Here is a 57671-nt window from a genome sequence, read left to right as displayed (position 1 = left end):
TTTGTACCACTTGAGCAACGGTGCTGTTTTTCTGTCCAATGGCTACATAAATACAAAGACAACGTTGATCTTCCGGCAAATTCTTTTGATTGATAATGGCATCAATCGCGATAGCGGTTTTTCCGGTTTGACGGTCCCCGATGATCAACTCACGCTGTCCTTTGCCGATAGGGACCAAAGCATCAATAGCTTTTAAACCTGTTTGTAAAGGTTGTTTAACGGGTTGTCTTTCCACAATACCGGGAGCAACAATATCCATCGGCATTTCTTTATCGGCTTTGATTTCGCCTTTGCCATCTAAGGGGCGGCCTAACGGATCTACTACACGTCCGATAATATCTTCCCCTACCGGAATGCTGATTACTTCACCGGTACGTTTGACGGTTGTCCCTTCATTGACCAACTCATCTGCACCCATTAATACGCAGCCTACGTTGTCATATTCTAAGTTCATGGCCATGCCTTTGACACCATTGCCAAAGTCCACCAACTCAGAGGCTTTTACTTGGTTTAAACCGTAAACGCGGGCAATACCGTCACCCACTTGGATGACAGTACCCACTTCATTTAAGTCTGCCTTTGTCTCAAACTTTTCAATTTTATCTTTGATAATATTGGTTATTTCTTCGGGTCTTATTGCCATATTTACACCGTTTATTTGGTTAATTCTTCCCGTAATTTTTCAAATCTTCTCTTTAATGTGCCGTCTATCAACACATCCCCCACTTGCGCGCAGATTCCTCCTAACAAAGAAGGGTCTGTATTATACTGCGCAAGGGCTTTTTTACCCGTAAAAGAACTTAAGGATTCTTCTACTTTTTTCTTTTGCTCGTCCGTTAATGCAAAAGCCGTTTTTACCTTTGCGCGCACAATGCCTAACCTTTGGTCCAACAAATCAGATATTTGCCGGATACATTCTTCCAACAAATAATATCTCTTGGCCTCTAGTAATACGCTGATAAAATGTGCAATTGTTTTTTCATGTTGCAACACTTCTTGTATAAAAACTATTTTTTCACAAGAAGAAACGGCCGGATCTTTCATAAAAGATTCTGCTTTTTTTAATAATTCTGCCGCCAAACATAATGCCTCAAATCGCTGGGAGGCCTGCTCGGTGCTTGTACTAAGCCCGTCAAAAGCGTGAGCATATCTTTGAGATAAAATCCGGTCTGTACTTTTCATAAACTAACGCCCTTTCCCTGTATTTTTTATCTCTTGCAATACTTCATCTACCACCACAGCGGCCGTTTGCTCGTTTACTTGTTGTTGTGTAATTTTAATAGCAGCAGCCAACGCGGTGCTGACCACTTGATCACGCACTTCTTGCAAGGCTTTTTCTTTTTCAGCAGCTATTTGTGCTTTTGCTTGGGTCAACAACTGTTCTGCTTGGCGTTGAGTTTCGGCCAAGATTTGTTCTTTTTGGGCATTACCCACCGCCACCGCTTCTTGCATTTTGGCAGCGGCTTCGACGGAGATTTCTTTTAATTTGGCATCTAATTCTGCTTTGATGTTTTGCGCTTCTTGTCGGGCTTCGGCAGCGGCTGCTTTGTCTTGAGCAATTTGTTTCTCACGTTTTTCAAGCGCACCAATAATGCCTTTCCATGCAAATTTGTGCAAAAGCCAAACCAAAAGCAAGAAGTTGACAATTGTCAACGCCATAACCCCGAAATCGGGATTCAATAAATTTTCCATATTTCCTCTTGTCGGAAAATAAAAATTATAAGACCATCGTTAACAAACAAATCACCAAACCCAACATGGCGGCACCTTCTAACAAGGCGGCAATGATGATCATGGTCGTGCGGATAGCATTGGCGGCTTCCGGTTGGCGGGCCGTTCCTTCCAAAGCGGCATTACCAATTTTTCCTAAGCCCAAAGCGGCTCCGATTACGGTAAGACCGGCACCAATACCGGCAGCTACGAATTTAAGTGCGGCGAGTTCCATTTTTTCTCTCCTTTTGCGGGTCATATACCCGCTGATTTAAAAATTAATGTGAATGTACAACAAGTCCTACATAAATAGACGTCAGCAAGGTAAAAACATATGCCTGCAAAAACGCTACCAACAACTCTAAAAATGTCATAAAAATTTCAAGTCCCATTGCAGGAAAAGCAGCCCCTACACCGGCTATTTTACTCATCTGTCCAATGATAAAAATAATCAACAATAAACTTAACAACACCATATGACCGGAAAGCATATTGGCAAACAAACGGATAGCCAATACACATACACGAATGAGCAGGCTGATTACTTCCAGCGGAAACATCAAAGGAATCAACCACCAAGGTGTTCCGCCGGGTACAAAACTTTTGATAAAACCCCATAAGCCATGTGATTTTATACCGGCATATACAATCAATCCGCCGGAACACAAAGCCAAAGCACCCGTGACGGAAATATTGGAAGTAATGGTCTTCATTTGAGGAATAAGGCCAGCCAAATTAGAAAAAAGAATAAATAGAAACAAAGTGCAGAAATAAGGAAGAAAAGCAAGGCCTTCTTTTCCAATACTAGGCACCACGATGCCGTCACGCATAAAAGATACATATTCTTCGCCAAGCGTATTTAATAAGCGAGCAAAAATATTTTTTCCTTTTACAGACAAAAGCAACGCCACTATCAGCAAAACAACACTAACACCGAACATGGTTAAGGTATGTGCCGTAATCGGTAAATGAAAGGAACCGAACATGACCCCTAAGTCATGATCTAAAATATGATGTTCTATAATTTTAGATACGTCCATTTTATTTTTTATCCTTCTTTGGTTCTTCTTTAAATCGGTTTGCTTCTTTTACAATAATATATATTCCTAAAGCAAATCCAAATAACATTCCAACTATCGTCGCACAAGGGGCGGAAGACATTTTTTTGTCTATCCACAAGCCAACCCCTACGCCTAAAGCTACCGCTACGGCAAACTCAAGTCCTAAAGTAGTAATCGTCACATGGTCTTGTTTTGAAAAGGGACCCAATGCCATAAACTCTCTATCTTTTACCAAGCAGTAAATATACAACTATATTATAAAAATTCTACATCAAAGAGAAGTTGTTTCTCTCATAACATTGTAGTAAATCCATACGAATAATTCACGTTTTTTTATAGCAAAAATTCTATTTTAATTTTTTATTTCATAATTTTAAAAAATAAAGTTTCATATTTGAAAATTAGTTTTCCTAACTTATGTTCCAAAAATTCCTTTTTTAAGAGTATGTTTTTTTATTTTATATTTTGTTCCGTCGACAAAAATTCATTTTTTACAAAAATACTCCTATTTTGTGTTTTTTTATAAAAACAATACAAATGTAAGCAAAAAAGAAGAAAATCGAAAATAGAAGTTGTTTTGCTTGCGAACACGAGTTTTGGGCTGTTTTTGTCAAAACAAACATAGTTTTCACATGAAAACTTTTTAATTTTTCTTTATACCTTTTCTTTTTTTCAATCAATAAACAAAAACCCGAGTCTTTTTAAAGAACTCGGGTAATTTTGTTTGAAATAAACTTATAATAATTTTGTTTTCAAACGATTAGCAATATTATCCAATTCTTCCAAAGAATTATATTGGATAATCAAAACACCTTTTGACATTTTTTTACCATAACGCACTTCTACTTTTGTTCCCAAAGAGGCTTGTAAGTCATTTTCAAAAGAAGCAACCTCAGGCGGTTTTGGCAACTTAATAGGTGACGGCTGCAATAATGCTCTGGCGGCTTCTTCTGCTTGTCGGACAGACATTTTATTTTTTTTCAATCTTTGAAAAAGAGATTCTTTTTTAATAGGATCCAATAACATCAATAAAGCCCGTCCATGCCCTTCAGAAATAGTACCGTCTTGCAAAGCCTCTTGCATATGTTCGGGAAGTTCCAACAAACGCAATGAGTTTGAAACAGCTGCTTTAGATTTGCCACAATATCCGGCTAAATCTGTTTGAGAAATTTCAAATTTACTCATTAAATTTCTATATCCCAAAGCCGTTTCTATCGGGTTTAAATCTTCGCGCTGAATATTTTCAATCAAAGCCAAAGCACACATCTCTTTATCTGTCAAAGCCTTATGCACAATAGCATCTATTTCCGTAAGTCCGGCCAACTGACTGGCGCGGAAACGGCGCTCACCCACTACAATTTCATATTTATCCAATCCAACATCGTAAACTACAACAATAGGTTGAGTAAGGCCATGTTCTTGTATAGATTGGGCCAATTCTTGCAGTTTGCTTTCATCAAAAATACGACGCGGTTGATAGCGGTTGGGGATAATTTTCTCTAAAGATATTTTTTGTACAGAGGGACCGGACGGATTTTCCGGACGAACAGCCGTAGGATTATTTAAAACTTCCTGTGTTTGTTTAAGCAAGGCATCGAGGCCTTTTCCTAATGCTTGTCTTGACATTTAATTATCCTCCAAAATCATAGTTATAAGTTTCTGCGTTTTGCATATTATAGCCTGCATATTCTTCCATATCAGCACCGCGTCTGGCCATAAATTCAATAGCTAACTGAATATAAGCATTCGCACCGCGACAGGCAGGCTCATAATCAAAAATAGATTGCCCAAAGCTGGGAGCTTCGGCTAAGCGGATATTACGGGGAATCGGAGTTTTATAAATTTTTTCCCCAAAGAAACGACTGACTTCTGCAAATACTTGGCGAGATAGATTCATACGATTATCGTACATTGTTAATACACCGCCATCTAATTTTAAGTTGCTATTTAAGAATTGTCTAATTTTTTGGATAGTTCCCATAAAATGAGCCAATCCTTCCATAGCATAAAATTCACATTGTACCGGAGTAATTACACTGTCTGCCGCCATTAGAGCATTTAAGGTAAGAAGACCCAAAGAAGGAGGACAATCTATAATAATGTATTTATACATTTTGCGCAAAGGAGACAAGGCTTCTTTAAGCATATTCTCACGACCACGCACATTAACCAGTTCAACTTCTGCACCGGCTAAATGTTTGCATGTGGGGATAACATCTAACATTTCATTAGAAGTTTGTCTAATAACTTCTTCAAAAGTAGCATTTTTTGTCAATAAGTGATAGACCGATTTTTCTCCTTCTTCCACAGTAATACCTAATCCTGAACCGGCATTTCCTTGAGGGTCAAAATCAATCAACAAAACTTCTTGATCTAAATGTGCTAGGGCATACGCCAAATTAATAGAAGTGGTTGTTTTACCAACACCACCTTTTTGATTTGCAATAGCAATTATCTCTCCCATAAATCCTCCATAAACATATTAAATCATATAAAGGGAACAAAAAGCAAGTCAGTTTTCACGTGAAAACAAAACAGGTTTTGTTTTTCACAAAACCTGTTAATTTGTGTGGATAAATTATCCACAAATAAAAGTTTTCCTATACAATTTATTATTTTACAATACCTATTCTGCTTATCGGCCAGTGGATAAACCAAACAGTCCCCTTGATATTTTTTCTAGGAACAGGCCCCCAAAAACGGGAATCACAAGAATTATCTCTATTATCTCCCATAGCAAAATATTGCCCTTCCGGAACAATAACAGGGCCAAAATTATCTCTTAATGACATTCCTAACTCATGTTCCAAAATTCTATTTTCCCATAATAATTGATAGGTTGTTCCATCTAATTTATGTTCTGCCTGCAAACGAGAAACCGGTTCATAAATTTCATACCCTTGTTTTTCTACCTCTTGATCATTAACATAAAGTTTGGCATTTTTTACTTCAACTTTATCTCCGCCTAAAGCAATTACTCTTTTAACATAGTCTTTTCCATATTGATAACCACCACAATTAATTTGTTCCTTACTTTCTGCCGGAAAAGAAAAAACAATAATATCTCCTTTTTTTATCTCATTAAATTCTAAGAATCTAATTTGAGTCAGCGGAATTCTAAAACCATAAGCGGCTTTATTAACAAACAAATGGTCTCCTATTAACAAGGTGTTTTGCATAGATGCAGACGGAATCTTAAAAGCCTGCACAAAGAAAAACATAACAATAGAGGCAACAAATCCAGCGAAATAGACCGTATTTGCCCACTCCAAATCACTTTTTATTAAAATATTTTTTGATTCTCCTTTTTTATTCTTAGCAGAAAAAAAGCCATATATGGAAATAAAAAGAATAATAAAAGGAATAACTATTTTTTTCAAAGAAAATCCTTTATCCAAAAAAGGATTTTCTACTCCACTATTTATGACAAAATTAATAATATTATAAGCACAAGACAAAATCAACAACAAAAAAATTGCATGCCAAAAACCAAATTTTTTTCCATCAGCAATTTTATTCTTCTTAAATAGTTTTTTACTAATCCAAGAAAAAATATACATAATACAAGCAACAACAAAAAGTTTCGATTCCATAAAAGCTCCTAGTTTTCACGTGAAAACTATTTTATTTTTTCATATAATTGAATGTATTTTTCTTCAGAACAAGAATAGTTTTTCTTTATTCTTTTTCTGGCAGATATTCCCATTTCTTTTCTTAAATTTTCATTTTGACATATTTCTGCCATTAATACATTTAAAAGCACAGGGTCTGTGCCATTAAAAACAAATCCGGTTTTGCCATGTTGTACAACCAAAGGCATATCACCCACTTTACTAACAATAGCAGGTAATTGACACGAACAAGCCTCTAATAAAGAAATAGGTAGACTTTCAACGAAAGAAGTAAGAATAAAAACATCAGATGCTAACAAATAAGGATAAACATTACTTACTTCTCCTACAAAACAAATATTGTTTTCTAAATTTCGTTGATAAGCAAATTCCTTCAATTTCGCGTTTTCTGGGCCGTCCCCTACTACTATCAACCCAATTTTCGGATTTTTGGCCTTTACGGACGCAAAACTTTCAAACAAAAGTTGATGATTTTTTTCTGCAGACAAACGCGCCACACAAATAAATACCGTATCTTTGGCATGAAAACCCAATTTTTCACGAGTTTTTTTTCCCAAACTTTCATTGGGGGTAAAATAATGTGTATCCACACTATTTTGGATTAAAAAAACTTTATCTTCTTTATATTTCTGTTTATGTGTTAAGAAATCAGCCGTAGACTGAGATTCTGCACAACTTATATCATCCATATCTTTTAAAGAACGATCCCACAGACGTAAAAAATAATTTTTTTTGGATAAATCATAATGGGGGGTAGTTATTAACTTAAAAGATAATTTTTTCTTTGCAGAACGACAAAACTGTATGGCTCTAAATAAAAGAGCATGCACAATATCCGGATTAAAAATTTCTATTTCCTGCAAAAGTCTTGCAAAAACTCCTGCATTTTCCAGCATATTGGCTTTAGATTTTAAATTCAAAGAAATAACTTCTATCCCTTGAGAAATAATATCTTTTCCGACGGATCCTAACGGTTTTAAAGAAATAATTTTAACAGTATGTCCGGCATTTTTAGCGGTTAGAGCCAAAGAACGCAAAGACGTTTCGGCTCCACCCATATCCGTAGAAGTGGAAACATAGAGAATTTTCATGTATTTATTATAGCAAAGTTATATTTATATTCTTTCATATAGTATAAAAAAGGAGATTTATATAAAAAAATAATATATATATTTTGCATATATTTTCTAATTTCCGGTTGTGTTTTTCTACAAACAGATATTAAAATTTAATGGATTTATTTTCTTTTGAATTTTCTGAATTTGAGAACATAAAAAAGCAATTAAGTATTTTTTTTGATATTGGATCTTATCCCTTTGTCCTTTATGAAATAAAGATTATCAAACAAGCTGGCATACAAAGTATAAATTACCGATTATAGTTATAATTTTTACCATAATTTCTATGAATATTAAATAATAAAAAGCACAAAACATTTTTTGTTTTGTGCTTTTTAAATCATTAAAACCGAAGTACTTATTCTGCCGGTTTAAATTGATCTTTACCTACTCCACAGACGGGGCAAACCCAATCGGCCGGCAGATCTTCGAATTTCGTACCAGCAGCAATACCTTTGGTAGCATCTCCTTCGGCGGGATCATAGGTATAACCACAAATTTCACAAATATATTTCATAACTTCCTCCAATTATTTTAAAGATGGGTGGCACCTTTAGGTGCTTTCCCTTTAATAACTTTATGATAATACTCATATGTTAAGGGTTCTTGATGTAAAGAGGAACATCTTGCCTCTTGCACCGTACCTATAAACATGGTATGAGTCCCCACATCTACTTCTTGTTCTACTTTTACTTCTATAAAACTAAGTGTATGTTCTTGCACAATAGGCATCCCTGAAGAGGAACGTTTTATGTCAATACCGGCAAATTTATCAAAATTACGTCCTGTACGAAAACCAAATCTACCTATAAAAGGAAGATCTGTTTTTTGTTCCAAAGGCATAGCGGCAAAAACATGGCTTTTTTGGATAATTTCATGAGTCAAACATTCTTTATTAACAGATATAGCAACTTTTGGTGGTTCTGCACTGACTTGAAAAACCGTATTTACAATCATAGCACTGTCTTTACCTTCAAAAGACGATGACACTATATATAAACCATAAGTAATACAATTTAATCCGTCAATAAAATTTTGATTCATAAAAAACCCTTATTTCAATTTTTCGGCAATTTTCTGACTAATCGTTAATCCCATTTGACGGCATGCCTGTAATGTATCGGCATTGGGTACGAATTTGGAAGTGACCGTCGGATAAACTTGCTCCACTTTCATGGCCTTTAATGTTTCTTCCAATGATTTAATAGGAGCAGGATTCCAACCATAAGAGCCAAAAGCCGCACCTACTAAATTTTTCTTTTTAAGACCTTTTAAATAACACAAAACATCTGCCATCGCCGGAAAAATTTCTGAATTTAATACAGGACTTCCAATAACTAAAGCACTACTGTCTAACAATTCCGTCACAACATCACTTCTATGGCAGGAATGCATAGACATTAATTTTACTTCTGTGCCGCCTTCCCTAAGACCATCTGCCACATATTCGGCCATCTTTTGAGTACTTCCCCACATTGTATCATAGACGACGACAGCTTTATTATTCGGTGCCTGTGTAGCCCATTTTTCATATAAACTGATAATTTTGGCAGGATCTTTTCTCCAGATAAAACCATGATCCGGAGCAATGACTTTGGGAGCAAGACCCATTTTTTTTACATTGTCTAAAAAGCGTAATACAATATCAGAATAAGGCAATACAATATTGGCATAATATTTTTCTGCTTCGTAGAGCCAATCTATCTCATTGTTTTCATCGTCAAATAATTTACCGGTAGCATAATGCATACCAAATACATCATTGGTAAATAAAATATTTTCTTTTTCTAAGTAAGAAAACATACTATCAGGCCAGTGCAACATGCGGGCTTCTACAAAGGAAATAGTATCTCCTCCCACATCAATTCTATCACCCGTTTTTACAACTTTCATTTCAAAATTAGGATAAAGTTGTTCCGTTAAATCCACATGACCCATATCCGAACAATACACTTCTTCCGGCTCTATAGCGGCTACTGTTTCAGGTAAAGCACCGGAATGATCCATTTCAGAATGGTTAGAAATAATAATCTTGATTTTTTTCGGATCAATTACACTTTGAATACGTGCCATCATTTCCGGATAAAATTCTTTTTTAACGGTATCTATTAAGGTAGGTTTTTCGCTTAAAATCAAAAAAGCATTATATGTAGTTCCTTGTTTTGTCGAATATCCATGAAAATCACGAATATTCCAATCAATAGCCCCTACCCAATATACTTTATCTGTAATTTTAACTGCCTTCATAGTTTCTCCTTACTATCTTATTGATTTCCTATTTTTGATAAGGATATGATTAAATCTCTTTATTCCATAATCCGTGAAGATTACAATATTCTCTGGCTGTCACTCTTGTAGCATCACACATAAATACAGCCTCCGGCTTATCACCCGGTTTTAAATGTTTACGTAATACAAGACCATCTTCTGTTATTAATTCTATCCATTCTATATAATGTAAGTCAATCATCGGATGTTCTACTTCTCCTACCTTTACTTTAAAACCGCCTTCTATTTTTTCTATCACCGGAATATGTTTTTCCGTAGAGGCTTCTACTGTACCCGCCACTTGAAGTGTCATAGGTTTACCACAACAAAACATTTCTGCTTTTCCACCATGCACTACTTCTGTTATATTTCCACAAACATCACATTTATAAATTTCATAAAGTTTCGGCATATTCTTCCCCCTTTTTATTATTAATAAGAATTTTTCTTATTAAATTATATCATATTTATATGATTTTTAGTATAAATTTTATTTTTAAAATAAACAAGCAACAAAAAAGTATTAGAAAAAATTGATAATATCTTGTGGATAAATATATTTTTTTACGTTTTATCGTTTAAATTAAAAAATTAAAAGTTTTTATTATTTTTAAAGGGGTAAATAGCCATTTTTTTAAAAAACAAGAATTTTAGGGGTTTTTTGTGATTTAAACCGTAAAACTGTATTTTTTATAGTTGACGTTGGATTTTATAATTGATAAGATTTAATATATATTATTTTTAGGCGGAACTCGAAGTGGACAATCTACAATCTAATGAACAATTATCTCCTATTTTTAAAGAATTAGAAACAATTTTAGGCAAAGATACCTATGATATGTGGATTAGACCTGCCGTATTTGAGTTGGATAATACTAATTTATCTATACAATTGCCTAACACTTTTTGGCAAAAAACAATACAAAACCGCTACGAAAATATAATTAAAGATGCTTTTTTAAAACATACCGGTTTAGAGATTTCTATTACCTATATTATTAAAGAAATTAAAGAAACTATTCAATCTGTTGGAGAAGAAAATCAAAGCCCTGTATCTGCCCCTCAGGCGGTTTCTGTTGCGCCGGTTATCAAAAAAAATCTTTTTCCTTCCCGTTTAAACTCTTTATATCAATTTGATAATTTTATTGAATCTCCGTCTAACCGCTTTGCTTATAAAATTTCTCAGGCAGCGGCTAATAAATTAGGAGATAGATCTCATAATCCTTTATTTATTTATTCCACTCCGGGATTAGGAAAAACCCACTTATTACATGCTATCGGAAACCAAATTTTAAAAAATAATCCGAGTGCTAAAGTATTATATATGTCTGCGGAAGAATTTGTGGCAGAATATGTAGAAGCTATCCAATACAGTGCAACGGAAAATTTCCGCAAAAAATATAGATCTTTAGATTGTTTATTAATGGACGATATTCAATTCGTCGCCGGAAAATCCGACAAAGTAAGTGTTCAAGAATTTTTCCATACATTTAATGCTTTATTTGAAAGCAGTAAACAGATTGTTTTATCTTCTGACAGAACCCCTCAACAATTAGATTTAGACGAACGTCTTTCATCTCGTTTATTGTCCGGACCTACCTGTGAGATTAAAAAACCTTATTTTGAAGCACGTATCGCCATTTTAAGACAAAAAAGAGAATCTATTAATTTTGATATTGGAGATGATGTTTTGGCTTTTATTGCTGAAGGCATACAAACCAATATACGTGAATTAGAAGGGGCTTTATTTAGACTTATGTCTTATTGTGATATGCATGGAGTAATACCTACCATTGCTATTGCAAAAGAATTATTAGCAGATATCTTAACTTTAGAAGAAAAACGTTTAGCCGTAAACGTACACACTATTAAAAAAGTAGTGGGTAAATATTTCAAAATAGAAATAGAAGATTTTAGTTCTAAACGTAAAATGCAATCTATTGCATGGCCCAGACAAATAGCTATTTATTTAACGACGTCTCTGACGGATATGTCTTTATCGGAAATAGGCAGAGAATTTAACAGAGATCACAGTACTGTAGTTCATGCCCGTGATTTGGTAAAAGATAAAATAAAAAACGATCCCTTTTTCGCAGCTGAAATTAACCGAATTTTAAGTGATATTAAAGCTGTGGATAACAAATAGAAAAAGTGGATAATTTGGGGAAAAACCAAAAACAAACAGTCTATAAACAAAAGTTATGTTTATGATGTTTATAAATTAACAGACTTATTAACAAGTAAGATAACAGATTTATATAGATAAATTAACAAAATCCACACCATCAACAGGACATATAATAGGAATAATAAGAATATGAAAATAAATATTACTAAAGAAACTCTTTTGGAAGGTATTCAGGTTATTTCTACGGGTTCATCTTCCCGTACTACGTTGCCCATTTTGCATAACTTTTTAATTGAAACTCAGGAAAACAAATTAAAATTAGTTCGTACTGATATGGAAATGGCCACTGTACATTATATTTCTGCTGAGATTGAAGAAGAAGGAAGTATAACTGTACCGATGAAGGATTTTTCTGATATTATTAAAAATCTTCCTGACGGTAAAGAAATTAATCTCTATACCGGTGAAAATAATAAATTTCATATTAAATCTGGTAAAAGTAAATTTTGGGTTATAGGTACTCCTAAATCAGAATATCCGGCCATTCCCGAAATTGAAAAAACAGGCAGCATGGTATTAAGTCCTTTAGCATTACAAAATATGATAGATAAAACGGCCTTTTCTGCTTCTACACAGGAAACTCGTTATATTTTAAACGGCCTTTTATGGAGTAATACCGCTGAAAAATTTGAAGTAGTTGCTACCGATGGTGGACGTTTGGCAGTAGCTTCTCATGCTGCTTTACCGGATTCCGGTGAATTTAAAATTATTATTCCTACTAAAATTTTAAATGAAGTAGTTCGTTTTATCTCTTTAGCTAAACCGGATAAAGATACTCAAATTCATGTGAATGTAGCTTCTAATCAAGTTAGTTTTCAAATGAATGAAACTACCTTTATTTCTCGTTTGATTGAAGGGAATTTTCCAAACTACAAACAAGTAATTCCTAATAAGAAAAACATATCTTTTGATGTTTTTACCAAAGAGTTATTAGCTTCTACTCGTCGCGCGGCTTTATGTTCGGGTGAGTTTGGAAAAACTGTCAAATTTCATATAGAAAATAATACTATGACTATTTCTTCTACATCTCAAAATATGGAATTTACCGACGAATTACCTATTGAATATACGCAAGAAGCTTTTGATTGCGCTTTTAATCCTCAATATATTATTGATGTACTAAAAAATGTAGGTAGTGAGAAAGTAAATTTCTCTTTTGTTAATGCTTCTCAACCGGTACTTATTGAACCGGTGGAAAATGAAGAATTAAAATACGTCATTATGCCGGTGAGGATATAAGTGAAATTCGGTGCTAAACCTAAGGAAATATGGAAAAAAACATCAGAATTAAATGGAAAATATAATAAATTAAATTCCAAATTAAATAAACTGATGATTTTAGACCATGTGTGGACAAGGTTGGTAGCGGATAAGGAAAAATTTTGGAAATTAACGGCTGTAAAAGACAATACATTGTATATATCAGTACGTTTGTCTGTGGCTAGAAATGAATTAATAGGTCGTCGAGACGGACTTATAAAAGAATTAAATAAATATTTTGACAAGCCATGGATTGAAAAAATAGAAATTGTGAAGGATCTAGGAGCCAGTAATGAGTGAAGAAGAAAAGAAGCAGTATGACTCATCTAAAATTCAAGTTTTAGAAGGTTTAGAAGCAGTACGTAAACGTCCTGCTATGTATATAGGTTCTACAGGACTGCCGGGTTTGCATCACTTGGTCTATGAGGTTGTGGATAACTCCGTAGACGAAATTTTAGCCGGTGGTGCCACTACTATTAAAGTCACTATTAAAGATGATATGACTTGTTCTGTAGAAGATGACGGACGCGGTATTCCGGTGGATTTGATGACGGGTGCCAAAGATCCTAAACTTCGCCAAAAAAGCGCTTTGGAAGTAGTAATGACTGTTCTTCACGCCGGCGGTAAATTTGACAGCGGTGCTTATAAAGTATCCGGTGGTTTACACGGGGTAGGTGTATCTTGTGTGAACGCTTTGTCTGAAGAAACAGAAGTACAAGTAAAGAAAAACGGTAAAATTTATCGTCAGTTGTATAAACGCGGTAAAGCCATGACGAAAGTAGAGGAAGTAGGTACTACGCAAGAACATGGTACCAAAGTGACCTTCCATGCCGATAAAGAAATTTTCGGAGAAGTGGCTTTTGTATATGAAACGATTGCAAATCGTTTACGTGAGTTAGCTTTCTTAAATGCAGGTGTAAAAATTATTTTTACAGATGAACGTGGTGAAGCAAAAACGGTCACATTCCATTATGAAGGCGGTATTTCTCAATTTGCCAAATATTTAAATACCAATAAAACCGTTATTAATCCCGAACCTATCTATTTAACTAAGACTATCGGGGATAATTATGTATCTTTTGCTATTCAATATAACGAAGGATACAGTGAAAACGTGTTTTCTTTCGTTAATAACATTAATACCATTGAAGGCGGTACGCACTTAACAGGTTTTAGATCTTCTTTGACTCGTTTGATTAATGAATATATTAAGAGTAATAATTTATCTAAACAACACAAAGACGTATCTGTCGGCGGTGATGATATTAAAGAAGGTTTAACAGCTGTACTATCTGTTAAAATTCCTCATCCTCAATTTGAAGGACAGACGAAAACTAAATTAGGAAACTCTGAAATTGAAGGTGTAGTCCGCTCTATTGTTAGCGAAACTTTATCCACTTTCTTTGAAGAAAACCCGAAAACGGCTCGTGCCATTTGTGAAAAATGTATAAATGCTGCTGTAGCGCGCGAAGCCGCCAGAAAAGCACGTGACTTAACCCGTCGTAAAGGGGCTTTTGAAGGTGGCGGTTTACCGGGGAAATTGGCCGATTGTCAAGAAAAAGACAGCGCAAAATGCGAAATCTTCTTGGTAGAAGGTGATTCTGCCGGTGGTTCTGCCAAACAAGGGCGTGACCGCGTATTTCAAGCCATTTTACCGTTGCGCGGTAAAATCTTGAACGTAGAAAAAGCACCTTTGGTGAAAATTCTCTCCAGCGATACGGTGCGTGATTTAATTGCTGCCGTAGGTACAGGTGTAGGTGAAGGAGAAGGTGGTTTTGATATTACCAAACTTCGCTATCACAAAATTATTTTGATGGCTGATGCTGATGTAGACGGACAACATATCTCTACCTTACTTTTAACTTTCTTCTATCGCCAACTGCGTCCGTTAATTGAAGCCGGACACGTATACTTGGCTCAACCTCCTTTGTATAAAGTAAAGAAAGGAAAATCTGAACAATACTTACAAACCGAAGAACAAATGCAACAGTGGCTAATGAAAGAAGGTTTAGCTACTGTGACGGTAAACAACAAAGAAGGCGTTGTTATTAATCACGATCAACTTAGAGATTTGCTTAAAGTATTACGTGATATAGAAGATGTATTGGCTACGTTGGAAATCAAAAATATTACCTTGCAAGATTTCCAAGCCTTCTTGGCCGAAGGTCGTGTGCCGGTATATCGCATTCCTTTACAAAGCGGTGGCTATCGCTATTTCTTTGAAGAGTCTGAATATCAAACCTATGCCGATCAATATGTTTTAGAAAAGAAAGAAGAAATGATGGCGGACGGTGTAGATATACAAACCATTGATGATGAAGGTTTACAACCGGAACACCAAAGTCTGTTTGAATTCGGTAAATTGTTGGCTTGTGAAAAGAAATTGGAAAGTTTTGGTTATTCTTTTGCACAATACCCCAGAATTGAAAACGAAAAAGAACGCATCACTCCGCTCTTTACCGTTGCCAGCGGAAAAAATACCACAATGGTGTTTAGTTTGGTAGAGCTTTTAAAAGCCGTAAAAGATGCCGCTTCTTCTGGTGCTACTATTCAGCGTTATAAAGGTTTGGGTGAAATGAACCCCGAACAATTATGGGAAACTACGATGGATCCTGCCAAACGCAAACTCATTCAAGTGAAAATTAATGACGTAGCGGATACCGAACATGCTTTCACAATGTTAATGGGTGATAAAGTAGAGCCGCGCCGCGATTTTATTCAATCGCATGCGTTAGAAGTAAAGAACTTAGATATTTAATAAAACCCCGCTCTCTCATCGAGCGGGGGAAGATTTTAAACGTTTTACAGGAGCTTATAAACAATGAGCGAAGAATTGACGGGTGCGGTGCAAGAGCCGCAAGAAACAAATGTAGATTTGTTTGGTAATATTCAACAACGCGATATTGCACATGAGATGCGTTCTTATTACATTGATTATGCTATGAGCGTAATTGTGGGGCGTGCTTTGCCGGATGTACGTGACGGTTTGAAACCGGTACACCGCCGTGTGCTTTATTCTATGAATGAAATGGGTTTAAAATATAATAAACCCTATAAAAAATCCGCCCGTGTCGTAGGTGACGTACTCGGTAAATATCACCCGCACGGCGATACAGCCGTATATGATACCTTAGTACGTATGGCACAGGATTTCTCTATTCGTCAACCGTTAGTAGACGGACAGGGAAACTTCGGCTCTATCGATGGTGACTCCGCCGCCGCCATGCGTTATACAGAGTGTCGTTTACAAAAAATTTCTGATGAAATGTTAAACGATTTGGATAAAGATACCGTCAAAATGATTCCTAACTATGACGGATCTTTGGAAGAACCTTCCGTCTTGCCGGCCAAAGTGCCTGCTTTGCTTGTGAACGGTTCCTCCGGTATTGCCGTAGGTATGGCTACCAATATTCCTACTCACAATTTAGGCGAAGTATGTGACGGCATTATTGAATATATCAAAAATCCGGCCATTACCACCAAAGAAATGATGAAAATCATTAAAGGACCGGACTTCCCTACAGGTGCTATTATTCGCGGTACCAGAGGTATTTACGAATATTTTGAAACCGGTCGCGGTAGTGTAAAAGTACAAGCCAAAACGGAAATTGAAGAAAGAAAAGGCGGACGTGAAGCCATTGTAGTGACGGAAATCCCCTACATGGTGAATAAAACTTCTTTGATTGAGAGTATTGTGGGTTTGGTTCGCGATAAAAAGATTACTGATATTTCCGATATTCGCGATGAGTCGGACCGTCGAGGTATGCGCTTGGTGATAGAAGTAAAGCGTGACGGAAATGCCCAAGTGGTGCTTAATCACTTATTCAAACATACGCAACTTCAAACTTCTTTTGCAGTAAATATGTTGGCCATTGTAGATGGTCGTCCGCGTATCTTGTCTTTAAAAGACGTGATGAAAGCCTATGTAAAACACCGTCAAGAAATCGTCACCAACCGCACGAAATTTGACTTGAACAAAGCCATCCGCCGCGAACACATTTTGTCTGGCTTACTCATTGCCATTGCCAATATGGACGAAGTGGTGGCCATTATCCGCTCCTCCCAAGACGTTCCAACGGCAAAATTGGCTTTGATGAACAAATTTAATCTTTCCGAAGTTCAAGCTCAAGCCATTTTAGATATGCGTTTGCATCAACTTACGCAATTGTCCAGCGCGGCTATTGAGCAAGAACAAAAGGAACTTTTAAAACTGATTGCCGAATTGCAAGGTATTTTGGCTGATCCGCAAAAAATCTTGGACATTATTGTTTCGGAATTGGCAGAACTCAAAAAGAACTATGGAGATGAACGTCGTACGGAAATTGGTCCGGATATGACAGAATTCTCTATGGAAGATTTGATTGAAAAAGAAGATGTGGTGATCACTATCTCTAACGATGGTTATGCCAAACGTATTCCTCTTTCCACTTATAAGAGCCAAAACAGAGGCGGAAAAGGAATTATCGGCGGAAAAACCAAAGAAGAAGATTTTATGGAACATTTGTTTATTACTTCTTCTCATGCCACTATCTTGATGTTTACCAATCGCGGACGCGTATTTGCTTTGCGTGCTTTTGAAATTCCGGAAGGCAACCGTATGTCTAAGGGTAAAGCCTTAGTCAACTTGTTGCAACTAAACGGAGAAGAAAAAGTGACCTCTGCCGTATCTATTGAGGACTTTAATCCGAAAAAGAACGAAGGTGAAAAATCTTATTTAACCATGTGTACACGCATGGGCACGATTAAACGCGTGGAATTGGGTGAATTTGCCAATATTCGCAAAACGGGTATTATTGCTATTGGATTGGAAGAAGGAGATGTGTTAATCAGTGTGCAAATGACGTATGGAAACTCTGATATCATCGTAGCCACCAAGAACGGCAAATCAATCCGTTTTGACGAAAACCAAGTGCGTGCGATGGGCCGTCCGGCCAAAGGTGTGCGCTCTATCTTCTTGCAAGCCGATGACTTGGTGGTAGGGATGGAACAAGTACCTCAAGGCCAAGAACCGGATGTGCTATCCGTCTGTGAAAACGGATACGGCAAACGCACCGGCTTTGGTGAATATAGACGCCAACATCGTGGCGGTATGGGTGTGATTACTATCAAAACCAGCGAACGCAACGGTGAAGTAGTGGGTATTAAACTGGTAGACGAAACCAAAGACTTAATGGTCGTCACAGAAAAGGGTATGACGATTCGTATCCGCTGTGAAGAAATTCGTTCTGTCGGGCGCAATGCTCAGGGCGTACGTCTGGTGAAACTGGAGGAAGGAGACAAAATAGCTCGTATCGCTCCGGTGGTCAAAGACGAAGAAGAAGCCGAAGAAGATAAATAAAATCTTTCAAAAACCCCGAGTTTTCTCGGGGTTTTTTAGAAGTAGATTTAATCAATGAAAAACTTTACAATCTACTTATAAAGTGCTATAAAATATTTGGGGAATATATGATGAGGACAAATCCGCATATTTTAGAAATTAATACTCGTGCATGGTTGACCCGTTTACAGGCCAATCATGGGCGGCATTTTGCTTTACATGAAATCCCCGAACATTATTGGCTTTCCTTTAAAAAGAGCGGGTTTGATGCCATTTGGTTGATGGGTGTGTGGAAACAAAGTCCCCAAGCAGGTGAAATTGCCCGTTCTCATCCGGATATTAAAGAACAAGTCCGTCAAGTTAATCCAGAATTTAAAACGGAAGATATTATTGCCTCTCCTTATGCTATTTACGATTATGAAGTAGCAGAAGATTTGGGCGGAAACGAAAGTTTAAAGGCTTTGCGTCAAAAATTAAACGAAATGGGCATTTCTTTATTTTTAGATTTTGTTTCCAATCATACCGCTATCGATTGTCCTTTCGTATCTTCCGATCCTGATTTATATATTAATACGGCAGACCATGAGCCGCATATGCATAGAGATTGGTTTTTTAAAACCGAAAACGGCAAATGGATTGCACATGGAAGAGATCCTTATTTCGCCCCATGGACGGATACGGCACAACTTAACTATTTTAATCCTAAAACGCGTGATTTTATGATTAAAAATCTGCTCAAAGTAGCAGATATGTGCGACGGTGTGCGGTGTGATATGGCCATGCTTTCCTTAAACAAGGTACATCGGGATACTTGGTGGGAATTTATCGGAGGAGAGTTGCCCCGTACTGAATTTTGGGCAGAGGCTTTGCAGAGTGTGCGTGCCCTATATCCGCAGTTTACGTTTATAGCAGAAGTATATTGGGGTTTGGAATGGGAAATCCAAGAATTGGGCTTTGACTATACCTATGACAAAGTGCTTTACGACCGTCTTCGCTTTTCCAATCCCGAAAATATTAAAGGGCATTTAGGTGCAGAGCATTTGTTCCAAATGCGTTCTATTCGCTTTACTTCCAACCATGATGAAGAAGATGCCATCAAGGCCTTTGGGCGGGAAAAATCCTTAGCGGCCAGCACAATTATCGCCACGTTGCCCGGTGCTCGCATGGTTTATTTATATCAAATGTTGGGTCGTCCTTCGCGTGTACCCGTTCAGTACATATATCCCACATTTGAACCGGATGAACAAATTCGTTCTTATTACGAAAAACTTTTACAAATTGCTTCCAAACCTGCTTTTCATGGCGGTCAATGGTCTTTAACTTCCGTTGGGCCGGTGGCGGAAGAAGATGAAAGCTACCGTAATATTTTGTGTTGGACATGGAAACAAATGAACACAGCCTCTACGGTGCTGATTAATTATAGCGATAAGCCCGTAAAATGCTATCTGAAACTGAAAGCCGCCGGTGGGGAAGGGAAAGCCTTGATAGAAGAATTCTCCAAAGCGGAAGTGCCTTTTACTGCACAAATGCAACAGCAAGGTTTTAGCATAGAGTTAAAACCGTTTGAAAGTAAGATTTTCTCTTACGACATCTAATCTTTATATATATTCTAACAAGGAAATATTTATGAAAAATGTGACGATAAAAAAAATAGAAGTAAAGAAGTATATTGCCCCCATTATTATTTTGGCTTTAATAGTGGTGGCTTTAGGCTCGTATTTTACGGTGCCGGCCGGTAGCGTAGCAGTGAAACTTCGCTTTGGTAAGTTGGTGGGATCTTATACCGAAGGACTTCATCTGAAACTGCCTTTGATTGATAAGGTGGAAAAATTTTCCGTACGTATTAAAAAAGATTCTTTTGATACGGAAGCCTTTTCAAAAGATTTGCAGACGGTAGGTCTTCGCTTGGCTATTAATCACCGCATTATGCCCGAAACCATCATTTCCATTTATCGCAACTTGGGGCCGGACTATACCAACACCATTTTGCGCCCAATGGTGGAAGAATGGACCAAAGCCGTTATTGCCAAATATTCTGCCGATAGTTTGATTTCTAACCGCGTACAAGTGGCCAAAGAATTGGACCAAATCTTGAAAGAAAAGATGAAAGAAAAACAAGTTATCGTGTCCGATATTGCTATTACCAATTTTGAGTTTTCTCCGCAGTTTTTAAAAGCAGTAGAAGAAAAACAAATTGCCGAGCAAGAAGCCAAACGCGCCACCAATTTAGTGGAAAAAGTGAAAAAAGAAGCAGAACAAAAAATTTTGCAGGCCGAAGCGGAAGCCAAATCTTTGCGCTTGCAAAGGGAAGTAGTATCCGACAATTTGATTAAACTCCGCCAAGTGGAAGCGCAACTCAAAGCCATTGAAAAATGGGACGGCAGAATGCCGCATTATATGGGCAGCGGAGATATGCCGTTTGTGATGGTGAAGTAATAACGGCTTGTTTTATTAACGGCTTTTACAGTTGTTTAGATTTCGCACATAGGAGAAAACATAAAGTTTTCTCCTATGTTGCTTTTACGCTCAGCCTTTACCCAAATGAGTTTTGGTATAATTATTACTAGAAAACTTTAAAAGGAGAAAAAAATGAAGAAATTAGTAGCAATTTTTTTAATGATTAGTTACCTAACAGGTTGCTCTGCGTTTGTAGGTTCCCGTCAAAGAGTGACGGTAATGACGGCTACTCCTACAGCGGAAATTTATGCAAACGGAGAATTAATCGGTCGCGGAAATCATGCAGAATTTAGTGCTAAAAGAAATAGAGATGTTCAAATTATGGTAAAGGCAAAAGGATATTATCCGGGATATAGTTCTATTGACAATGAAATTAGTACTACAGGAATCCTTGATATTGTAGGTACTATTTTGTTTATATTTCCTGTTATTGGTCTATTTTTCCCGGGAGCAAAAACACTTGATAGACAAAATGTGGCAATAGATCTTGTACCTGTAGAACAATAAAAAATCCCGCTCTTTTGAGCGGGATTTTAGTTTTTATCCTAAACTTGGATAAAGCGGAAATTTTTCTAAGAAATTTTCCACTTCTTGGGCCACGCCTGCCAGATAAGCATCATCGTCGTGATGAGCAATAGCTCGGTCGATAAAGTCTGCTACGTATGCCATATCTTCTTCTTTCATACCGCGCGAGGTAATGGCAGGCGTACCGATGCGCAGACCACTGGTGACAAAGGGTTTTTCAGGGTCAAAGGGAATCGTATTTTTATTAGCGGTAATGCCTGCTTTGTCCAAAGCCGCTTCTGCCACTTTTCCGGTAATCCCTTTGGCACGTAGATCTAAGCACATTACATGACTATCTGTGCCACCGGCCACTAAGCGGTATCCCTTTTCTTGCAAAGCCTTTGCCAATGTTTTTGCATTGAGCATTACTTGATGTTGATATGCTTTAAACTGCGGAGTTAAGGCTTCCCCAAAGCAGACGGCTTTAGCCGCTATAACATGCATCAAAGGCCCGCCTTGCACTCCCGGAAATACAGAAGAGTTGATAGCTTTGGCTAAACTTTCTTTGCACAAAATCAACCCACCGCGCGGACCACGCAATGTTTTATGGGTAGTGGTTGTCACAACATCTGCAAATGGTACGGGGTTGGGATATTCTCCGGCAGCGATAAGCCCTGCATAATGAGCCACATCACAGGCTAAATAAGCACCGCAAGAGTCAGCAATTTCACGCAATTTTTTCCAATCAAACACGCGGGAATAGTTGGACGCTCCGGCAAAAATCAGTTTGGGTTTGTGTTCTTGAGCCAGTCGGGCGGCTTCTTCATAATCTATTTCTTCGGTATCTTGGCGCACATTCATGGCTACAATATTGTAAAGTTTGCCCGAAAAGTTCATCGGGTGTCCGTGCGTTAAGTGACCCCCGTGAGAAAGGTTCAAGCCTAAGACGGTATCTCCCGGTTGAAGCAAAGCAAAGTACACCGCCATATTGGCTTGTGCACCGGAGTGAGGTTGTACATTGGCATGCTCCGCGCCGAAAATCTTTTTGGCGCGTTCAATGGCCAAATTTTCCACCGTGTCTACATGTTCGCAACCGCCATAATAACGTTTGGCAGGATACCCTTCGGCGTATTTATTGGTAAGCACAGAGCCTTGCGCCTGCATAACAGCCAAAGAAGTAAAATTTTCAGAAGCGATCAGTTCTAATTTATGACGTTGACGGTTTAATTCAGAAGAAATAGCGGCAAAAACTTCGGGGTCTTGTTTTTGAATTTCGGGATACATAAAATCTCCTTTTTTGCGTGCTTAATTTTTGATGAAAAATTTTTATCCTTAATTTCTTATATTTTACTATGAAAAAAGATTTATTTTTCATATAATTTATATTACGAGAAATCGGAAAGAAAAAACGCGTCTTTTTGGGCGCAAAAAATCAACCATACGAGGTGTAAGAAAAAAATGGCAAAACTCACGCAAAAAGACTTCCTCAAAGCCACCATTAAACACATTGATATGAAAAAATATAATGTTGTTCCTATGGTAGAGGCCTTTGAATCTATGGCGTATTCTTCCCGCGACTTGGCTCGCGCCAGCAAAATTTATCATCAGATGCTCTCTGATAAGAACTGCTCCGTTATTTTATGTATCGCCGGTTCTTTGATTTCTGCTGGTTTGAAAAAAATTATTGTAGACATGATCCAAAACAAAATGGTGGATGCTATCGTTTCTAACGGCGCCAACATTGTAGACCAAGACTTCTTTGAAGCTTTAGGTTATAAACACTATTTGGGCACCCCTCACAACGCTGATGACAACCTTTTGCGCGACTTACACATTGACCGCATCTACGATACCTACATCAACGAAGATGAATTGAAAGTCTGCGATGAAACCATTCACCAAATCTGTGAAGAATTAGAACCCCGCCCGTACTCTTCCCGCGAATTTATCTGGGAAATGGGTAAATGGTTGGAACAAAACAAAAAAGGCAAAGACAGTGTGGTCTATAATGCTTACAAATATGGTGTACCCGTATTTGTACCGGCTTTCTCCGACTGTTCTGCCGGTTTCGGTTTTGTAGCTCACCAAACCGAACACCCGACCGCTCACGTATCTATCGATAGTGCTAAAGATTTCTTGGAACTCACCAAAATCAAAATGAAAGCCAAAGAAACCGGCTTGATGATGTTCTCTGGCGGCGTGCCGAAGAACTTTGCTCAAGATACCGTAGTAGCTGCCGAAATTTTGGGAGCCGATTGTCCGATGCACAAATATGCCGTACAAATCACCGTAGCCGATGAACGCGATGGTGCCTTGTCCGGTTCTACCTTGAAAGAAGCTTCTTCTTGGGGTAAAGTTTCCACCGCCTTGGAACAAATGGTTTATGGCGAATGCACGACCTTGATTCCGTTGATCATCGGTTACGGTTATCACAAAGGTGCGTGGAAAAAACGCAAAGCAACCAACTATGTCAAATTCTTACAAGATGAAGACAAAAAGATTGCTGCTTTGAAAGCCAAAGAAGCTAAAGCTAAAAAATAATGTTTCGCTTCAAAGTTGTATTACTCTTGGTTTTAATGGTCTGCCCGTTAGCTTGTTGCTACGGGCAGCTCCATTTTGCTGCAGTAAACGGAGATAACGGCTATGCCGCCATGCGCGGAGATTATAAATTAGATTTGGATAATGGGGTTATTTTACGTCCTACCGTCGGTTATTACCGCATGAGCGACCGCGAAGAAGATCAATCCGGTGCAACCACTAAATTTGCCTTAAATTTACAATATGAATGGAGCGATAATCTGTTGATAGCCGTCGGAGCGGAATATATCCCTGAACGGTTAGGTTTTCAGGAGGTAGCCTATGGAGCAGGAGCCAAATATACCTTGTGCTATCATTGCGGTATTTTTCAAAACCCTTATGTTAAATTAAATGTGGGGCAAGCCCGTTATAGAATTGATTCCTATGCCACAGGGGAACCTTTGGGGTATATATTTAGAACCGTCGCAAATGCCGCTGCATTGGAAGCAGGGGCTGAGTTGGAACGATTTTTTGTGCAAGCACGCTATGATAAAGTGATAAAATATAGTGATAAGCCTAGAGAAGAAGTGGCTTCTAACTGGACGGAAATTCCGTTCATGACGGCAGTGGTACAAGGGTTTGTGCGTGATATTGCCGCTGCGCGTGTGGCCTATCGGACCAAGTGGATTACGCCGTATCTTGTCTATTCGCGTTATAAATATTTGTTGGGCAGCGATTATACAGTTTCCGTAGCGGGAGGGCTGGCATTAACAATAAAGGATACGACATTAACAGGCGGCGTTGAAATTTTTGAACAAAACCATAAAGACCAAAGAAAAACTTATTTCTCGTTATCGGCTAGTACCAAATTTTAAGGAAGATAAAATATGTCTAAACTAATGCCAGATGTGAAATTGCATTGTAATATTGATGAAAGGGCTTTCTCCAAAGCGATGTTTTTTTGTCGTTTTTTTACAGGGGTATCTATGATTTATTTAGCTTTAGGCAGTTTGCTCTATTGGCGTGAATTTTTGGTAAATGCCAATGCATTGGGTTTTCCTTTTGTGGTACCTTTATCTTTTGCTTTAGTGGTTATTGAATTGTTTTTAGGGTTGTTTCTTTTATTGGGTTGGTACACACGCGTGAATGCCATGTTGTCGTTGCTGATTGGGCTGATATGCAGTGTGGTGTTTTTTGTGGGTGCCTCTAATAAAATTTTTGTAGTTTTATGTATGTTGCAAGTAGCGGCACTTTGCCCGTTGTGTTTGTTGGGGCCCGGCTCTATTAGTTTGGATTTTAAAAGAAGCCAACGTCAAGCCCGTCGTTTTTTTAGAGGTTAGTTTATGAGTGAAAACACGTCTTATGTCAGTTTAGCCAATAAATATCGTCCCCAAAAGTTTGAAGACATGGTGGGACAAGAAAGCATTTCCAAAACATTAAAAAATGCCTTGAAATCGGGGCGTATTGCCCATGCTTATTTGTTTTATGGGCCACGCGGTTGTGGTAAAACCACGACGGCCCGTATCTTGGCAAAAGCCTTAAACTGCACCGGCAACGGAAACGGTAAGCCTACCGATGAACCTTGTGGGGAGTGTCCTCAATGTAGAGAGATTTCTCAAAGCGCCGATATGGACGTGCTGGAATTGGACGCCGCCTCTAATACTCAAGTGGAAAAAGTACGCGAGGCTATCATTGATACGGTGGCGTTGGCGGCCTCCAGAGATCGTTTTAAAGTTTTTATTTTAGATGAAGTACATATGCTTTCCGCTAGTTCTTTTAATGCGTTGCTCAAGACGATTGAAGAACCGCCTGCCCACGTTGTTTTCATTTTAGCAACTACAGAAAAACATAAAGTGCCGGCCACGATTACCAGCCGCTGCCAAACGTTTCGTTTTCGCCCCATTACGGTGGAAGAGATAACCAATCATTTATTGGATTTGGCAGAAGCAGAAGGGCTGGATTTAACGGAAAAAGCAGCCCGCATTATTGCCAAAAATGCAGGCGGTGCTTTGCGTGACGGGTTGACTTTATTGGACAGAGCCATTGCCTATTCTGACGGAAAAATAGATGATAAATTGGTGGGGGAAATGTTAGGCCTTACCCCGCAAGATTTGCTCAATCAAACGATTACCGCTTTGATCAAAAAAGACAATACCTCTTTGCATGCGGCATTTGAGACTTTACGCGCAGAAGGTTTTGATGCAAATTCTTTTTTGAAAGATTTAAAAAATGCTTTGGGCGAATTATTTTATTTTTCTTTAGGGCAAGGAGGAGTGCCTTTTGAAGGGGCTGAACAGATTAACAAAATCACTTCGGCCGGATTGTTAGCCTCTTTGTCTCGCAAAATAAACAAGCTGGCGGAGGAAGTAAAATTTTCTGATAATGCGTTAATCAGCGCTGAAGTAGGGCTGTTTACTATTATGGAAAGTTGTTTTGATATAGAAGGTTTTATCCGTCGTTTGGAAGCATTGGAACGTGGAGAAAAGGACTGCGGCAATAAAACACCTCCTGCCGGTGGTATTTCCAATTTTGAAAAACAGGCACAGAAAGTCTCTGCCGTCAGAAAGACAACTTTTTCGGAACCAAAAGAAGCCAAAACCTCTTTTTCAGCGGCAGTTTCTCCTGCGCTGCAAAAACAAGCAACAACCCCTTTGCCAGAAAAACCAGCCGCTAAAATTACCGATAACAATGCTTTGTGGAAAGCCCTGCTTAAGGAATTTGAAAAGAGTCCTTTTGTTTATGATGTAATGACCAATTGCTCCGTTCGTTTTGAGCAAGACCAATGGACCATTAGTTTTGGTGCAGGGAAGGAATTTTATAAAGTACCGGCGCAAACCAAATTGCCGGAATTGGAAAAAAAGGCTTTTGCATTAAGCGGGCGGAAAATTCGTTTTGAAATTGCTCAAACAGCTTCTACTGCTGAGGCAAAGCCTGCGATCATGCAAACAAAACAAACTCCTAAACCTGTAGCTACTCAGACGAGGGAGGAAAGTTCTGTAAACAAAGAACTTATCAGCCAAGAGGAGCCTTTTGTAAAAGCGGATTTTTCTGATTTAGCCGAAGCAGAAACAACTTTAACGGAAGTGCCGGAAGAATTAAAGGGTATTTTAGATGTAATAGGTGGAGAGGTGCTGGGCTAGTATGCAAAGTTTGGACCGCTTAGTTCGTGCGTTGCGCAGAATGCCGGGTGTAGGCCCCAGACAGGCTGAGCGGTTTGCCGCCTATTTTTTACGCGCTCCTCAGGGAGAGGTGGAAGAATTTGTTTCTGCGGTAATTTCAATGAAACAAGATGTAAAGTTATGTTCTGTTTGTTATGCTTATAGCGAGAAGGATCTTTGTGAAGTTTGCTCCGATCCGGACAGAGACCCAAGTTCTATTTGTGTAGTAGAAGACCCGCAGAATATTGAAATTATTGAAAAAACAGGTATTTTTAAAGGACTTTATCATGTATTGCATGGGGCTATTTCTCCGATGGAAGGAAAAGGGGCCGAGCATGTGAAAATAAAGGAACTTTTAACCCGTCTGCAAGAGAGCAAAGTGCCCGTCCAAGAGGTTATTATTGCCACTGATCCGGACACCGAAGGGGAAACCACCGCCTTGTATCTGGCGGATTTGTTGCGCGATATGGTGCCGCGCGTAAGCCGCATAGGATATGGGGTTCCTTTAGGCGGAGATTTAGATTATTTAGATGAAATGACTTTGCTCTATTCTTTAAAAGGCCGGACTAAAATTTAATGCACTATACTCACTACAAAAGACCTCTTTTGTGGGTGCTGATATTTTATATTTGTTGTTTGTCTTTTTTCTATCAACCGCACCCCTCAAAGAAAGATATTTCTGCCTTTATACCTTCACCAGACATTACCTTGACGGCGCAAGTAGACAGTTTTCCGACTGTTAAATCTCACTCTGCCACCGCTATCTTAAAAGTATATTCCGCTAATGGCCAGAAAACGCAAGGATATGTTTATGCTCGTTTTCCTCAAGATTTTCCCGCTTGGAAACAGACATTACAATTAACGGGGAAACTTCAAAAACCGTATACTGTTTCTTTGCTTGGTAATTTTGATTGGGGGCAATACTTAGCCCATAAAAATATTTTTGCTGAAATCAAAGTATCTCAATATCATGTATTGCAAAAAACGCCTCTTTTGTATCAGTGGATTTATAATTTTCGACAAGATATTTTAAATGTTTTTGAGCAGAATTTTCCTGCTGATTTAGCTGCTATCGCCAGCGGAGTTTTGCTGGGAGAGAAAACGCAAATAGACCCTGTCTTATATATGGCTTTTCAAGATAGCGGAGCTATTCATTTGTTGGTGGCTTCAGGAGGAAATGTGGCTTTTGTCACGTGGATGGTTTTTGCCTTTTGCGGTTTGTTTTCTTTAAGCAGACGAAAAACTGCCTTTATTGCTTTGTTTATAGCGGGCATCTATACCATGATTGCCGGTGCTGATGCTCCGCTGACGAGGGCTTATTTTATGTCTGTCTGTACGGTGTTAGGATATATTTTGCACAGAAACAGTGGTGTTTTTCAGGGTTTAATTCTGTCTTGTTTGGTGATTTTGATTTTTAATCCTTGCTCTTTGTTTGAAACGGGTTTTCAAATGTCTTTTTTGGCCACATTGGGTATTGTGGTTTGTTTAAATAATTATGATATTTCTTATCAATGTCCTCGTTGGTTGCGCTTTTTTTCTCAAATCTTTTTGGCCACTTTAAGCGCGCAGTTGGCTCTTTTTCCTATTTTTACCAATGTGTTTTATAAAGTTTCTTGGATGAGCCTCTTTGCTAATATGCTTTTGGTGCCTTTTGCCTCTTTTTTGATGGCAGTTAGTTTTTTGTTTTATGCGTTTTCGTGTTTGCATCTTGGTTGGTTATTAAAACCTTTGATGGGATTTTCTTTGTGGTTGTTTAAAAGTTTGGTTTTGTTTTTCGGGCAGGGTTCTTTTTCTTCGATGGTGGTCCCCGCATGGAGAATGGGAAGCATTGTTATTTATTATGCAGGGCTTTTTTTGCTTTTTCATTTACCGCAGAGGGAGTTTGTCAAAAGAATTTATAAACCTGTTTTGTTTGGTATCTTTTTGATTTTTATATTGCAAGAAAGTTGTTTCTCTCACAACAAATTATGGCTTTTGAATGATTGGAATAAAAACAGTATTTTGCTGTCTTCTTCCACTGGCAAATACATATTAATCGGTGCAGAAATAGACGGAGAAAAACTGGCAAAAGCCCTACTAAAAGCCGGAAGTAAAAAGTTAGATGCTGTGTTGATAAATCAAAATATTTCTGCTCAGATGCAAGAAGTGGAAAAACTAAAAAAGTATATTGATGTGCAAGAAGTAATAATTGCTTTTTCGAACATTTGGCCACAAGAAGAACAGGTGCTGGGGGATATAACGGTGAAGGCCCAATGGGGTTTGCTTTTAAACAGAGAAAAGAAATTATGGCAAAATCGCGGTTATACAGGTGACAGAGACTGTTTGTCTTATCAAATCAGGGGAAAAGATTTTTCTTTTATTACCGCAGGGAACAACCGCTTTATATTAAAAGAAGACAAACGGATAGACAATATCAGAAACGGCACGAAAAAAATGGTTTTTTAAGGCGAAAAGTGTATAATATAGGGGCATAAACAAGGAGATTTTATGGAAGAAAAAGAAATGCAACAACATAAAAAGTTTTTAGCCGAAGCGGTTAGGTTAGCACAGGAAAATGTGGGCACCGGTCGCGGAGGGCCGTTTGGTGCCGTTATTGTAAAGGACGGAGAAATTATTGCCCGCGCCAGCAACCAAGTATTAGCAACCAATGACCCTACCATGCATGCGGAAGTTTCTGCCATTCGTCAGGCCTGTGCGAAGTTGAGTTCTTTTGAGTTGAAAGATTGTATTATTTATTCTTCTTGTGAGCCTTGTCCTATGTGTTTGGGGGCTATATATTGGGCCAGACCCAAAGCCTTATATTTTGCAGCAGACCAGCATACCGCTGCCAAGCATGGGTTTGATGATAAATTTATCTACGATGAGATCGCTGTTCCTAAAGAACAACGTCAAATAAAAACGCTGCGCATTGTGCTAGATACACAAGAAGAACCGTTTAAAGAGTGGACGGCTAAAGAAGATAAAACACAATATTAATGAAATCTTATTGCGAAGACCCAAAGGGGCAAATCCCTTTGGGTTTTTGTTTTCCCAACAATATTTCTGCCGCGCAAATTTGTGCTTCTTGAGCTGGAGAGAAAAGGAACAATCGTGCTTTTAACGCATCAATGTTTTCTGTGCCGAAAGGGCTGCCGAAACTCACAAAACAAGAAGAATATTTCTGACTCCAATATTGCAATATTTCTTTTTCTTTATCAGACAAATTAATATGTCCTTTGAAGGCTTTGTAATTAGAAAAAGATACAACCATTAAATAATCGGCCTTTTCTCCTGCTTTTTTGAGCAGTATTCCTTGTTTTAGCAAAGTTTCTGTAAAGGCCTTAGCGGCTAGGTTTTCTTCGTTTCCCAATTCTAAATAAGCCACTGTATCTCCTGCGGAAAGAGCGACGGGTTCCCCTTGATATACGGCGCATGAGGCGGCATAAGAGCGGTTGAAGTGACGCGGATGAAGACCGGTTTTGACGGGGGTTAACTGTTGAGAAGCTTTTTCTTGAAGATAAACAGATTGGGTGATAATTTCCGACAATCCGCTTTGTTGTTGTAAAAAGTCAGACAAAGACAATGAGTCTTCTGCGCTGAGCAAAATATGCGCTCCTGCGTGTAAGGCTTGCAATGCGGCTTGCTTTTCTTCTCCGATGGCTTTCATGCATAGGGCATCGGTAAAAATGAGTTTTTCAAAACCCATTTTTTCTTTTAACAAACCAGAAATAATTTTTTTAGATAAAGAAGCCGGATTTTGTCTGTCTAATGTCGGCAGCAACAAATGCCCCACCATTACACTATCGGCCTGTTCAAGACAAGATTGAAAAGGGATCAATTCGTTTTCTTCCAATTCTTGGAGGGTTCGTTCTAAAACGGGCAATACCAAATGTGAGTCTTGCGTCGTTCTTCCATGACCGGGAAAATGCTTGATGCTATTTAACACCCCACCGTCAGAAAGCCCCTGACATAAAGCCTTACCTAAGGAGGCTACGTGTTGAGCAACACTACCAAAAGAGCGTGTGTTTACAATGGGGTTTGTTGGCTCATCGCATAAATCCAGAACCGGAGCAAACACCCAATCTATACCTATTTCTCGCGCTTCTCGTGCCAAAGTAAGGCCTTTTTGATAAGCGATTTCTTGGTTCCGGCAAGCGCCTATTGCCATATTGGATAAAACCCAATCTTCTCCTTCTATCCATTTGCCTAATCCGTCTTCATAATCGGCGCAAAAAAATAGATGTTTTAAAGGGGAGGCTTCTTTCAGTTGCTTAACTAAATCCTGTACGCTTTGGCGTGTGCCGCCATAAATACAAAAGCCACCTACTCCGCGTTTGGCCAGTTCTAAGGCTTCTTCTTTTTTTGTTTTTCCAAACCAGAAACCAGGATAAATCAAACGGTTAACATTCATAAAGTAATCCTTCCCAAGATAACTTTTTTCTTCGCTCCCGTTGCTTGCGGACAATGGTTGCTTTTGCGTTGCAAGGTAAGCCAAGCCATTACGGCAAAAGCAGCTGCTTCTTTGGCTTGAGGGTCGATGCCGATTTGAGACGATGTTTTAACAGGGATTCCTGTTTGTTTTTGCAAATTTAACAGCAATGTTTTATTGTAAGTTCCTCCGCCGGAAACAATAATTTCTTTTTGCAGTTTTTTAGGAACAAAACGCTCAATGGCATCTGCTACGGCGGCTGCCGTAAAAAGGTTTAAAGTGGCCAATAAATCATATATATTTTTAGCAGAATAAGCAGAAAAATATTTTTCTAAATAGGCTTTGCCAAATTGATTCTTATCTAAACTTTTGGGTGGTTTTGCAGAGAAATAGGATTGCTTTAAAAGTTTTTTGATAAGGGAGAAATTGGGTTTGCCTTGCATGGCTAAAGCACCATTTTTATCAAAGGGAATGTTTAAAAATTTTTCGCAGGCCAAGTCCATCAGCGTATTAGCCGGACCACAATCAAACCCTTGTGTTTTTACGCCTTTTCCCACAACAGAAATATTAGAGATGCCGCCTAAATTGAGTAATATTTTGGGTGCTGATTTCCCAAATAAATACTCATCAAAAAAAGGAATCAAAGGGGCTCCTTCTCCACCCGACACAATATCTCTTTCTCTAAAATTACTCACTACAGGCCGTCCTAATGCTTCGGCCAAAAAAGAAGGCTCTGCAATTTGCAACGTGTTTGGTTGTGCATCGTTTGGACCATGATAAACGGTTTGTCCATGCATGCCGACGGCAAAAATATCTTCTTTTTTAAAGCGAAATTGTTTTAAAAATAAAAGCGTTTTTTGCGCATACAATTTGCCAAGTTCAAAGTGCAAAGAAGAAAGTTCTGCCGCTTGGCATTGCGACGCGAGAAGCAATCTTTTTTGTAAAGCTGTAGTATAAGGATAGTTTTTAAAACCGAGAATTTTAAACGGGTGAGGAAGAACAGCGCAAACGGTTAAACCGTCGCAACTGGTGCCACTCATAAGCCCTAATATGATTTTTTTATGACTCACGTAAGGCTCCTTCCAAAAAACCATGATGTTTCTTGATAAGTTTTTCTGCTTGTTTTTTGTTGAGTTTTTTTAAATGCATGACAATGGCCGTTTTAACGCTTTTGCCGGAAGAATAAAGCAACTTTTCAGCCGTTTTTTCGTCTGTTTGAGCAATAGTACAAATAAGGCGTATGGCCCGCCCAATGAGTTTTTGATTGGTGGGTTGCACATCTATCATTAGATTGCCGTATACTTTTCCGGCGCGTGCCATCGCTCCGGTGGAAATGGCATTTAAAGCCATTTTGGTGGCGGTGCCGGCCTTCATACGGGTGGATCCGTTTAGTGCTTCTGCTCCTGTATCTAAGAAAATAAAAATATCGGCAAAGGATATATCTGCCTGTTGATTACAAGCCAGCAGAACTGTTTGTGCTCCGATAGATTTGGCTTGTTTTAAAGCGGCTAATACGTAGGGAGTAATACCGCTGGCAGTTAACCCGATAACCAAATCTTTCTCTTTGGCAACTTTTAAAATATCTTTACACCCTTGCATGGTGTCGTCTTCAGCCCCTTCTTGAGAGCGAAACATGGCTTTTTTCCCGCCGGCGATAATGCCTATAATTTGTGAGGGTTTGGTGCCGAAAGTAGGCACACATTCTGCCGCTTCCAATACTCCTAACCTACCGCTGGTCCCGGCTCCGATGAAAATAATTTTTCCGCCGTTTAAAAAAGTTTCCGCTGCCAACTGAATAGTTTGGCTGATAGAATCAGCCGCTTTTTTTACAGCGCGTGCAGCATTAAAATCTTCTGCATTAATCAGGTGTGCGATTTGCTTGACTGAAGATTGGCCTAATTTCTGCGTATGCATATTTACTGTTTCGGTGGGAATTAAGCGGATTTTAGACATTAGTCCATCTCTCCTATAGATGCTTTGTTTTCTCGAAAAAGTTTTTCAGTTTCTTCGATGGATTTAATTTTAAAGGTAAGCGGTACAATGGCCAGAGTAATTAAACTGAAAATAGCACAAAGCGCAAAAAAAGCCTCATATCCCAGCGCTACTTGCATTTTGCCTGAAAGCATAGAGGGAAGCATCATTCCCAAAGCCATAATGCCGGTGGAAATAGCATAATGGGAAGTTTTGTACGGCCCTTGAGAAACGTACATAATAAAAATAGAAAAAGCCATCATGGCAAGCCCATTGCCTAAATGTTCCAAAGCAATTAATCCTGATATAACAGCAATACCGGGTTTGGCCCAAGCCATATAAGCGTAAAAGAAATTAGGCAAAATTAAGATGAAAGCAAAAGGCCAAATGCATTTTTTAAATCCGTATTTTCCCAATAGCCACCCTCCTGCCAAATTGCCTGCAATAATGGCACCCAAACCCAACGTGCCCTTAATAAAACCAAGTTGCGCGGTAGACAACCCCAAAGCACCGCTGTCTACAGGGCCAATCAAAAAGGGGGTGATAATTTTTTCCAGGAAAGCATCTCCTAATCGGTAAAATAAAATAAAGAGAAGGATGTATCCGATATTTTTTTGAGAAAAATAAGTTTTGAATGCCTCTGTAAAAGCCATTTTCCCTTGAGAAGAAGCCATGGCCGGACGGTCAGAATCGGGACGAGGCAAAAGCCATACATGATATAAGCCCAATACAACAAAAAGGCCTGCTATTAACAGCAAACCCCATTTCCATGCAAGCACAATATTAGCGGTTTGTTTTTCCCAAGAACCGATAATCATCAGCAGTGTGCCACCGCCAAAAATCATAGCCAAGCGGTAAAAAATGGTGCGAATGCCAACGAAATATCCCTGTTGATTAGCAGAAAGAGAAAGCATATAGTAGCCGTCGGTAGCGATATCACACGTGGCAGAAACAAAGGCTCCTACGGCAAAACCTAATAACGAAGCGGTAAAAAAACAATTCCAACTCAAAGAAAAGGCTACAAAAGAGAAAATGACAGCCGCCAAAAATTGGCCCCACAAAAGCCAACGACGTTTGGTGCTATAGCCGTCTATTAAAGGACTCCAAAACATTTTTAAAGTCCAAGGAAGGTACAAAAAACCGGTCCAAAAAACAAAGACGTCATTGGGTATGCCCATCTTGGTATAAAGCGCACCCGATACAACGTTTATAAGCACGTAAGGTAATCCCTCTAAAAAATAAAGAGAAGGAATAAAAAACCAGGGAGACAATTTTTTCATAGTTATTTAAACGGCAAACGACCGGCTAATAAATCGGCAAAGGGTTTAGTCGGTTCGCTGCGTTCCAAAATCATTTTGGTAATAGAGGTTAAAGGAACGGCAAGCAGTGCTCCCACTGCCCCCCAAACCAAGGCCCAAAAGATTAAGGAAGCAATTACTACGACCGGATTTAAATCCATGCCTTTACCCAGCCATTTGGTTTCCAGAATATTTCCAATCACAAAATGTGCCGCAATCAGCAAACTGATTCCTACGATCAAATGCCAATCTATTCCATACTGTAAAAATAAAACAGGGGCCGGTAAGGCGGTGGCGAAAAAAGGCCCGATATTGGGGATAAAATTAAGTACAAAAGTCAGCACTGCAAACATGAACGCCAACTCCGTACCAATGATGGTTAAAATAACCCACGTGACTGCGGCGGCTAATAAAGAAACCAGAATTTTGATAATTAAATAATAGGAGATTTGTTGTTCGATGGAGGAAGCCAAAGAATTTTTTTCATCATTGGACCTGCCCATAAATAAGAAAATTAAGAACAAACAAACCAACATTGTATTAGAGACAAAGGACATCACGCCTCCTCCCATGCTTTTGGCCATATTCAGCAAAGGAAGTTTGTTGATGGTGTCAGAAATAAATTCGGAATTGATTTTAACACCAAGTTTGCTTGCGTTATACAAGAACCAAGAGATGGTGTCATTTAATTTGCCTGCGTAAGAATTGGCTCCGTCCACAAAGGAGGAGATGGAGTTGGATACAAAGGCAATAGACAATCCTGCCACTCCTAAGAACAGACATACTCCTAAAACAACACCCAGCAAATGAGGAATTTGCCATTTTTTTTGTATCCATGCTGCAATAGTGTTAAGTACAATGTAGAAGAAAACGGCAATCACAAAAGGCATCAGTACCGTTTTGGCATAAATCAAAATCCAAGTAAGCGCAGTACCTGCCAGAATAAGCAGACAGGCATTGTTGATAGGGGCGTAGTCTTGCGCTGTAATTTTTTTAAACATAATATTCTCCAGAAAAGTATAGTTTTATCTTATCATAAAATTGACGGAGATACGCACAAGATTCAAAGAAAAAAAGAAATAAAACTATAATTTTTGCTATAATATTTACAGACGGGCAGTTGGCGCAGTGGTAGCGCGTCCGCCTCACACGCGGAAGGTCACAGGTTCAAATCCTGTACTGCCCACCATTTGAAAACCCACCTAGTGTGGGTTTTTTTATAAGAGCATAGGCAAACCGCTTGACCTTGATTAGGATTTGAAAGGTATAATGTGCTACAAGTTTGCTTGTATAATAAGATGTAAAAACGCCCTTTGCAGTTTGCTCAAAGGGCGTTTTTATATTCGTTAATCTACGGGGGTTTGTTGGCAAGAGATTATGTGTTGTTGGAAATGCTGTTCGAAGAAAAAATAGTTTTACGTAGCATTTTGATATATAGCGCAAAGCTGATAGCCAAAAATACTAACAAAAGGACCGCCATGTTTTTTAGTCCTATGCTTTCTAAAAAACTTCCCTCTATCCATGAAATTAACATCAAAGACATCCAAGAAACCAAAGTCACCAAACTGCCGATGGTGGTGCGGTCTTTGGAGTCTTTGAAAATAGAAGGGATAAAAATAAGCAGCAACATGCCATAAATGCGATCTGTCATAGCAAACAATCCGATGAACAAAATAGTGACCCATAACGGCAAGGCTCCCCATGCAAATAAACCAAAAAACACAATATTAAAAAGAAGGGATAAATAAAATAATTTTTTTTGTCCTATTTTCATCAATACAGGCACCACAAAATTGATGATGGTTTCGCAGAGGCCGATGGCCATCAAAGGGCGTGCTAATTGAGGTGTTGAAAGTTGATAATGACCGATAAACCATAATCCCAGCATGGAATAAAATCCAAAATAACACAAACGGTTAATCAACATGGCGGTAAAAAAATCTTTTAAATGAGGTGTTTTCCATGCCGTTTGATACGTTTTGAACAAAGCCATAAGGGTGAATTTTGATTTTTCTTTATTATCAGGGGGAGCGGTAAAAATAAAAGCGGTGCAAAACAGAGCAATTAAAACACCTGTAATAGCAAACGATACCCGCCAATTAAGCAAAGTACTTGAGTACAAAACCAACGGAACCCCTGCCGCCACCGCCATTGGACGTGCGGCCGTCAAAACGATAATCATAGGAAGGTAAAAACGTTTGTCTATCGCTTCATATGTCAGCCACCATAAAACGGTGCTAAATAAACCTGCTCCCAATCCGAAAACAAGACGAATTAGTAAAGAAACAGGAAAAAAGGGAATGCTGACAAAAGCCCATATTCCTCCCACCATCATCAACAAGCTGGCCCAAAGAACTTGAGAAATGCGAAAGGTTTTTAAAAGTTGCGGTCCTAAAAATAAACCGAGCACAATACCTGCAGTACAGGAAGAAATAAGCCACAAAGTTCTTTCTGCACCGGTGTGAAAGAAAAAACTTAACCATTCCACCAAAGGAGAGATGGCATGATCTACGGTGCTAAAAGAGAAAACAACAACAAAAGTGGCAATAACTAATGCCCATCCTTTACTTTGAGTCAAAAATTTTTTCATATTATTTTTCAGCAATAATGGTTGATGTAAAACAGACGGGTTGGATAATTTGTTTTATATGAAATCCCGTAAATAACAAGTGATGTGTCATTTGTGCCAAATCACAAGGAAGTTCTTGGTACACGGTGGTAAAGAACGCTTTTTTAAAGGAAGGCCATTTTTCGCCGTAGTACAAAGAGGCATCTTTTTCGATAAGAGGCAAATTTTCTTCCACCCGATGTAAAGCAAAAGAAAAAATCATATCTTCAATAATAACTATTCCGCCGGGTGCTAGCCAGTGATGCATCTTGTCAATCAATTTGCCTTTTTCGTCATTGGTTAAATGATGAATAGCCTTACGAATGGAAATTTTGGTAAAACAGTTTTCCGGGAAATCAATTTCCTGTAGCGTTTTTTTAATCAATAGGACGTTTTCTTTTCCGGACAAGGCTTTTTGGGTAAGGGATAATTGTGTATCGGAAATATCTACACCTGTGACGGCTGCCCCTTGCTCGGCGGCAATAGACAACAAAGTGCCATCTCCACAGCCTAAATCCAAAACGCGGTCTTTTGCGTGAAACCGAAACAGGGCAGCATATCCGCCAATGTCTCCGCGCATGTTTTGATTATACCAATGAGCCAAAGAAGACTCTTTCCAATCGGTGCTGGTTCCGTCCGTCATAGAAAAATCCTGTTTTTAAAGTGGTTATAGTATAGCATTTTTTATTCTTGTCCCTCATATTTTATACAATTTATATATGAGCATAATTAAACAAAACGAAAAAAGTGATAAAGATTTATTTTTTGTTCCCGGTTGTTTGGGAACTTGTTGGTATGGAAACTATCATTATTTGGAACCTTATACCGGTTGCCAGCATGATTGTGTCTATTGCTATGCTAAAAGCAGAAGCGAAGTGGTGAAAAAAGTGGAATCTTTGGGCGGAAAATTTAATGACCCTCAAATTGGTTGTTTGCCACAAGAGGCTTTGGCCCGCATGAAAGAACAGTTAGATTCTGACCCTTCCATTCATATCGTTAAACTTTCGCGATATACGGATATTTTTTGTAAAAAATTTGTAGATAGCGGATATTCTTATGATGTGTTGAAGTTGCTGGTGGATCACCCACAAATCAAACGTATTATTATTACCACAAAGGGTGTTCCTAATGATAAGATTATGGATTTAATTATTCAGCATCCTGCCAAGTTTTCTTACAGTGCTGCTATTAAGCCGGCCGCCAGCGTATGCATGGAAACCGATGTCCCCCCTGCCGAAGAACGTATTTATTGGGCCGGTAAAGCCCAACAAGCAGGCGCTTTGGTGACGGTGCATATGGACCCGCTGATTCCGGGGGTGGAAGATAAAGAAGAAATATTGCGTCCGTTTTTTGAGAAATTAAAAAAAGCCGGTTTAACTCGTGTCATGTTTTCCTATCTGCTGTATGACAAAACAGTAGCCCAAAATATTATTAAAAAATACGGCGAAGAATTTTTTGCTTCATTGAAAGAAAATTATTTGCATGAAGACCGTCAGATTTTACCTTCTCAACAAGAAACCGTTTCTCATACGCTTAAGCACGAAGTAAAGTTGGAAAGTGTAAGAAGAATTTCTAAATTGTTGACGGAATATGGTTTTGATTTTGTGGTTTGTGGTCTAAAAGCATCAGACAAAGAGGATATCGTTGCATTAAAAGAGTGCAGTCACGTTTGTGACGGTAAGTTTTATGCCTAACAAAATTTGGATTATCAACGCGGACGATTGTTTGTTCTCGCAAGAAGTATCCATCGAGGGGATGAAAGAGTCTTCCTTGAAGTATATTTTATTGCTTAAACCGGGTGATTACTGCGTCTTGTCTCCGTTGGTGGATATTGATCCGGATTTTGTGTCTTACATGGCGCGTATTAAAAAGTTAAAACATAAAAACTTTTTATTTACTCCTGCCAAACATGATCCGTCCGAATCTTTAATCAAGGCTATTTCAAAAGACAAACAATTGGTGGATAAATTAAGTCATTTATGTCGCAATGGGTATGTGATGGTGCCGCAAATGTACACGAAGCAATTTGCTGCATTGAGCCGGCAATGCGGAAACAATTTAAGCAACAATTACAAATCCATTGAAAAAGCCAATGATAAAATGTTGTTTAAAAAAGTTTGTAAAAAATTTAACATTACTCCCATTTCTCCGGTATACAAAGCCTATAAAGGACAAAAAGCCCGTATTTTAAGTGCATTAGATTTTCAGGAAACATATCTGTTGCGTCATCCCGTTTCCGCCGGCGGCTATGGAACAGTGAAAGGAAAACTATTGGAGTTAATTCCGCTACTTAAGCAGTCCCATCAAGAAACGGATGTTTATTTGGAAAGATATAAAGATATATACCGCAGTCTTGGTACATTGGCTATGTTAAAAGAAGACGGTATTTATTATGGCGGTGTGGATTGCCAAATTGTCCACAAGGAAGCCTGGGAGGGATGCTTTTATCCCTTTACTAAAGCTCCGGAATCCATGTTAAGAAAAATAAAAGAAAAAACTCTTTTATTGGCGGGGTATTATTATAGCATGGGCATGCGAGGGCAAATTAATATAGACTGGGCCTTGCGCTGGAAAGAAGGAAAATTAAAACTACGTGCTTTGGAATGTAATCCTCGTTATAATGGTTTTAGTATTTGCCAACGGTTGGCTTCTACTGTTTACAACATTAAACGTGATAAATTGCATTTTTATTTAGATACCAAAATGCAATTTAATCCGTCTTGGAACACAAAACAAGTTATTTCTGAATTGGAAAAACTAAATAAAAAAGCCAACATTAAAGGCGGAATCGTGTTGACCTCTCGTGTGAAAGATGGTCAGGCCGGATTTTGTTTCATTGGAACCAGCCGTCAAGATATTGCCCTCTTGCGCCATTTGTTTAAACAAAGAGTAAAGGAATTAGAAACAGAGCCTGGAAAAAGAATGCCAACTTTACAGAAAAAGATCGAGAGGTAAAAGCATGTTTCAGGTGGATGTTTATATTGAAGGACTGCTCTCTTTGCTAAAAAAACATTTTGGACAAAGGCTTTTATACGTAGGTTTGCAGGGAAGTTATTTGCGTGGGGAAGCCTCCCCTGCAAGTGATATAGATGTGATGGTAATAGTAGACGGTTTAAGTGTGGATGACTTGGCACAGTACAAAACCATCATTCATTCTTTAGAATATGCAGACAAATCTTGTGGTTTTATCTGTGCTCGTCAAGACCTTTCCCGTTGGAATCCTTTAGAAATATCTCATGTTTTGCACAGCACCAAAGATTATTATGGTACGTTAAAAGATTGGATACCTGCCTATACAAAAGAAGACGTACGAAATTTTGTAAAGATTAGTCTGAATAACTTGTATCACGAAATTTGCCATCGCTTTATTCATGCCGACCGAAAAACCAACATAGATTCTTTGCCTTTTGCCTATAAAGGGGTGTTCTTTATTCTTCAAAATATCTACCATCTACAGCATGGAGAATTTATCGCTACCAAGATGGAACTTTTGAAAAGATTAGATGGCCAAAATCATGCTGTTTTGACCCGCGCTATAGAAATACAACAAGCAACGTCTTATGATTTTGACGACAGCTTTGAACTTTTGTTTGCGTGGTGTCAGTCAACCTTGCAAACGATTTAAACATGGCCTGAATATGTTTTAGTTTCTATGTATTTTGATATACTTTAAGTAGATGTAAATTTTACCTTAACAAGGAGTTTGTAATAAACATATGGAATGGAGTCTGTTGTTTAACGCATTTATTGGTATTTTGGCTATTTTAAACCCTATCGGAAACGTGCCTATATTTTTGGAACACGTGGAAAGTGATAATCCGAAAGTACAACGTGCAGTAGCGGTATTGATGTCTGTTTCCATGTTTATTATGTTGGCTATTTTCTTTATTTTTGGTACGCAAATTCTCAACTTGTTCGGTATTACATTGCCGGCTTTCCGCTTAGCAGGATCTATTATTATTTTGATTGTGGGTCTTCGCATGTTGCAAGGTAAAAGTAAATTTGATGAAGGGGGTATCCAAACCTCCTCCTCTCAGGGGGGCACCTTTTCTCAGGCTCGCAGTCGTTTAAGCCATATTGTGGTGCCGGTGGCTATGCCGTTGTTTGTGGGACCCGGTTCTATTACTACGGTTGTTTTATATGCCGAAAAAGTAGAAACTTTTCCGATGTTTTTAATGATGCTTTTGGTGCTTTTTTTGGCCACGTTGGTAGTGGGTGCCTGTTTAGCGGTTTCTCGCTCTATTTTTGATTTATTAGGCAGCAACGGGACGCAAATTGTCATTCGTTTTATGGGTATGATTTTGTGTGCTATTGCTATGCAGTTTATGATTGATGGCGTTGCTCAGCTTTTGCCGGGTGTTTTAAATGCCAACTTTATTCACGGAGCTGTTTAATCTAAATTTTAAACCAAGTTAAGAGGGGCCATCTAGCCCCTCTTTTTTTGTGTACAATATTTTTATGCAACGTTTTAAACTATCTGCTCCTTTTGCTCCTTCCGGCGATCAGCCCAAAGCCATCGAGGCCCTGACGCAAGGGGTGCTTGCCGGGCAAAAACGTCAAACTTTATTGGGGGTCACCGGTTCTGGTAAAACGTTTACCATAGCCAACGTGATTGAAAAAATAAATCGCCCCACTTTAATTTTATCTCCCAATAAAGTTTTGGCGGCTCAATTGTATGCAGAGTTTAAGCAATTTTTCCCTGAAAATGCGGTGGAATATTTCATTTCGTATTATGATTATTATCAGCCGGAAGCCTATATCCCCCAAACAGATACTTATATAGAAAAAGATTCCGCCGTTAATGAACATATTGATAAATTGCGTTTAAAAGCCACCACCTCCTTGCTGACGCGGCGAGATACCATTGTGGTGGCTTCGGTATCTTGCATTTATAATATCGGATCTCCGGACAGTTATAGTGAGTTGTGCGTTTATTTGAAAAAGGGTGCCGAAATGTCACGCGGCAATTTGGGTAGTCTTTTAATTAAAATTCAATATACACGCAATGAAATGGAATTTCTTTCCGGATCTTTTCGCATGCGTGGTCCTTATGTGGATATTTTTCCTCCGTACGGTACCAATGCCGTACGGGTAGAAATAAAAGGTAAAAATATTGCCAATATTTACGAAATACATCCCATTACCGGTAATATTGTATCGGAAATTGATGAAGCATGGGTATATCCTTCCAAACATTTTGTTATCAAAGATGAAGATAAAGAAAGGGCTTTGGCACAAATACGTGCAGATTTAGCCATTCGCCATGCTGAATTAATTGCGCAAGGGAAAGAAATGGAGGCCTACCGCCTCAAACAACGTACCGAGTATGATTTGGAAATGATGGAACAAGCGGGCTTTTGTCCCGGTATTGAGAATTATTCTCGCTATATGGACGGCCGCGCTGTGGGCGCCAGGCCAAATTGTCTTATAGATTATTTTCGTCGGTACGATGATTTTTTGATGGTGGTAGATGAAAGCCACGTTGCTTTACCGCAAGTGCGTGGTATGTTTAACGGGGACCAATCTCGCAAACAAATGTTGGTGGATTTTGGTTTTCGCTTGCCCTCGGCTTTAGATAATCGTCCTCTTAAATTTAACGAGTTTGAAAGTTTGCTCCCTTCCACCATTTTTGTATCAGCCACACCCGGTCCTTATGAACTTAAAGCCTGTCAAGGTGAAGTGGTAGAACAGGTCATTCGTCCGACGGGATTGGTAGATCCTGTGGTTATTGTACACCCCAGCGCAGGGCAGATAGATCATTTGCTCGGTAAAATTAAAGAGCATATAGAAAAAAACCAACGTACATTGGTATTATCTTTGACCAAAAAAACGGCTGAAGATTTGAGTGCTTTTTTAATTGAAAAAGGAATTAAAACGCGTTATTTACATTCTGATATTGATGCATTAGAGCGGGTAGAAATTTTAAAGCAATTCAGGCTGGGTGTTTTTGACGTATTGGTGGGTATTAATTTGTTGCGCGAAGGGATTGATATCCCGCAAGTGGGGTTGGTAGCCATTTTGGGTGCGGATAATGAAGGTTTTTTAAGAAACGCTACCACGTTGATTCAAATTTCGGGCAGAGCTGCACGCAACGTGGGAGGAGAAGTGGTACTTTATGCCGATAGAGAAACCGACAGCATGAAGTATGCTTTAGGAGAAATGAACCGCCGTCGCGCTATTCAAGAAGCCTATAATTTGGATCATCACATTACGCCTAAAACTATTGAAAAAGCAGAAGTGGAACTGAAAGAATTTGAGACCTCTGCCAAAAATGAAGGATTGGGTATTTTGCATGCAAGTTTGCCAATGCCGACGGCGAAAAATATTCATAAAATAGCAGCTGAACTGGAAAAGCAAATGAGAGAAGCTGCCGATAATCTAAACTTTGAGTTGGCGGCCGATTTGCGTGATAAGCTGTTTGAAATAAAACAGATGAAACTAAAATAATTGGTAAAATATGAATATGCAAGAAACGACTCTTTCTTTATCATCCGTCAGTCGCATGGTAAGCGTAGATGTTATTGACAGTACGCAGAATTTGGCGCGCGAATTGGCATTAAAAGGAGCCGAAGACGGTACTTTAGTCTTGGCCTATGAGCAAACCGCAGGACGTGGACAATACGAGCACCGCTGGGAAGCCAAACGTGGCGGAGTGTATTTTACGTTGATCCTTCGTCCTCAAAAAAAGGTAGCCTACACTTCTTCTTTGGGAATTCAAACAGCGCAAGCCGTTTGCGAAGCACTTAAAAAGTTGTTTGGATTTAAAACAAAAATCAAACACCCCAATGATGTTTTGGTCTGGGAAGAAAAAACAAAATCTTGGAAAAAAATTTGTGGTATTTTGCTGGAGTCTTCTTCTCAGCAAGAAAATACTCAATGGATTTTGTTAGGAGTAGGAATCAATGTGAATAATAAAATATCTTCCGCATTGAGTTCTAGTGCCATTAGTGTTAAAAAATTGTTAGGCCGAGAGATTGATCCGGAATGGGTGTTGGAAGAAACATTAGAAGAATTTTGGACAAAATATGCCCATTGGCAGTTATCTAAACAAAAATAATTTAAATAAAAAGCCCCGCTCGAAAGCGGGGTTTTTTATAAATCTCCCAAAGCCTCTTTTACTTTGTTGACTAAATCTTTTAGCACAAAGGGCTTGGCACAAAAAGACCTTACTTGCGCAAACCGAGTAAACATTGCCTCAGACTCTACTAAGGCAGAGGTGATAATGATAGGGATATTGCTCAAAGCATCGTCTTCATCCATGATAGATACAATGGTTCTGCCGTCTAATCCGGGAAGCATAACGTCTAAAAGTACCAAATGAGGGTGAAGCTGTTTCATTTTGGCGATGGCCTCGCGCCCACTTTGGCAAATATGAATTTCATAACCGGCTTTGGCCAAAACCAAACTTAACAGCTGAACAATAGACAATTCGTCTTCTACAATTAAAATTCTTTTTTTCATTTTGAAAATCCTTCCGTTATTTTATTATACTTTTTTATATGACAAAAAAAACATTCAGTGCTTCCACTTGGAAAAATATGCTTACTTTTTCTGAGCCTTTTTTCAAGAGGGGAGAAATAGTTATTGTGGGTTTTTCAGGTGGGGCGGACTCTGTATGTTTGCTTCATTTTTTGCGTCATTTATCTCAGAAAAAACATTTTGAAATTATTGCACTGCATGTCAATCACGGCTTACGTGGTAAGGCGGCAACGGCAGATGAAAAATTTTGTAAAAAAATGGCTAAAGAGTGGGAAGTGGATTTTGTTTCCGTCAAAAAATCCGTACGTGCTTTGGCTAAAAAATTAGATTTAAGCATAGAGCACGCTGCCCGTAAAGCCCGTTATGAAGCCTTTGCCGAAATTGCCAAAAAAATGGGTGCTACCAAAATAGCCTTAGGCCATCATTTAGATGATCAAGCAGAAACCGTATTATTGAATTTACTGCGCGGTACGCGTATTGAAGGGCTGTGTGGCATTCCGGTTCGTCGGCCGTTAAACAACAAAGTAGAAATTGTGCGCCCTTTATTGTGCATTACTCGCAGTGAAGTGGAAGAATATATACAGGAAAACAACCTTTCTTTCGTGACGGACCAAACCAATTTTGAAGATGTTTATACACGTAATTGGGTTCGTCATGAACTTTTGCCAATGTTGCAGAGCAAACAACCTAAAATTCGCCAACATTTATCCGGCATGGCGGCGCAGTTGGCCGAAAAATTGAAATAACGACTTTTGACAGCTTTTCAGGTACTTGGTTTTGGGCATACCATTTTCCACATTTCAGTTTCTTTCCTCCGCCGTATCTAGCAGTACTTGCCTTGGCAACTAGTGAAGGCAATAAATCATAAATCTGAAAAATCATGCTACGATCAGTAAATTTTCATTTATTGCGAACGGCTTTTTCATTTGCTTGTCTGATGTTGAGCCACAAATTCTTTTTGTTTGTTGGCCGTTTTTCAACGAGAGATTGCGCTACCTCTTGACTTGTTTTTTTTTTTTGCTACAATTTCAGCGTTGCCCTCAGACCCAAATCCTACGTGTTGTTTGTTGGGTCTTAAAGCCGTGTAAAAGGAGAGAAAAATGAAAAAAGGTTTTACGTTGATTGAATTATTGGTAGTAGTGTTAATTATCGGTATTTTGTCCGCAGTGGCTTTACCGCAATATACCACAGCGGTGGAAAAAGCCCGCTTGAGCGAAGCTTTGACTAATGGACGGGCTTTGGTACAGGCCCAAAATATGTGTATTTTGGCAAATGGAGGAGATTCTGGTCCTTGTGCTTTTGCGGACAATTTAGACATAGATTTAAGCGGTGGTACTTGGAATGAGCATGGTGACTATTTTGCTACAAAACACTTTATATATCGCATAGAGGACGGAGATTTTACAGATATTTATCGTGTTAACAATCCAACTCCTTCCAATATGAGTAGTGATGCCATTTATTCTCTTTTCCTGGGAACAGATTTATATGAAGATTCTAAATATTGTTATACCCATGATACAGAAATTGGTGAAAAAATATGTAATTCCTTAGTAGGACAAGGTTTTGGGAAAAGATCAGGAGATCAATAATTTCTAATCCAAAAAAGAACTTGCCGTTTGATAAGCCTCTTTCTATACTTTGGTAGAGAGGGGTTTTTGTCGACAATAACTTTCAAAATTAGCAGTCTAAAAAAGGGGTTGACAAAAATAACAAAAACTTTTACAATATTAGCAGATGTTAAAAGTGAGTGCTAAAATAAAAAGGTTCTAATAGACGAGAATGTTATGAGAATATTAAGACCGGAAGTAGCCAAAGAAAGAAAAGAGAAAATCCTGCGCTGGGTGGTACAACAGTTTGTGGAAAACCGCCGCCCTGTAGGGTCTCAACTTATTGCGTCCAGTGCACTCAAAGACGTTTCCAGCGCCACCATTCGTAATATTATGAAAGAGCTGGAAGAAGAAGGCTATTTGTACCAACCGCATACTTCCGGCGGTCGTATCCCTACAGACAAAGCCTACCGCTATTATGTGGATTATTTAACCGGTGTACAACGCATGGCTGCGCAAGAGCGCGAACAAATCGAACAACAATATGATGAGCGCGTGAGCGAAATTAATAATGTGATGTTGCATACGTCTCGTTTATTGGCTCGTTTGTCGGGGGCAGCGGGGTTTGTATATACCTTAAACGTGGAAGACCAAGTAGTCAAACGTTTGGATTTTATGCCCATTGGACCGGGAGTGCTTTTGGCAGTGCTCGTCACCGAATCTGGCATCGTGCGTCATTGGCCGGTACGTTTAGGCTATGATTTGGCACCGGCTAAAGTTCGTTTATTAAGCAATTTTATTAATACTGAAATTGAAGGAATGACGCTGAAAGAGGCGCAAAAGTTCTTGTGGCAGTATATACAGTCAGGGCATCGCGAAATTGCAGATGTAGCCGATTTGGCTATCCAAGTACTTAAAGATATGCAAAAGCCCCAAACCTCTGCTGAAGAACTTTATATTGAAGGTATCGGTCGTATGCTGGAAAACACGGAACAGGCCGATTATGAAGACCTTAAACAAATGATGCGCGTGGTAGAAGAAAGACAGCGCCTGTCGGGTCTTTTGGCTGAAAAAATGGAAGATTTGCGCCGTAGTGGCAAACAGGTGACCGTAAGCATCGGCAGTGAAAATGAATTGGCAGAATTACAAAATGTCAGCATTGTATCTTCTGCCTATCGTGTGGGAGACAAAACGGTAGGCATGTTGGGCATTATCGGCCCGAAACATATGCAATATACCAAAGTGATGTCTTTGGTGAAATTTATGGGGGATTTGCTGGAGGGGACCATCAGCAATTGGAGCGCACTTCCCGGCAAAGAAGACGATTATGAGTAATAAAGAAAAAAAAGAGGGCTTAACGGAACAGGAAGAAGTGCTCTCTCCTGCCGAGCAAGAGCCGGAAGTAGAAAATAAACCCGCCGAAGAACAGCCGGATTATTACGAAAAATATGTGCGTTTAAGTGCAGATTTTGAGAATTTCCGCCGCCGTACCGAGCGCGAAAAAGCTGCATTATTGGCTTATGGAAAAAAAGATTTCGTAGAGAAATTATTGCCTGCTTACGAAGTACTGCTTCGCCAACAGGCCAAGATGGAAAAACAGACCGTCAGTAAAGAATGTTCCGCCGAAATAAAAAGTTTGTTGGGTGGTATCAAGATGGTGCTGGGGGAGTTGGACAAAGCCTTTAAAGCAGAAGGCATTGAAAAAATGGATGTAATAGATACGCCGTACGATCCTATGAAAGAGGAATGCATTGCTACCATTCCTTCTTCTTCCAAGCAAGACGGTATGGTGCTGGAAGAAGTGCAAATGGGATTTATGATGGACGGCAAAGTGCTGCGCCCGGCCCGTGTGGTTGTTGGCAAAGCGGGGGAAGAAGCATAAAGCAGGAAAATAAACTGATTTCTATTTAAGGAGAAAAAACTATGGCTAAAATTATTGGTATTGATTTAGGAACTTCTAATACGGCTGCCGCCGTAATGGAAGGTGGCAGAGGGACGATTATCCCTTCTGCAGAAGGTAGTTCCATCGGCGGAAAAGCCTTTCCGTCTTATGTTGCTTTTACCAAAGACGGACAACGTTTGGTCGGTGAACCGGCCCGCCGTCAGGCGATTGCCAATCCGGAAGGAACCGTCACCGCTTTTAAACGCAAAATGGGTGAAAACTTTAAGTATAATTTGCGCGGTCAAGAATTTACTCCGCAACAATTATCCGCTTTCGTTTTGCAAAAAGTAAAAAAAGATGCGGAAGCCTTTTTAGGTGAGCCGGTGGAAAAAGCCGTTATCACTGTGCCTGCTTATTTTAACGATAACCAACGTCAAGCCACCAAAGATGCCGGTCGTATTGCCGGACTTGAAGTGGTGCGCCTTGTCAACGAACCGACCGCTGCCGCTTTGGCTTTCGGTATCGACAAAGCCGGCAAAGAACAAAAAATCTTGGTCTTTGATTTGGGCGGCGGTACGTTAGATGTCACCATCATGGAAATGGGTGCCGAAGGTACTTTTGAAGTGCTTTCCACCTCCGGAGATACGCAGTTGGGCGGTACGGACATGGATAATGCCATCATTTCTTGGATGGTAGATGAATTTAAAAAGAGCACCGGTATTGATTTGTCTGCTGACAAACAAGCCCAACAACGCTTGAAAGAAGCAGCTGAAAAGGCCAAAATTGAATTGTCTACCACTATGGAAACGGATATCAACTTGCCTTTTATTACCGCCGATGCTACCGGCCCGAAACATTTGGAACTGAAACTTTCTCGCGCCAAATTGGAAAGTTTGGTTGATTCCATTGTCCGCCGCTGCGGAAAATCTGTAGATCAGGCTTTGAGCGATGCCAAACTTACCGCTTCTCAAGTGGACCGTATTATTTTGGTAGGCGGACCGACTCGTATGCCGATTGTGCAAAAATATGTAGAAGACCATGTGGGTAAGAAAATTGAACGCGGTATTGACCCGATGGAATGTGTGGCTATCGGTGCCAGCGTACAAGCCGGTATTTTGACAGGGGAAGTAAAAGATGTCTTGTTGTTAGACGTCACCCCGCTTTCTTTGGGCTTAGAAACTTTGGGCGGAGTATGCACCCGTTTGATTGAACGTAATACCACTATTCCGACCAAGAAAACGCAAATTTTCTCCACCGCTTCTGACAATCAACCTGCGGTGACCATCAACGTCTTGCAAGGTGAACGCCCGATGGCTAAAGACAATGTGCCCTTAGGTAAATTTGATTTGGACGGCATTCCTCCCGCTCCGCGCGGTGTGCCGCAAATTGAAGTGACCTTTGACATTGATGCCAACGGTATTTTGAAAGTGTCTGCCAAGGATTTGGGCACCAACAGAGAGCAACATATTACCATCAGCTCTCCGAACAAACTTAGCGATGCCGAAGTGGAACGCTTTGTAAAAGATGCCGAAAAATTCGCTGAAGAAGACAAAAAACACAAAGAATTTGTGGAAGCGAAAAACGAAGGCGACAGTGTGCTTTATCAAACCGAAAAAGCCTTGAAGGACTACGGTGATAAAGTGTCTCAAGATGACCGCTTAGCCATTGACCGCGCTTTGGGTGATTTGCGCGAAGCCTTAAAAGGTGAAGATGCTGATAAGATTCGCACTGCCAAAGATGCCGCTTTGCAAGCCAGCCAAAAGTTGGGTGAAGCTATGTACAAAGCCCAGCAGGCTCAGGCCGGTGCTGCCGGCGCTCAGGCGGGTGCACAACCCGGACCGGACGCGGCCCAAGCTGCCGGTAATGGCCCGAAAGACGACGTCGTGGAAGCCGAAGTCGTAGACAAATAAGAAATAATTTATCTTATTGATTGTCTTGCATGCACCGCGTGAAACTTTGTGTTTTGCGCGGTGTTTTTTATTTTCTAATATTTATTTGATATTTGTTTTTCCCGTCGGCAAAATGTGCGACATCTTGACTTATTTTTTTTTTTTGTTAAATTTTTTTCATGAGGAAAAATTTAACAAAAAGGAGTTTTGGATATGAAAAAAATGTCTAAACATAATGTCGGCGGTTTTACGCTGATTGAGTTGTTGGTAGTGGTACTGATTATCGGTATCCTTTCTGCGGTGGCTTTGCCGCAATATACAACGGCGGTGGAAAAGTCTCGTTTCTCTGAAGCATGGACTTTGTTGGCTTCTATAGATAAAGCCATTGCTATTAAAGATATGGAAGAAGGTTCTTCAACTTCTAGAGCATATACTTTTGAAGATTTGAGCTTAAGTTTTGTGGATGAAAATGGTGCCACCCCTACAGGAACAGACTTTTATACTAAAAATTTTCGTTATTTCCTTGATTATACAAGTACGAAGGGAAATAGAATTTTTGCAATACGAAGAAAAAGTGGAGTCCCATACTATCTTAGCTTAAGCATAGTTGATGGAAAGCGATATTGTAATCCTTGGGAGAAGGGAGCTTTGGATGCTAACGGTTGTCAACGTTTTACAGGACTTAATAATAATACCGGTACGGAATGTGTAAGTGGTTTTGGTGCTTGTTATACTGAATAAAAAAACCCCGCTCTAAGGAGCGGGGTTTTTTGAATTATTTGTTATAAGCTAAACAACAGTTGCCCAACATACAATCCTGGCAAGTGGTAATCTTTTCTTTCTTTTCCAAAGATTTTAGGAGTTTTTTGGCAAAGTCTGTCAGTGTGGGATCACGCGCACCCAACACCAGCAGAATATCACCCGGTTGAGCAGCCGCAGCCATATCAGCCAAAATGCGTTCGCGGCAACTATCATAATGGACATTGACCCCATTGTTTTTGAGGCCTTTGTAGACGTTTTGGCTGCTGATTCCTTCTGGAATAGTGCCTCCCGGATAGTAAACCTCCGTCAGCCACAAGTGGTCCTCTTTGCCGATGCTGATGGCCAAATTTTCTACAAACTCCGCCGTCAACATTTTAATAGACGTAAACGCATGCGGTTGATAAAAAGCAAGCACTCTTTTTCCGCGTAAGTGAGCCGCTGCAATAGTGGCATGCAATTTGTGCGGGTTGTGGGCAAAATCATCAATCACTTCAATATTGTTGTACGTGCCGATAGAGGCAAAACGGCGTGCAATGCCGGAGAACTTTTCTAAGGCTTCGGCACAAGTTTTTAAATCTACGCCACATTCCAAAGCAGCAGCTACGGCTGCCGTAGCGTTGGAGACATTGTGTAATCCGGGAATATTGATTTTAAAGGGTTGTCCTTGAATGATAAACGTAGAACCAAAACCCGTCACGCGCACGTCTTCCGGGTGGATATCCCCTTGATACAAACCAAAGGTTTTTCCGGAAGAAGCAACCGCTTTTAAATTATCTTCTTCTGCATTGACGATGGCATGTTTACAATTTTTAACAAATTGGGTAAAAAATCCTTGCAGAACATCAATTTCCTTATGGTCTTTGCGTAAGTTTAAGCATAGTCCCAAATAAGGATGATAATTAACGATGGATCCATCACTTTCATCGGCTTCAATAACCAATAGGTCCGAAGCCCCTTTATAAACATTACCAAAGACGCCTTGTTCTTTTTGCAAAGACATAATGGCCGCCCCCGTAATGACAGAGGGACTTTTGCCAGCGTAGGAAAGAATTTCATACACCATAGCGGTTGTAGTGCTTTTGCCGCTGGTGCCGGAGACGGCAATGGTGCGATGTTCTGCTACGTGTTTGGCCAAAAGTTCAGAGCGGTGCATGGTGGGGATGTCTAATTCTTTGGCTTTTTGGATTTCCGGATTGTCGGCCTCAATAGCGGTGGAGAGAATTACTAAATCTGTTTTTTCGTCCAAGCCACTGCCGTCTTGAGGGAATAACTCTATATTTAAATTTTTCAAGTAATCCCACAAGGCTAAATCGTGGTATCCTTTGTTAATTAAACGATCCGAACCGGTGACGGTATCTCCGCGCATGGCGTGCAACTGAGCCAAAGCGCTCATACCTACTCCACCGATTCCTACAAAATGAATTTTCATAAATTTACTTCCTTTTTCTTAGAAGATTTAAGTACAGAATGGGCATAATCCTGCATGGTATAAAAGCCGGCCGGTTGATGTACAAGCCATGCCGCAATATGCACAGCCGAGGCGGCAAATAAATCACGGTTAGTTGCCTCATGTTTTAGCATGATTTGATCATGAGAGGAAGACAAGGTCAGGATATGCGTGCCTACGGTTTCTCCAAAACGTTCATAAGATACGTTGGAAAGAGGCAAATCAATTGCTTCAGCTAGTTTTTTAGCTGTACCGGAGGGAGCGTCTTTTTTATGAACGTGGTGGATTTCATGCAAAGATCTTTCATATCCGGCATACATTTGGGAGGCCTGTTTTAAAAGTTCTCCGAAAAAATAAACACTTAAACTGACGTTCGGAGCATAAAATAACGGGATTTTATGTTCTTCCTGAATTTGAAATAAGAAACGTTCCGGCAAATTTGTAGTACCTATCAAACAAGCGGCTTTCAATTCTTTTGCCAGATAAAAAGCCTCCTCTGCTCCTTGTGCTGACGAAAAATCAATAATAATATCAGCAGGAGTATTTGTTTTTTCGCCGGTTTCTCGCAGAGCGGCAATTTCTAGATCCAAATTTGAAGTTCCGATGATGCGGGCAATTGCCTGCCCCATTTTTCCTTTTGCACCGTTAATAATGACACGCTTCACAGATATTTCTCCAATAATAATTCGATAATTTGGCGCGCATTCATCGCGGCTCCTTTGAGCAAATTATCAAACGTAATAAAATAGTGAATAGTCTTTTTATCTTCCACATCTCTGCGCAACCGACAGGCGAAAGTAGTTTCTTGCCCGCTGATTTGTTTAGGAGTGACGATATCTTCGCTATAACGCAAATTGGGGAAAGCGTTCCATGCTTTTTTAATTGTGTCTAAGTCAAAATCTTCCTCAGCTTTGAGGGTGACGCCCAAACTGTGAGCATTTTCTACCGCGACACGAATAGTGTGAGGATAAACTTTTACACGAGGCATTTCCAAAATTTTTCGCGTTTCATAAATGCCTTTGAGTTCTTCGGAAGAATAACCATTATCTTGAATAGAGCCAATCAAAGGAACACAGTTGTTTTCGTATAAAGAACCGGGTGTGTGAAAATCTTCTAAAAGTTTTTTTCCGCCGCCGCTGATGGCTTGATACGAGCAAAAGAAAACTTCTGTCAGATGATAAAACTGACGTAAAGGAGCCATCGTCATTACAAGCCCGGTGGTGGTGCAGTTGGGGCTGGCAATTAGACGAGTTTGCTGTGTAATAGCATGTGGGTTAATCTCCGGAATGACGAGCGGAACTTGAGGTTCTTGGCGAAACTGTGCCGACATATCCACAATATAACCGATGCGGTCTTTTAATTGTTCATACAAGCGTGCGCTATCGGGATTATCCGTACAAAGAACAGCCGCATCTAAGGCTGGGATTTCGTCTTGTCTGCCAAATAATTTAGTTTCAAAGGGGGTTTGGATTTTTTTAAATTCTGCTTGTAAAGTGCGCCCGACTACGCCGTTTGCACCAATAATACCTATAGTTTTCATAAGAACTCCTAAATGAGTAAAGATTTATTGGTTTTAGCCAATATAGCATCTATTTTTTCTTGATTTTCCGTCGAAACCTTTCCTAAAGGAAGGCGTACCACATCGCTTCCTATCCCTAAACGGGATAACAAATATTTTACGCAGGTAGGATTGGTCTCAGTATAGCAGGCCTTGATCAACGGATAGGCTTGAGCAAATACGTCAAAAGCCTGTGCATTTTCTCCTTTTTGCCAGAGATTGTAAATATTTACAAAAGCCGGTGCCAATACGTTAGCGGCAGCACTGATGATGCCGCTGCATTGAATAGAGAGATATTGCAAAAATAAATCGTCGTTTCCACAAAGATAATTTATCTTTTGGGAATGGAGAACGGCAGTATCCGTCACTGCGCACATGTCATAATCAGATTCTTTAACGGCTTTGATTTGAGGAACTTGCGCTAATAAGTTGTTCATTACACCGGCAGGCAATTTAAGCCCTGTACGTCCGGGAATATGGTACAGCACAATCGGGCAGCCCAAAAGGCCCACCTGACGATAATGTTCTATAAGTCCGGAGGGATTTGGTTTGTTGTAATAAGGGGTGACTACTAAGATGCCGTCCGGTGAATGTCTTAAAGCGGCTTGTGAGTTTTTTAAAGTAGATTGTGTGCAGTTTGTACCGGTGCCAATAATCACTTTTACGCGTTTGTCAATTTGTTTGATAGCGGCGCAAAGCAACTCGTCTTTTTCTGCCTCATCTAAAGTGGCAGCTTCGGCCGTTGTGCCTAAAAGAACCAAGCCATTTACGCCGGCGGAAATTTGTTTTTCAATTAAAATTTCTAATTGAGGAAAATCGATTTTTCCATTTTCTGTAAAAGGAGTGACTAAAGCAGTATAAATCCCTTTGAACATAAATAACCTCCAACAACGCCAGAAACGTTGCTTTTAAATATTTTACCATTAATTGCTATAATGGAGAGAGATTTTGCTCAAGGGGAAAAATATGTCAGAAGATAAAGAATGTTTAAATCAAGACAATACCGGAATTACTGATTGGGAAAAGAAATTGAAGGAAGGGGAAAAAACGGATATTTCTTTTGCAAATAAAAAGGAAGATCCTGCTAGCACGGAGAGTATTTTGGGAAAAGAGGAGAAAGAACCTGAAAAAGAAATCCAAAAAACACCCAAAAACAGGGGGAATTTTTGGTTCTTTTTATTGCTCCTTTCTTTTTGTGTATCTGCCGTTTGCGGTGTGTATTTAACAGTAAAACCGAATATGACTTGTCCTAAACCGGAACAGGAGGGGAAGAAAAATTTCTCTTTCGTTTCTGTTAAAAATCAGAAACAACCGGAAGGTATTGCATGGATTAAAATAAGAGGCGAAATTTCGGAAGAAATGGAGCCAAACCCTTTTAGCATAACCACTAGCGCTTCTTCTATTTCTAAACGCATTCGTGAAGTTGCTAAAGAAAAAAATGTGAAAGCCATTGTTTTAGATATCAATTCTCCGGGAGGGACCGTGGCATCTGTGCAGGATATTCATGCAGAAATTTTGGCCGCCAAAGAAAAAGGCAAAAAAGTGGTGGCTTTGTTTCGTGATGTGGCTGCCAGCGGTGCTTTTTACATTGCGATGGCTGCCGATCAAATTGTGGCAGAACCGGGAACCATTACAGGCTCTGTAGGTGTTATTATGCAAGCCGGAAACATGGTGGGCTTGTTTAACAAGTTGGGTATTACCATTACACCGATTACATCTGGCAAGTATAAAGATATAGGCTCTATGTATAGACCGATGACGGACGAAGAAAAAGCAATTTTACAAGATATGGTGGATGATACCTATCAGCAGTTTTTTGAAGCGGTGAAGGCCGGTCGCCCGAATGTAAAACCGGATGATTTGGTGGCATATACCGACGGTCGTATTTTTACGGGTCAGCGCGCATTTAAATTGGGTTTTGTTGACAAATTAGGTGGAGAAGAAACCGCTCGTTTGTTGGCCGGAGAATTGGCAGGGTTAAAAGATCCTAAAATTTTAACGCAGAAAAAAGAAGGCTTGCGCGAATTGATTTTTTCGTTTGGTTCCAGCATGGAAAGTAAAAATTTAACTAAACAACTTCAAACGATGAATACCCCCTCTGTTTCTTATTTGTGGGTATTATAAGGAGCGTTTATGTCTGCCTTGTGGAATGCTTATTTTAAATATGCCAAAGATCCTGCCCAAGCCGTAAAAGGATTGGTGGAAGAACGCCGTTTCGGAGTTGCTCTTTTGGGCTACGCCGCCGCTGCCCTATGCTGGGTGGTTTTCTTTTGGATAGGAGACAGCCTTTCTGCTTGGAGCCTTGTGTGGCGCTTTGCTTTCTTTTGGCTTTTAGAAGTGACTATGGGATATCTGTGGGCGGCGTTGTCGGGACTGTTTTTAAATTTCTTTTCCGACAGCAACGGATCTTCTTCCTTATTTATAGTGTTGGGCTTGTCCGGTTTTATACAAGGATTACTGCTTATTTTCTCCTTGTTTTCTGCTGCGTTATCTTGGTTGAAACCGTTGGCAGCCTTGGCATTTGTCATCAGTTTGATATGGCGTTTTTCTTTCGTCATATTAAATACGGCCCGAGTTTCAAAAGTAAGAAAGGTAAAAGCTTTTTGTATTTTGTGCTTTGCGTTGGTACCTGTGAGCGCCATCGCTTTGTTAAGTTTAGGAGCTTTTATTTTAATTTGCAGTCTGTTGGTGTAAGAAGTAAATATTGTTTAAATATAAAACCCCCAGTCATCAAACTGGGGGTTTTTCAATAAAAAACCCGCTCTGTTAAGCGGGAAAAAAGAAAAGGTGCGGGTGGGAATCGAACCCACGAATAAGAGTTTTGCAGACTCTCGCCTTACCACTTGGCCACCGCACCGTTAAATCAGTAAAAATATTATAGCAAAAAAACAGGGCTTTTTGAGAAAAACTTTTTATCGACGGAGAAATATTTTTAAAATAGGTCTTGAATTTTTAAAAATAACCTTTATACTCTGTGTAAGGGAGAGCCATAAAAGAGAACCTATTTTAGGGTTATGCCCCGTAAAAGGGCCCGGGTCTCCCCCTTTTTATTTAAGTGTGCCTGCCTGCACAGGTGCACTTTTTTGTGTAAAAACTCTTCAATTTGTTATAATATCTAAAAGCTCTGCTTTTCGAATCGTCCGTTGAAAAAAGTAATTTTTAAAAAAAACTTTTGCAAAATGTATATTTTTGGTATAATATACGGGTAGTCTTTTTTGCGGGCGTAGTTCAATGGTAGAACGTCAGCCTTCCAAGCTGGTCACGTGGGTTCGATTCCCATCGCCCGCTTTTTTAGGTGTAGAATCACATTCTGTACCGCAAAACAATTTAGACGTCCGGGCTTTCCGGAACAAACGTCAAGTGCTGGGGTAGCTCAGCTGGTAGAGCATCTCCATGGTAAGGAGAAGGTCGTGGGTTCGATTCCCATCCCCAGCTTATTTTTTTGAAAAAAATAACATAAGTAGTAAACTCAATACAGGAGAACTATAACAAATGGCAAAGGAAAAATTTTCCCGCTCTAAACCGCACGTAAACGTAGGTACGATTGGCCACGTAGACCACGGTAAGACGACATTGACGACGGCTATTACGAAAGTATTGGCCAAAGAAGGTAAAGCCAAAGCCATGGC

The 57671-nt window shown here is 39.4% G+C and carries 56 protein-coding genes, 4 tRNA genes and 1 pseudogene (1 of these 61 running past the window's edge); 33 read left to right on the top strand and 28 right to left on the bottom strand.

Annotated elements, in window-relative coordinates; all coding sequences use genetic code 11:
- The 14 genes from atpA to IKL48_03735 form a co-directional block, all read right to left on the bottom strand.
- On the bottom strand, positions 1-643 hold the 5' end (the start) of the coding sequence (atpA, locus tag IKL48_03800; protein ID MBR3603789.1) for a F0F1 ATP synthase subunit alpha. It extends 884 nt beyond the left edge of the window; 643 of the gene's 1527 nt are visible here — the first part of the coding sequence; the start codon lies at positions 641-643; its stop codon lies beyond the left edge, outside the window.
- Positions 644-654: 11 nt separating this feature from the next.
- Positions 655-1182, bottom strand: coding sequence for an ATP synthase F1 subunit delta (gene atpH / locus IKL48_03795; GenBank protein MBR3603788.1), 528 nt, complete (start codon positions 1180-1182; stop codon positions 655-657).
- A gap of 3 nt (positions 1183-1185) precedes the next feature.
- Complete coding sequence (gene atpF / locus IKL48_03790) at positions 1186-1692, bottom strand: F0F1 ATP synthase subunit B (GenBank protein MBR3603787.1); 507 nt, start codon at positions 1690-1692, stop codon at positions 1186-1188.
- Positions 1693-1717: 25 nt separating this feature from the next.
- Positions 1718-1945, bottom strand: a complete 228-nt coding sequence (atpE, locus tag IKL48_03785; protein ID MBR3603786.1) for an ATP synthase F0 subunit C — start codon at positions 1943-1945, stop codon at positions 1718-1720.
- Positions 1946-1988: 43 nt separating this feature from the next.
- Positions 1989-2750 (bottom strand): F0F1 ATP synthase subunit A, encoded by a 762-nt coding sequence (gene atpB / locus IKL48_03780; protein MBR3603785.1) that lies wholly within the window; start codon positions 2748-2750, stop codon positions 1989-1991.
- Between the two features lies 1 nt (position 2751).
- A complete protein-coding gene (locus IKL48_03775) occupies positions 2752-2985 on the bottom strand; it encodes an AtpZ/AtpI family protein (protein MBR3603784.1) in 234 nt (77 codons plus the stop codon).
- Positions 2986-3506: 521 nt separating this feature from the next.
- Positions 3507-4397, bottom strand: a complete 891-nt coding sequence (locus IKL48_03770) for a ParB/RepB/Spo0J family partition protein (protein MBR3603783.1) — start codon at positions 4395-4397, stop codon at positions 3507-3509.
- A 4-nt stretch (positions 4398-4401) separates the two neighbouring features.
- Positions 4402-5235 (bottom strand): ParA family protein, encoded by an 834-nt coding sequence (locus IKL48_03765; GenBank protein ID MBR3603782.1) that lies wholly within the window; start codon positions 5233-5235, stop codon positions 4402-4404.
- Between the two features lie 148 nt (positions 5236-5383).
- Positions 5384-6364: a signal peptidase I gene (gene lepB / locus IKL48_03760; protein ID MBR3603781.1), complete on the bottom strand. Its 981-nt coding sequence runs from the start codon at positions 6362-6364 to the stop codon at positions 5384-5386.
- Between the two features lie 26 nt (positions 6365-6390).
- On the bottom strand, positions 6391-7494 hold the full coding sequence (locus tag IKL48_03755; protein MBR3603780.1) for a glycosyltransferase: 1104 nt from the start codon (positions 7492-7494) through the stop codon (positions 6391-6393).
- 385 nt (positions 7495-7879) lie between these two features.
- The gene (locus tag IKL48_03750; protein ID MBR3603779.1) at positions 7880-8038 is read right to left on the bottom strand and encodes a rubredoxin; all 159 of its coding nucleotides are present in this window, start codon (positions 8036-8038) and stop codon (positions 7880-7882) included.
- Positions 8039-8055: 17 nt separating this feature from the next.
- On the bottom strand, positions 8056-8565 hold the full coding sequence (locus IKL48_03745) for a flavin reductase (GenBank protein MBR3603778.1): 510 nt from the start codon (positions 8563-8565) through the stop codon (positions 8056-8058).
- Between the two features lie 9 nt (positions 8566-8574).
- Positions 8575-9768, bottom strand: coding sequence for an FprA family A-type flavoprotein (locus tag IKL48_03740; protein ID MBR3603777.1), 1194 nt, complete (start codon positions 9766-9768; stop codon positions 8575-8577).
- Positions 9769-9817: 49 nt separating this feature from the next.
- The gene (locus tag IKL48_03735) at positions 9818-10201 is read right to left on the bottom strand and encodes a desulfoferrodoxin (GenBank protein MBR3603776.1); all 384 of its coding nucleotides are present in this window, start codon (positions 10199-10201) and stop codon (positions 9818-9820) included.
- A gap of 345 nt (positions 10202-10546) precedes the next feature.
- Between IKL48_03735 and dnaA the strand changes: the two genes are divergently transcribed.
- The 8 genes from dnaA (at position 10547) to IKL48_03695 (ending at position 21518) form a co-directional block, all read left to right on the top strand.
- A complete protein-coding gene (gene dnaA / locus IKL48_03730) occupies positions 10547-11935 on the top strand; it encodes a chromosomal replication initiator protein DnaA (GenBank protein ID MBR3603775.1) in 1389 nt (462 codons plus the stop codon).
- A gap of 171 nt (positions 11936-12106) precedes the next feature.
- The gene (dnaN, locus tag IKL48_03725; GenBank protein ID MBR3603774.1) at positions 12107-13216 is read left to right on the top strand and encodes a DNA polymerase III subunit beta; all 1110 of its coding nucleotides are present in this window, start codon (positions 12107-12109) and stop codon (positions 13214-13216) included.
- Positions 13217-13537 (top strand): DUF721 domain-containing protein, encoded by a 321-nt coding sequence (locus tag IKL48_03720; protein ID MBR3603773.1) that lies wholly within the window; start codon positions 13217-13219, stop codon positions 13535-13537.
- Positions 13530-15995: a DNA topoisomerase (ATP-hydrolyzing) subunit B gene (gyrB, locus tag IKL48_03715; protein ID MBR3603772.1), complete on the top strand. Its 2466-nt coding sequence runs from the start codon at positions 13530-13532 to the stop codon at positions 15993-15995. The genes IKL48_03720 and gyrB overlap by 8 nt, the downstream gene beginning before the upstream one ends.
- A 63-nt stretch (positions 15996-16058) precedes the next feature.
- Positions 16059-18575 (top strand): DNA gyrase subunit A, encoded by a 2517-nt coding sequence (gyrA, locus tag IKL48_03710; GenBank protein ID MBR3603771.1) that lies wholly within the window; start codon positions 16059-16061, stop codon positions 18573-18575.
- Between the two features lie 107 nt (positions 18576-18682).
- Positions 18683-20149 carry a hypothetical protein gene (locus IKL48_03705; GenBank protein ID MBR3603770.1) on the top strand — a complete coding sequence of 489 codons (1467 nt, stop codon included), beginning with the start codon at positions 18683-18685 and terminating at the stop codon, positions 20147-20149.
- Positions 20150-20180: 31 nt separating this feature from the next.
- Complete coding sequence (locus IKL48_03700; protein ID MBR3603769.1) at positions 20181-20990, top strand: prohibitin family protein; 810 nt, start codon at positions 20181-20183, stop codon at positions 20988-20990.
- Positions 20991-21143: 153 nt separating this feature from the next.
- Positions 21144-21518, top strand: a complete 375-nt coding sequence (locus tag IKL48_03695; GenBank protein MBR3603768.1) for a hypothetical protein — start codon at positions 21144-21146, stop codon at positions 21516-21518.
- 33 nt (positions 21519-21551) lie between these two features.
- Here IKL48_03695 and IKL48_03690 read toward each other — a convergent pair whose 3' ends face one another.
- Positions 21552-22799, bottom strand: coding sequence for a serine hydroxymethyltransferase (locus tag IKL48_03690; GenBank protein MBR3603767.1), 1248 nt, complete (start codon positions 22797-22799; stop codon positions 21552-21554).
- A 174-nt stretch (positions 22800-22973) separates the two neighbouring features.
- Between IKL48_03690 and IKL48_03685 the strand changes: the two genes are divergently transcribed.
- The 7 genes from IKL48_03685 to IKL48_03655 are packed head-to-tail and all read left to right on the top strand — an operon-like array spanning position 22974 to position 30166.
- The gene (locus IKL48_03685) at positions 22974-24056 is read left to right on the top strand and encodes a deoxyhypusine synthase (protein ID MBR3603766.1); all 1083 of its coding nucleotides are present in this window, start codon (positions 22974-22976) and stop codon (positions 24054-24056) included.
- Entirely contained in the window at positions 24056-24907 is an 852-nt protein-coding gene (locus IKL48_03680; GenBank protein ID MBR3603765.1) for a hypothetical protein, read from the top strand. Before IKL48_03685 ends, IKL48_03680 begins: the two co-directional genes overlap by 1 nt.
- A 12-nt stretch (positions 24908-24919) precedes the next feature.
- Entirely contained in the window at positions 24920-25372 is a 453-nt protein-coding gene (locus IKL48_03675) for a DoxX family membrane protein (protein ID MBR3603764.1), read from the top strand.
- A 3-nt stretch (positions 25373-25375) separates the two neighbouring features.
- On the top strand, positions 25376-27172 hold the full coding sequence (dnaX, locus tag IKL48_03670; protein ID MBR3603763.1) for a DNA polymerase III subunit gamma/tau: 1797 nt from the start codon (positions 25376-25378) through the stop codon (positions 27170-27172).
- A gap of 1 nt (position 27173) precedes the next feature.
- Entirely contained in the window at positions 27174-27767 is a 594-nt protein-coding gene (recR, locus tag IKL48_03665; GenBank protein MBR3603762.1) for a recombination protein RecR, read from the top strand.
- The gene (locus IKL48_03660; protein ID MBR3603761.1) at positions 27767-29635 is read left to right on the top strand and encodes a ComEC family competence protein; all 1869 of its coding nucleotides are present in this window, start codon (positions 27767-27769) and stop codon (positions 29633-29635) included. The genes recR and IKL48_03660 overlap by 1 nt, the downstream gene beginning before the upstream one ends.
- A gap of 57 nt (positions 29636-29692) precedes the next feature.
- Positions 29693-30166: a nucleoside deaminase gene (locus IKL48_03655; GenBank protein ID MBR3603760.1), complete on the top strand. Its 474-nt coding sequence runs from the start codon at positions 29693-29695 to the stop codon at positions 30164-30166.
- A gap of 7 nt (positions 30167-30173) precedes the next feature.
- Here the strand turns inward: IKL48_03655 and IKL48_03650 are convergent, their stop codons facing one another.
- The 5 genes from IKL48_03650 to IKL48_03630 are packed head-to-tail and all read right to left on the bottom strand — an operon-like array spanning position 30174 to position 35868.
- On the bottom strand, positions 30174-31580 hold the full coding sequence (locus IKL48_03650; protein ID MBR3603759.1) for a hypothetical protein: 1407 nt from the start codon (positions 31578-31580) through the stop codon (positions 30174-30176).
- Positions 31577-32668, bottom strand: a complete 1092-nt coding sequence (locus IKL48_03645) for an anhydro-N-acetylmuramic acid kinase (GenBank protein MBR3603758.1) — start codon at positions 32666-32668, stop codon at positions 31577-31579. Before IKL48_03645 ends, IKL48_03650 begins: the two co-directional genes overlap by 4 nt.
- Positions 32658-33551, bottom strand: a complete 894-nt coding sequence (gene murQ / locus IKL48_03640; protein ID MBR3603757.1) for an N-acetylmuramic acid 6-phosphate etherase — start codon at positions 33549-33551, stop codon at positions 32658-32660. Before murQ ends, IKL48_03645 begins: the two co-directional genes overlap by 11 nt.
- The gene (locus IKL48_03635) at positions 33551-34849 is read right to left on the bottom strand and encodes an MFS transporter (GenBank protein MBR3603756.1); all 1299 of its coding nucleotides are present in this window, start codon (positions 34847-34849) and stop codon (positions 33551-33553) included. The genes murQ and IKL48_03635 overlap by 1 nt, the downstream gene beginning before the upstream one ends.
- A 2-nt stretch (positions 34850-34851) precedes the next feature.
- Positions 34852-35868: an AI-2E family transporter gene (locus IKL48_03630; GenBank protein MBR3603755.1), complete on the bottom strand. Its 1017-nt coding sequence runs from the start codon at positions 35866-35868 to the stop codon at positions 34852-34854.
- Between the two features lie 113 nt (positions 35869-35981).
- Between IKL48_03630 and IKL48_03625 the strand changes: the two genes are divergently transcribed.
- Positions 35982-36056 (top strand) — tRNA-Val (locus IKL48_03625).
- Positions 36057-36242: 186 nt separating this feature from the next.
- Here the strand turns inward: IKL48_03625 and IKL48_03620 are convergent.
- Entirely contained in the window at positions 36243-37457 is a 1215-nt protein-coding gene (locus IKL48_03620; GenBank protein ID MBR3603754.1) for an MFS transporter, read from the bottom strand.
- Between the two features lies 1 nt (position 37458).
- Positions 37459-38118: a class I SAM-dependent methyltransferase gene (locus IKL48_03615; GenBank protein MBR3603753.1), complete on the bottom strand. Its 660-nt coding sequence runs from the start codon at positions 38116-38118 to the stop codon at positions 37459-37461.
- A gap of 76 nt (positions 38119-38194) precedes the next feature.
- Between IKL48_03615 and IKL48_03610 the strand changes: the two genes are divergently transcribed.
- The 6 genes from IKL48_03610 to IKL48_03585 all read left to right on the top strand — a co-directional run bounded on the left by IKL48_03610 (position 38195) and on the right by IKL48_03585 (position 44532).
- Positions 38195-39169: a hypothetical protein gene (locus IKL48_03610; protein ID MBR3603752.1), complete on the top strand. Its 975-nt coding sequence runs from the start codon at positions 38195-38197 to the stop codon at positions 39167-39169.
- Positions 39162-40430 (top strand): hypothetical protein, encoded by a 1269-nt coding sequence (locus IKL48_03605; protein ID MBR3603751.1) that lies wholly within the window; start codon positions 39162-39164, stop codon positions 40428-40430. Before IKL48_03610 ends, IKL48_03605 begins: the two co-directional genes overlap by 8 nt.
- Positions 40431-40434: 4 nt before the next feature.
- Complete coding sequence (locus IKL48_03600; protein MBR3603750.1) at positions 40435-41100, top strand: nucleotidyltransferase domain-containing protein; 666 nt, start codon at positions 40435-40437, stop codon at positions 41098-41100.
- A 91-nt stretch (positions 41101-41191) separates the two neighbouring features.
- Positions 41192-41869, top strand: a complete 678-nt coding sequence (locus IKL48_03595) for a MarC family protein (GenBank protein ID MBR3603749.1) — start codon at positions 41192-41194, stop codon at positions 41867-41869.
- Positions 41870-41933: 64 nt separating this feature from the next.
- Positions 41934-43922 carry an excinuclease ABC subunit UvrB gene (gene uvrB / locus IKL48_03590; GenBank protein MBR3603748.1) on the top strand — a complete coding sequence of 663 codons (1989 nt, stop codon included), beginning with the start codon at positions 41934-41936 and terminating at the stop codon, positions 43920-43922.
- Positions 43923-43938: 16 nt separating this feature from the next.
- The gene (locus tag IKL48_03585) at positions 43939-44532 is read left to right on the top strand and encodes a biotin--[acetyl-CoA-carboxylase] ligase (protein MBR3603747.1); all 594 of its coding nucleotides are present in this window, start codon (positions 43939-43941) and stop codon (positions 44530-44532) included.
- A 35-nt stretch (positions 44533-44567) separates the two neighbouring features.
- Here IKL48_03585 and IKL48_03580 read toward each other — a convergent pair whose 3' ends face one another.
- Positions 44568-44936, bottom strand: coding sequence for a response regulator (locus IKL48_03580; GenBank protein MBR3603746.1), 369 nt, complete (start codon positions 44934-44936; stop codon positions 44568-44570).
- A 38-nt stretch (positions 44937-44974) separates the two neighbouring features.
- Between IKL48_03580 and tilS the strand changes: the two genes are divergently transcribed.
- From tilS to IKL48_03550, 6 genes and pseudogenes are all read left to right on the top strand, one after another.
- Entirely contained in the window at positions 44975-45700 is a 726-nt protein-coding gene (gene tilS, locus IKL48_03575; GenBank protein MBR3603745.1) for a tRNA lysidine(34) synthetase TilS, read from the top strand.
- Between the two features lie 354 nt (positions 45701-46054).
- On the top strand, positions 46055-46546 hold the full coding sequence (locus IKL48_03570) for a pilin (protein ID MBR3603744.1): 492 nt from the start codon (positions 46055-46057) through the stop codon (positions 46544-46546).
- Between the two features lie 195 nt (positions 46547-46741).
- Positions 46742-47839, top strand: coding sequence for a heat-inducible transcription repressor HrcA (gene hrcA / locus IKL48_03565; GenBank protein ID MBR3603743.1), 1098 nt, complete (start codon positions 46742-46744; stop codon positions 47837-47839).
- Positions 47832-48386: a nucleotide exchange factor GrpE gene (locus IKL48_03560; GenBank protein MBR3603742.1), complete on the top strand. Its 555-nt coding sequence runs from the start codon at positions 47832-47834 to the stop codon at positions 48384-48386. The genes hrcA and IKL48_03560 overlap by 8 nt, the downstream gene beginning before the upstream one ends.
- A gap of 41 nt (positions 48387-48427) precedes the next feature.
- Entirely contained in the window at positions 48428-50296 is a 1869-nt protein-coding gene (gene dnaK, locus IKL48_03555) for a molecular chaperone DnaK (GenBank protein ID MBR3603741.1), read from the top strand.
- A 201-nt stretch (positions 50297-50497) separates the two neighbouring features.
- A pseudogene (locus IKL48_03550) lies at positions 50498-50629 on the top strand (prepilin-type N-terminal cleavage/methylation domain-containing protein).
- A gap of 421 nt (positions 50630-51050) precedes the next feature.
- On the opposite strand, the gene IKL48_03545 reads toward IKL48_03550, so the two are convergent.
- The 4 genes from IKL48_03545 to dapA are packed head-to-tail and all read right to left on the bottom strand — an operon-like array spanning position 51051 to position 54917.
- Positions 51051-52466, bottom strand: a complete 1416-nt coding sequence (locus tag IKL48_03545) for a hypothetical protein (GenBank protein ID MBR3603740.1) — start codon at positions 52464-52466, stop codon at positions 51051-51053.
- Positions 52463-53149, bottom strand: a complete 687-nt coding sequence (locus tag IKL48_03540) for a hypothetical protein (GenBank protein MBR3603739.1) — start codon at positions 53147-53149, stop codon at positions 52463-52465. The genes IKL48_03545 and IKL48_03540 overlap by 4 nt, the downstream gene beginning before the upstream one ends.
- Complete coding sequence (locus IKL48_03535; protein ID MBR3603738.1) at positions 53146-54024, bottom strand: hypothetical protein; 879 nt, start codon at positions 54022-54024, stop codon at positions 53146-53148. The genes IKL48_03540 and IKL48_03535 overlap by 4 nt, the downstream gene beginning before the upstream one ends.
- Positions 54025-54032: 8 nt before the next feature.
- Positions 54033-54917: a 4-hydroxy-tetrahydrodipicolinate synthase gene (gene dapA / locus IKL48_03530; GenBank protein ID MBR3603737.1), complete on the bottom strand. Its 885-nt coding sequence runs from the start codon at positions 54915-54917 to the stop codon at positions 54033-54035.
- Between the two features lie 91 nt (positions 54918-55008).
- Between dapA and sppA the strand changes: the two genes are divergently transcribed.
- Complete coding sequence (gene sppA, locus IKL48_03525) at positions 55009-56166, top strand: signal peptide peptidase SppA (protein MBR3603736.1); 1158 nt, start codon at positions 55009-55011, stop codon at positions 56164-56166.
- A 9-nt stretch (positions 56167-56175) separates the two neighbouring features.
- Positions 56176-56736, top strand: coding sequence for a hypothetical protein (locus tag IKL48_03520; GenBank protein ID MBR3603735.1), 561 nt, complete (start codon positions 56176-56178; stop codon positions 56734-56736).
- 91 nt (positions 56737-56827) lie between these two features.
- Here the strand turns inward: IKL48_03520 and IKL48_03515 are convergent.
- Positions 56828-56899 (bottom strand) — tRNA-Cys (locus IKL48_03515).
- 360 nt (positions 56900-57259) lie between these two features.
- Here IKL48_03515 and IKL48_03510 point away from each other — a divergent pair.
- The 3 genes from IKL48_03510 to IKL48_03500 all read left to right on the top strand — a co-directional run.
- Positions 57260-57330, top strand: a tRNA-Gly gene (locus tag IKL48_03510).
- A gap of 74 nt (positions 57331-57404) precedes the next feature.
- Positions 57405-57477, top strand: a tRNA-Thr gene (locus IKL48_03505).
- Positions 57478-57534: 57 nt separating this feature from the next.
- Positions 57535-57671, top strand: a 137-nt coding sequence (locus IKL48_03500) for an elongation factor Tu (protein MBR3603734.1), incomplete at its 3' end; no start/stop codon positions are given.

It is taken from the genome of Elusimicrobiaceae bacterium (genome assembly GCA_017520185.1).
Classification (GTDB): Bacteria; Elusimicrobiota; Elusimicrobia; order Elusimicrobiales; family Elusimicrobiaceae; genus Avelusimicrobium.
Note: the sequence above shows the minus strand (reverse complement) of the source record. Positions and strands in the feature narration are given on the sequence as shown.

Bases quoted from the DNA above. Each gene is read 5' to 3' on its own strand.
- IKL48_03775 (MBR3603784.1), bottom strand. From the start codon at position 2,985: ATGGCATTGGGTCCCTTTTCAAAACAAGACCATGTGACGATTACTACT.
- IKL48_03535 (MBR3603738.1), bottom strand. From the start codon at position 54,024: ATGAAAACTATAGGTATTATTGGTGCAAACGGCGTAGTCGGGCGCACT.
- IKL48_03680 (MBR3603765.1), top strand. From the start codon at position 24,056: ATGTTTCGCTTCAAAGTTGTATTACTCTTGGTTTTAATGGTCTGCCCG.
- IKL48_03605 (MBR3603751.1), top strand. From the start codon at position 39,162: ATGCCTAACAAAATTTGGATTATCAACGCGGACGATTGTTTGTTCTCG.
- tilS (MBR3603745.1), top strand. From the start codon at position 44,975: ATGACAAAAAAAACATTCAGTGCTTCCACTTGGAAAAATATGCTTACT.
- IKL48_03660 (MBR3603761.1), top strand. From the start codon at position 27,767: ATGCACTATACTCACTACAAAAGACCTCTTTTGTGGGTGCTGATATTT.
- atpB (MBR3603785.1), bottom strand. From the start codon at position 2,750: ATGGACGTATCTAAAATTATAGAACATCATATTTTAGATCATGACTTA.
- IKL48_03600 (MBR3603750.1), top strand. From the start codon at position 40,435: ATGTTTCAGGTGGATGTTTATATTGAAGGACTGCTCTCTTTGCTAAAA.
- IKL48_03595 (MBR3603749.1), top strand. From the start codon at position 41,192: ATGGAATGGAGTCTGTTGTTTAACGCATTTATTGGTATTTTGGCTATT.
- dnaN (MBR3603774.1), top strand. From the start codon at position 12,107: ATGAAAATAAATATTACTAAAGAAACTCTTTTGGAAGGTATTCAGGTT.
- IKL48_03745 (MBR3603778.1), bottom strand. From the start codon at position 8,565: ATGAATCAAAATTTTATTGACGGATTAAATTGTATTACTTATGGTTTA.
- murQ (MBR3603757.1), bottom strand. From the start codon at position 33,551: ATGTCTAAAATCCGCTTAATTCCCACCGAAACAGTAAATATGCATACG.
- IKL48_03620 (MBR3603754.1), bottom strand. From the start codon at position 37,457: ATGAAAAAATTTTTGACTCAAAGTAAAGGATGGGCATTAGTTATTGCC.
- IKL48_03685 (MBR3603766.1), top strand. From the start codon at position 22,974: ATGGCAAAACTCACGCAAAAAGACTTCCTCAAAGCCACCATTAAACAC.
- atpE (MBR3603786.1), bottom strand. From the start codon at position 1,945: ATGGAACTCGCCGCACTTAAATTCGTAGCTGCCGGTATTGGTGCCGGT.
- recR (MBR3603762.1), top strand. From the start codon at position 27,174: ATGCAAAGTTTGGACCGCTTAGTTCGTGCGTTGCGCAGAATGCCGGGT.
- IKL48_03735 (MBR3603776.1), bottom strand. From the start codon at position 10,201: ATGCCGAAACTTTATGAAATTTATAAATGTGATGTTTGTGGAAATATA.
- gyrA (MBR3603771.1), top strand. From the start codon at position 16,059: ATGAGCGAAGAATTGACGGGTGCGGTGCAAGAGCCGCAAGAAACAAAT.
- IKL48_03570 (MBR3603744.1), top strand. From the start codon at position 46,055: ATGAAAAAAGGTTTTACGTTGATTGAATTATTGGTAGTAGTGTTAATT.
- IKL48_03690 (MBR3603767.1), bottom strand. From the start codon at position 22,799: ATGTATCCCGAAATTCAAAAACAAGACCCCGAAGTTTTTGCCGCTATT.
- IKL48_03705 (MBR3603770.1), top strand. From the start codon at position 18,683: ATGATGAGGACAAATCCGCATATTTTAGAAATTAATACTCGTGCATGG.
- IKL48_03610 (MBR3603752.1), top strand. From the start codon at position 38,195: ATGAGCATAATTAAACAAAACGAAAAAAGTGATAAAGATTTATTTTTT.
- IKL48_03520 (MBR3603735.1), top strand. From the start codon at position 56,176: ATGTCTGCCTTGTGGAATGCTTATTTTAAATATGCCAAAGATCCTGCC.
- IKL48_03700 (MBR3603769.1), top strand. From the start codon at position 20,181: ATGAAAAATGTGACGATAAAAAAAATAGAAGTAAAGAAGTATATTGCC.
- IKL48_03560 (MBR3603742.1), top strand. From the start codon at position 47,832: ATGAGTAATAAAGAAAAAAAAGAGGGCTTAACGGAACAGGAAGAAGTG.
- IKL48_03545 (MBR3603740.1), bottom strand. From the start codon at position 52,466: ATGAAAATTCATTTTGTAGGAATCGGTGGAGTAGGTATGAGCGCTTTG.
- atpF (MBR3603787.1), bottom strand. From the start codon at position 1,692: ATGGAAAATTTATTGAATCCCGATTTCGGGGTTATGGCGTTGACAATT.
- IKL48_03650 (MBR3603759.1), bottom strand. From the start codon at position 31,580: ATGAATGTTAACCGTTTGATTTATCCTGGTTTCTGGTTTGGAAAAACA.
- dapA (MBR3603737.1), bottom strand. From the start codon at position 54,917: ATGTTCAAAGGGATTTATACTGCTTTAGTCACTCCTTTTACAGAAAAT.
- IKL48_03740 (MBR3603777.1), bottom strand. From the start codon at position 9,768: ATGAAGGCAGTTAAAATTACAGATAAAGTATATTGGGTAGGGGCTATT.
- sppA (MBR3603736.1), top strand. From the start codon at position 55,009: ATGTCAGAAGATAAAGAATGTTTAAATCAAGACAATACCGGAATTACT.
- IKL48_03655 (MBR3603760.1), top strand. From the start codon at position 29,693: ATGCAACAACATAAAAAGTTTTTAGCCGAAGCGGTTAGGTTAGCACAG.
- dnaK (MBR3603741.1), top strand. From the start codon at position 48,428: ATGGCTAAAATTATTGGTATTGATTTAGGAACTTCTAATACGGCTGCC.
- uvrB (MBR3603748.1), top strand. From the start codon at position 41,934: ATGCAACGTTTTAAACTATCTGCTCCTTTTGCTCCTTCCGGCGATCAG.
- lepB (MBR3603781.1), bottom strand. From the start codon at position 6,364: ATGGAATCGAAACTTTTTGTTGTTGCTTGTATTATGTATATTTTTTCT.
- IKL48_03615 (MBR3603753.1), bottom strand. From the start codon at position 38,118: ATGACGGACGGAACCAGCACCGATTGGAAAGAGTCTTCTTTGGCTCAT.
- IKL48_03750 (MBR3603779.1), bottom strand. From the start codon at position 8,038: ATGAAATATATTTGTGAAATTTGTGGTTATACCTATGATCCCGCCGAA.
- IKL48_03755 (MBR3603780.1), bottom strand. From the start codon at position 7,494: ATGAAAATTCTCTATGTTTCCACTTCTACGGATATGGGTGGAGCCGAA.
- IKL48_03630 (MBR3603755.1), bottom strand. From the start codon at position 35,868: ATGTTTAAAAAAATTACAGCGCAAGACTACGCCCCTATCAACAATGCC.
- IKL48_03765 (MBR3603782.1), bottom strand. From the start codon at position 5,235: ATGGGAGAGATAATTGCTATTGCAAATCAAAAAGGTGGTGTTGGTAAA.
- IKL48_03695 (MBR3603768.1), top strand. From the start codon at position 21,144: ATGAAGAAATTAGTAGCAATTTTTTTAATGATTAGTTACCTAACAGGT.
- gyrB (MBR3603772.1), top strand. From the start codon at position 13,530: ATGAGTGAAGAAGAAAAGAAGCAGTATGACTCATCTAAAATTCAAGTT.
- atpH (MBR3603788.1), bottom strand. From the start codon at position 1,182: ATGAAAAGTACAGACCGGATTTTATCTCAAAGATATGCTCACGCTTTT.
- dnaX (MBR3603763.1), top strand. From the start codon at position 25,376: ATGAGTGAAAACACGTCTTATGTCAGTTTAGCCAATAAATATCGTCCC.
- IKL48_03580 (MBR3603746.1), bottom strand. From the start codon at position 44,936: ATGAAAAAAAGAATTTTAATTGTAGAAGACGAATTGTCTATTGTTCAG.
- hrcA (MBR3603743.1), top strand. From the start codon at position 46,742: ATGAGAATATTAAGACCGGAAGTAGCCAAAGAAAGAAAAGAGAAAATC.
- IKL48_03635 (MBR3603756.1), bottom strand. From the start codon at position 34,849: ATGAAAAAATTGTCTCCCTGGTTTTTTATTCCTTCTCTTTATTTTTTA.
- IKL48_03770 (MBR3603783.1), bottom strand. From the start codon at position 4,397: ATGTCAAGACAAGCATTAGGAAAAGGCCTCGATGCCTTGCTTAAACAA.
- IKL48_03585 (MBR3603747.1), top strand. From the start codon at position 43,939: ATGCAAGAAACGACTCTTTCTTTATCATCCGTCAGTCGCATGGTAAGC.
- IKL48_03675 (MBR3603764.1), top strand. From the start codon at position 24,920: ATGTCTAAACTAATGCCAGATGTGAAATTGCATTGTAATATTGATGAA.